Origin of the sequence: Streptomyces sp. NPDC055955, assembly GCF_042270245.1 — a bacterium.
GTDB lineage: Bacteria > Actinomycetota > Actinomycetes > Streptomycetales > Streptomycetaceae > Streptomyces.
On record NZ_JBHJYS010000001.1, the window covers coordinates 288065 to 345735 of the forward strand.

The 57671-nt window shown below is 71.1% G+C and carries 48 protein-coding genes and 1 tRNA gene (2 of these 49 running past the window's edge); 21 read left to right on the forward strand and 28 right to left on the reverse strand.

Translation table 11 applies throughout. From position 1 onward, the window contains the following. Positions 1-380, forward strand: partial view of an acyl-CoA dehydrogenase family protein gene (locus ACFC96_RS01140; RefSeq protein WP_376609456.1) — the 3' portion only. It extends 787 nt beyond the left edge of the window; only the last 380 of its 1167 coding nucleotides appear in the window; the start codon falls outside the window, past its left edge; it ends in the stop codon at positions 378-380. 104 nt (positions 381-484) lie between these two features. Beyond that, positions 485-1228 (forward strand): GntR family transcriptional regulator, encoded by a 744-nt coding sequence (locus ACFC96_RS01145; RefSeq protein WP_376609457.1) that lies wholly within the window; start codon positions 485-487, stop codon positions 1226-1228. Positions 1229-1282: 54 nt separating this feature from the next. Here the strand turns inward: ACFC96_RS01145 and ACFC96_RS01150 are convergent, their stop codons facing one another. Continuing rightward, complete coding sequence (locus tag ACFC96_RS01150; RefSeq protein ID WP_376609459.1) at positions 1283-3250, reverse strand: FAD-dependent oxidoreductase; 1968 nt, start codon at positions 3248-3250, stop codon at positions 1283-1285. Between the two features lie 57 nt (positions 3251-3307). After that, positions 3308-3916, reverse strand: a complete 609-nt coding sequence (locus ACFC96_RS01155; protein ID WP_340459074.1) for a TetR family transcriptional regulator — start codon at positions 3914-3916, stop codon at positions 3308-3310. A gap of 196 nt (positions 3917-4112) precedes the next feature. On the opposite strand from ACFC96_RS01155, the gene ACFC96_RS01160 reads away from it, so the two are divergent. Next, entirely contained in the window at positions 4113-5579 is a 1467-nt protein-coding gene (locus ACFC96_RS01160; RefSeq protein WP_340459075.1) for an APC family permease, read from the forward strand. Here ACFC96_RS01160 and ACFC96_RS01165 read toward each other — a convergent pair. After that, positions 5525-6253, reverse strand: a complete 729-nt coding sequence (locus tag ACFC96_RS01165) for a Mut7-C RNAse domain-containing protein (RefSeq protein WP_376609461.1) — start codon at positions 6251-6253, stop codon at positions 5525-5527. The two genes, ACFC96_RS01160 and ACFC96_RS01165, sit on opposite strands and share 55 nt — an antisense overlap. Positions 6254-6616: 363 nt before the next feature. On the opposite strand from ACFC96_RS01165, the gene ACFC96_RS01170 reads away from it, so the two are divergent. From ACFC96_RS01170 to ACFC96_RS01195, 6 genes are all read left to right on the forward strand, one after another. After that, on the forward strand, positions 6617-7678 hold the full coding sequence (locus tag ACFC96_RS01170) for a beta-ketoacyl-ACP synthase 3 (RefSeq protein WP_376251611.1): 1062 nt from the start codon (positions 6617-6619) through the stop codon (positions 7676-7678). Positions 7679-7753: 75 nt separating this feature from the next. Continuing rightward, a complete protein-coding gene (locus ACFC96_RS01175; protein WP_376251610.1) occupies positions 7754-8056 on the forward strand; it encodes a phosphopantetheine-binding protein in 303 nt (100 codons plus the stop codon). Next, positions 8053-9297 carry a beta-ketoacyl-[acyl-carrier-protein] synthase family protein gene (locus ACFC96_RS01180; RefSeq protein ID WP_376251608.1) on the forward strand — a complete coding sequence of 415 codons (1245 nt, stop codon included), beginning with the start codon at positions 8053-8055 and terminating at the stop codon, positions 9295-9297. The genes ACFC96_RS01175 and ACFC96_RS01180 overlap by 4 nt, the downstream gene beginning before the upstream one ends. Before the next feature lie 133 nt (positions 9298-9430). Next, positions 9431-10423: a 3-oxoacyl-ACP synthase III family protein gene (locus tag ACFC96_RS01185; protein WP_376609463.1), complete on the forward strand. Its 993-nt coding sequence runs from the start codon at positions 9431-9433 to the stop codon at positions 10421-10423. A gap of 88 nt (positions 10424-10511) precedes the next feature. Continuing rightward, entirely contained in the window at positions 10512-11051 is a 540-nt protein-coding gene (locus ACFC96_RS01190; RefSeq protein WP_376609465.1) for a carboxymuconolactone decarboxylase family protein, read from the forward strand. Between the two features lie 76 nt (positions 11052-11127). Further along, positions 11128-12345 carry a cytochrome P450 gene (locus ACFC96_RS01195; RefSeq protein ID WP_376609467.1) on the forward strand — a complete coding sequence of 406 codons (1218 nt, stop codon included), beginning with the start codon at positions 11128-11130 and terminating at the stop codon, positions 12343-12345. Positions 12346-12363: 18 nt separating this feature from the next. Here ACFC96_RS01195 and ACFC96_RS01200 read toward each other — a convergent pair whose 3' ends face one another. Further along, the gene (locus ACFC96_RS01200; RefSeq protein ID WP_376609468.1) at positions 12364-12900 is read right to left on the reverse strand and encodes a hypothetical protein; all 537 of its coding nucleotides are present in this window, start codon (positions 12898-12900) and stop codon (positions 12364-12366) included. A gap of 355 nt (positions 12901-13255) precedes the next feature. Here ACFC96_RS01200 and ACFC96_RS01205 point away from each other — a divergent pair, with 355 nt between their 5' ends. Next, positions 13256-13810 (forward strand): hypothetical protein, encoded by a 555-nt coding sequence (locus ACFC96_RS01205; protein WP_376609470.1) that lies wholly within the window; start codon positions 13256-13258, stop codon positions 13808-13810. A gap of 79 nt (positions 13811-13889) precedes the next feature. Further along, a complete protein-coding gene (locus ACFC96_RS01210; protein ID WP_376609901.1) occupies positions 13890-15128 on the forward strand; it encodes an Ig-like domain-containing protein in 1239 nt (412 codons plus the stop codon). 89 nt (positions 15129-15217) lie between these two features. Here ACFC96_RS01210 and ACFC96_RS01215 read toward each other — a convergent pair. From ACFC96_RS01215 to sucC, 4 genes are all read right to left on the reverse strand, one after another. Then, positions 15218-15302 (reverse strand) — tRNA-Leu (locus ACFC96_RS01215). 239 nt (positions 15303-15541) lie between these two features. Continuing rightward, on the reverse strand, positions 15542-17146 hold the full coding sequence (locus tag ACFC96_RS01220; protein ID WP_376609472.1) for an aldehyde dehydrogenase family protein: 1605 nt from the start codon (positions 17144-17146) through the stop codon (positions 15542-15544). A gap of 109 nt (positions 17147-17255) precedes the next feature. Next, complete coding sequence (gene sucD, locus ACFC96_RS01225) at positions 17256-18167, reverse strand: succinate--CoA ligase subunit alpha (protein ID WP_376251594.1); 912 nt, start codon at positions 18165-18167, stop codon at positions 17256-17258. Positions 18168-18210: 43 nt separating this feature from the next. Then, a complete protein-coding gene (gene sucC / locus ACFC96_RS01230) occupies positions 18211-19341 on the reverse strand; it encodes an ADP-forming succinate--CoA ligase subunit beta (protein ID WP_376251592.1) in 1131 nt (376 codons plus the stop codon). Positions 19342-19485: 144 nt separating this feature from the next. On the opposite strand from sucC, the gene ACFC96_RS01235 reads away from it, so the two are divergent. The 5 genes from ACFC96_RS01235 (at position 19486) to ACFC96_RS01255 (ending at position 27538) form a co-directional block, all read left to right on the forward strand. Further along, positions 19486-21168 (forward strand): thiamine pyrophosphate-binding protein, encoded by a 1683-nt coding sequence (locus ACFC96_RS01235; RefSeq protein WP_340458889.1) that lies wholly within the window; start codon positions 19486-19488, stop codon positions 21166-21168. Positions 21169-21179: 11 nt separating this feature from the next. After that, the gene (frc, locus tag ACFC96_RS01240; protein WP_340458890.1) at positions 21180-22412 is read left to right on the forward strand and encodes a formyl-CoA transferase; all 1233 of its coding nucleotides are present in this window, start codon (positions 21180-21182) and stop codon (positions 22410-22412) included. A gap of 3 nt (positions 22413-22415) precedes the next feature. After that, on the forward strand, positions 22416-24557 hold the full coding sequence (locus tag ACFC96_RS01245; protein WP_376609474.1) for an acetate--CoA ligase family protein: 2142 nt from the start codon (positions 22416-22418) through the stop codon (positions 24555-24557). A gap of 199 nt (positions 24558-24756) precedes the next feature. Continuing rightward, on the forward strand, positions 24757-26142 hold the full coding sequence (locus ACFC96_RS01250; protein WP_376609476.1) for an OFA family MFS transporter: 1386 nt from the start codon (positions 24757-24759) through the stop codon (positions 26140-26142). A gap of 1 nt (position 26143) precedes the next feature. After that, positions 26144-27538 (forward strand): OFA family MFS transporter, encoded by a 1395-nt coding sequence (locus ACFC96_RS01255; RefSeq protein ID WP_376251585.1) that lies wholly within the window; start codon positions 26144-26146, stop codon positions 27536-27538. Between the two features lie 68 nt (positions 27539-27606). On the opposite strand, the gene ACFC96_RS01260 is transcribed toward ACFC96_RS01255, so the two are convergent. From ACFC96_RS01260 to ACFC96_RS01335, 16 genes are all read right to left on the reverse strand, one after another. Continuing rightward, a complete protein-coding gene (locus tag ACFC96_RS01260) occupies positions 27607-28764 on the reverse strand; it encodes a sugar phosphate isomerase/epimerase family protein (RefSeq protein WP_340460368.1) in 1158 nt (385 codons plus the stop codon). 52 nt (positions 28765-28816) lie between these two features. Further along, entirely contained in the window at positions 28817-30241 is a 1425-nt protein-coding gene (locus ACFC96_RS01265) for a nucleotide pyrophosphatase/phosphodiesterase family protein (protein ID WP_376251583.1), read from the reverse strand. Next, a complete protein-coding gene (gene eboE / locus ACFC96_RS01270; protein ID WP_376609478.1) occupies positions 30238-31407 on the reverse strand; it encodes a metabolite traffic protein EboE in 1170 nt (389 codons plus the stop codon). Before eboE ends, ACFC96_RS01265 begins: the two co-directional genes overlap by 4 nt. A 3-nt stretch (positions 31408-31410) precedes the next feature. Continuing rightward, positions 31411-32259, reverse strand: coding sequence for a TatD family hydrolase (locus ACFC96_RS01275; RefSeq protein ID WP_376251579.1), 849 nt, complete (start codon positions 32257-32259; stop codon positions 31411-31413). Continuing rightward, on the reverse strand, positions 32259-32900 hold the full coding sequence (locus ACFC96_RS01280) for an EboA domain-containing protein (RefSeq protein ID WP_376251578.1): 642 nt from the start codon (positions 32898-32900) through the stop codon (positions 32259-32261). Before ACFC96_RS01280 ends, ACFC96_RS01275 begins: the two co-directional genes overlap by 1 nt. After that, the gene (locus ACFC96_RS01285; protein WP_376251576.1) at positions 32897-33748 is read right to left on the reverse strand and encodes a sugar phosphate isomerase/epimerase family protein; all 852 of its coding nucleotides are present in this window, start codon (positions 33746-33748) and stop codon (positions 32897-32899) included. The genes ACFC96_RS01280 and ACFC96_RS01285 overlap by 4 nt, the downstream gene beginning before the upstream one ends. Next, positions 33745-34653: an SCO3242 family prenyltransferase gene (locus ACFC96_RS01290; RefSeq protein ID WP_376609480.1), complete on the reverse strand. Its 909-nt coding sequence runs from the start codon at positions 34651-34653 to the stop codon at positions 33745-33747. The genes ACFC96_RS01285 and ACFC96_RS01290 overlap by 4 nt, the downstream gene beginning before the upstream one ends. Continuing rightward, positions 34650-35768: an inositol-3-phosphate synthase gene (locus tag ACFC96_RS01295; RefSeq protein ID WP_376609482.1), complete on the reverse strand. Its 1119-nt coding sequence runs from the start codon at positions 35766-35768 to the stop codon at positions 34650-34652. Before ACFC96_RS01295 ends, ACFC96_RS01290 begins: the two co-directional genes overlap by 4 nt. Positions 35769-35863: 95 nt before the next feature. Further along, positions 35864-37222 (reverse strand): ThuA domain-containing protein, encoded by a 1359-nt coding sequence (locus ACFC96_RS01300; protein ID WP_376251571.1) that lies wholly within the window; start codon positions 37220-37222, stop codon positions 35864-35866. A gap of 15 nt (positions 37223-37237) precedes the next feature. After that, positions 37238-39694, reverse strand: coding sequence for a PQQ-dependent sugar dehydrogenase (locus ACFC96_RS01305; protein WP_376609484.1), 2457 nt, complete (start codon positions 39692-39694; stop codon positions 37238-37240). A 215-nt stretch (positions 39695-39909) separates the two neighbouring features. Then, positions 39910-40914: a sugar phosphate isomerase/epimerase gene (locus ACFC96_RS01310; RefSeq protein ID WP_116507835.1), complete on the reverse strand. Its 1005-nt coding sequence runs from the start codon at positions 40912-40914 to the stop codon at positions 39910-39912. Positions 40915-40927: 13 nt separating this feature from the next. Further along, entirely contained in the window at positions 40928-42130 is a 1203-nt protein-coding gene (locus ACFC96_RS01315; protein WP_376609486.1) for a Gfo/Idh/MocA family protein, read from the reverse strand. A gap of 55 nt (positions 42131-42185) precedes the next feature. Continuing rightward, on the reverse strand, positions 42186-43229 hold the full coding sequence (locus ACFC96_RS01320) for a substrate-binding domain-containing protein (protein ID WP_376251566.1): 1044 nt from the start codon (positions 43227-43229) through the stop codon (positions 42186-42188). A gap of 20 nt (positions 43230-43249) precedes the next feature. After that, a complete protein-coding gene (locus tag ACFC96_RS01325) occupies positions 43250-44260 on the reverse strand; it encodes an ABC transporter permease (protein WP_376251564.1) in 1011 nt (336 codons plus the stop codon). 76 nt (positions 44261-44336) lie between these two features. Continuing rightward, on the reverse strand, positions 44337-45845 hold the full coding sequence (locus ACFC96_RS01330) for a sugar ABC transporter ATP-binding protein (RefSeq protein ID WP_376609488.1): 1509 nt from the start codon (positions 45843-45845) through the stop codon (positions 44337-44339). A gap of 98 nt (positions 45846-45943) precedes the next feature. Further along, a complete protein-coding gene (locus ACFC96_RS01335) occupies positions 45944-47125 on the reverse strand; it encodes an ROK family protein (RefSeq protein WP_376251561.1) in 1182 nt (393 codons plus the stop codon). Positions 47126-47334: 209 nt separating this feature from the next. On the opposite strand from ACFC96_RS01335, the gene ACFC96_RS01340 reads away from it, so the two are divergent. Further along, on the forward strand, positions 47335-48579 hold the full coding sequence (locus ACFC96_RS01340) for a low temperature requirement protein A (RefSeq protein ID WP_376609490.1): 1245 nt from the start codon (positions 47335-47337) through the stop codon (positions 48577-48579). A gap of 69 nt (positions 48580-48648) precedes the next feature. On the opposite strand, the gene ACFC96_RS01345 is transcribed toward ACFC96_RS01340, so the two are convergent. The 4 genes from ACFC96_RS01345 to ACFC96_RS01360 form a co-directional block, all read right to left on the reverse strand. Further along, positions 48649-49326, reverse strand: coding sequence for a GntR family transcriptional regulator (locus ACFC96_RS01345; RefSeq protein ID WP_376251557.1), 678 nt, complete (start codon positions 49324-49326; stop codon positions 48649-48651). A gap of 131 nt (positions 49327-49457) precedes the next feature. Beyond that, positions 49458-50405 (reverse strand): beta-ketoacyl-ACP synthase III, encoded by a 948-nt coding sequence (locus tag ACFC96_RS01350; protein ID WP_376251556.1) that lies wholly within the window; start codon positions 50403-50405, stop codon positions 49458-49460. Between the two features lie 145 nt (positions 50406-50550). Then, positions 50551-50688 (reverse strand): hypothetical protein, encoded by a 138-nt coding sequence (locus ACFC96_RS01355; RefSeq protein ID WP_376251554.1) that lies wholly within the window; start codon positions 50686-50688, stop codon positions 50551-50553. Beyond that, positions 50654-51991 (reverse strand): OFA family MFS transporter, encoded by a 1338-nt coding sequence (locus ACFC96_RS01360; RefSeq protein WP_376609492.1) that lies wholly within the window; start codon positions 51989-51991, stop codon positions 50654-50656. The genes ACFC96_RS01355 and ACFC96_RS01360 overlap by 35 nt, the downstream gene beginning before the upstream one ends. Positions 51992-52182: 191 nt before the next feature. Here ACFC96_RS01360 and ACFC96_RS01365 point away from each other — a divergent pair, with 191 nt between their 5' ends. The 4 genes in view from ACFC96_RS01365 to ACFC96_RS01380 are tightly spaced (at most 8 nt apart) and all read left to right on the forward strand, a layout consistent with a single transcriptional unit that may run on beyond the window. Further along, on the forward strand, positions 52183-53160 hold the full coding sequence (locus ACFC96_RS01365; protein WP_376251551.1) for a 2-dehydropantoate 2-reductase: 978 nt from the start codon (positions 52183-52185) through the stop codon (positions 53158-53160). Further along, on the forward strand, positions 53157-55097 hold the full coding sequence (locus ACFC96_RS01370; RefSeq protein ID WP_376251550.1) for a molybdopterin oxidoreductase family protein: 1941 nt from the start codon (positions 53157-53159) through the stop codon (positions 55095-55097). Before ACFC96_RS01365 ends, ACFC96_RS01370 begins: the two co-directional genes overlap by 4 nt. An 8-nt stretch (positions 55098-55105) precedes the next feature. Further along, positions 55106-57010, forward strand: coding sequence for an NAD(P)H-dependent oxidoreductase subunit E (locus ACFC96_RS01375; protein ID WP_376609494.1), 1905 nt, complete (start codon positions 55106-55108; stop codon positions 57008-57010). Further along, positions 57007-57671: the 5' portion of a 2Fe-2S iron-sulfur cluster-binding protein gene (locus ACFC96_RS01380; RefSeq protein ID WP_376251547.1), read on the forward strand. It continues 196 nt past the right edge of the window; 665 of the gene's 861 nt are visible here — the first part of the coding sequence; the start codon lies at positions 57007-57009; its stop codon lies off the right edge, out of view. The genes ACFC96_RS01375 and ACFC96_RS01380 overlap by 4 nt, the downstream gene beginning before the upstream one ends.

The following is a 57671-nucleotide window of genomic DNA, read 5'->3' on the forward strand; positions in this document are numbered from 1 at the left end:
ACGCGCTGCGCTACGCGCAGGAGCGCGAGACGTTCGGCGAGCCCATCTACAAGCACCAGTCGATCGGCAACTACCTGGCCGACATGGCGACGTCGCTCACCGCGGCGCGCCAGCTCACCCTGTACGCCGCCCGCGAGGCGGACGCGGGCCGCCGCGTCGACATGGAGGCGGGCATGGCCAAGCTCTTCGCGTCGGAGACGGCCATGGAGATCGCTCTGAACGCGGTCCGTATCCACGGCGGCTACGGCTACTCGACCGAGTTCGACGTCGAGCGCTACTTCCGCGACGCCCCCCTGATGATCGTCGGCGAGGGCACCAACGAGATCCAGCGCAACGTCATCGTGCGCCAGCTGGTCTCCCGGGGCGGCCTGGACGTCTGACCTGCGCACCGCCTTGTACGGCCATTAGACTCACGGCACAGGCAGGGCGGTGAACGGCAGACATGACGCGTACGACACGCACAGAGCGGACGAGGGGGACACGGATGACGGCCCCCGGGCGTGACAGCGCCTATGTACGCCTCGCGCGCGAGCTGCGCGAGGCGATCCTGCGGCACGACTACCCCGAGGGGGTGCGGCTGCCCACGGAGGCGGAGCTCGCCGCCTCGCACGGGCTCAGCCGGCAGACCGTGCGACGCGCCTTCCAGGACCTGGTCACGGAGGGCCTGGTGCACCGGGTCCCGGGGCGCGGCACGTTCGCGGCGCCCCGCGAGGAGCAGTATCTGCGGCAGTTCGGCTCGGTCGAGGACCTCATGGCGCTGTCCCTCGACACGACGATGCGCCTGGTGTCGCCGCTGCGTCGCCGGGTCGACGTCGACGCGGCGGGCAGGCTGCGCGTCGGCTCCGACCGCGTGGACCACCTCTCGTTCCTGCGGCTGCACGACGACACCCCGTTCTGCCTGACGACGGTGCATCTGCCGCCGGACGTGGGTGCGCTCGTCGCGGACCGCCCGGAGCTCACGCAGGCCGGCACGGACAGTCGCGTCACCATCATCGGCCTCCTCGACGGCCGGCTGCCCGAGCCGATCGCGGAGGCGGAGCAGTCCGTCACGGTCGCCCTCGCCTCGGCCGAGGTGGCGGCGCACCTGGACTGCCCGCCGCAGCATCCGCTGCTCCGGATCGACCGCCTCTACCTGTCGGCGTCGGGCCGCCCGGTCGAGCTGGCCGTGAGCCACTTCCTTCCGGAGCACTACTCGTACCGGGTGCGGCTGCGCCGCCATCCGCGCTGAGGCACGCACGGCGGCGCGGCGACCGGACAGGACATGTCCGCGCGGCTGCGCGGCTCAGAGAGACGACGCCGCCGTCAGCCCCTCCAGTACGGCCTCCTCCACGGTCCGCGGTGACACGCAGTCCCCCGCCATCAGGACCTCACCCACCCGTCCGTCCGCCAGGCCGGCGAGTTCATCCACCGGGTCGTGTCCCTGGGCGAGGACGAGGGCCGCGACCCCCTCGATGATCACCGGCTCCTCGGTGAGGGTGTGCTGGAAGTACGCCGTGTCGGCATCGGCGCCGTAGGGGCGCACCGTCGGCACGGTCTCGACGCCGGCCCGCGCGGCGTCGGCGAGCATCGACGCGCGCACGTACTGCTGAAGGTGTTCGCCCGCGCCGAAGCCGGTCGTACAGAGCGTCACCTTCCTTCCCTGGCGGGCGAGTTGGACGGCCACACCGATCCCGATCCAGTCGCCGCGCCAGTCCGCGACGACGATCCGGCCCTTGGGCACGTCGGCGGCGCCGCGGACGACGTCCCAGGCGTCCAGGACCACGGGGTCGTCGAGGAGTTCGAGCGCGGGCCGGCGTGGCACCGCGCCCGTGGCGACGATGAGCGTGTCCGCCTCTTCGCGGTCGAGCAGCTCGGCGTCGACCCGGGACCCGGTGACGATCCGCGCCCCGGCCCGCCGCGCCTCGCCCTCCAGGTTGGTGATCGCGCCGCCGAACTCGGCTCTTCCCGGCAGGAGTTGAGCGAGCAGCACCTGGCCGCCGACGCGCCGGCCCGCCTCGTGCAGGGTGACGTCGTGCCCACGGGAAGCGGCCACGGCGGCGGCCTTGAGCCCGGCGGGGCCGCCACCGGCGATGAGCACCTTGCGGCGCCGGGTGGGCAGGGGCAGCCGCGTGAACCGGCGCTCCCTGCCGGTCTCGGGGTGCTGGATGCAGGAGATCGGGTAGCCGCGCTGGAAGTGGCCGATGCAGGCCTGGTTGCAGCCGATGCAGGCCCGGATCTCCTCCGTGCGGCCGTCGCTCGCCTTGCCCGGCATGTCGGGGTCGCAGATCAGGGCGCGGGTCATGGCGCAGGCGTCGGCCTGCCCCTCCTTGATGATCTGCTCCGCCTCCTGGGGCTGGTTGACGCGCCCCGCCACCATGACCGGCACCTCGACCGCCGCCCGCACGCGCGCCGCGATGGGGGCCGTGTATCCCGCCGGCTGCGTCATCGGGGGTGCGATGTGCACGGCCCCGGAGACGGTCGCCGACGAGCCTGCGCAGACGCTCACATAGTCGACGAGACCCTCGCGGTCCAGCCGGGCCGCGGCCTCGACGGCCAGCGCGGCGGTGAGGCCGTCATGGCTCAACTCGTCGCCGGAGATCCGCAGTCCGGCCACGAAGTCGGGTCCGGTGTGCGCCCGTACGGACACGAGGGCCTCGCGCAGGAACCGCAGCCTGCCGTCCGCGTCGCCCCCGTACCCGTCGGTGCGCACGTTGACCTGCGGGTTGAGGAACTGGGCCGGGAGGTAGCCGTGGCTGGCGACCACCTCCACGCCGTCGAGCCCGGCGGCGCGCAACCGGCGGGCGGCCTCGCCGTACCCGTCGACGACTTCGCGTATCTCGGTCTCGGTCATGGCGCGCGGCATCACGTGGAAGCGCTCGCTGGGCGTCGCCGACGCGGACCAGGCGACGGGCGCGGAGCCGTCGCGCGACTCCAGGATCTCGCGTCCCGGGTGGAAGAGCTGTCCGAAGACCTTGGCGCCGTGCCGGTGGGCGGCCTCGGCGAGCCGCCGGTACCCCTCGACGCACGAGTCGTCCGTGGCCATGAGGACGTGCGTCGTGTACCGCGCCGTCTCGTGAACTCCCGCCACCTGTACGACGATGAGCCCGACGCCGCCCTCGGCGCGCGCCTCGTGATAGGCGACCAGATCGTCGGTGACCTGGCCGCCCTCGACGAGGACCGTGTCGTGGCCGGAGGACAGAACGCGGTTCTTCAGCGTCACGCCGCCGATGGCGAGCGGGCTGAACAGATGCGGGAATGCGGTCGACGTCATGGCGCGGTGCCTCCTGTGAACTGCGGCTCGGACGGGGTGAGTCGATAACGGAACTGCTCAGGCGCGTACGCCGAGGACCGAGCGGGCGGTGGCGAGGATGACGGCGGCGTAGCCCTCCGCCCCCATGCCGCTGCCCGACGCCACGGCCATGTCGCAGCCGTCGACGGCGGCTAGCACGGAGCGCACCGCGACGTCGGTGGGCACGACCGGCACGAACTTCCCCGCGGCGACGCCCGATTCGGCGATGCCGAGGACGAGCTCACGCCAGTCCTGGTGGGCGCGGCGCACCCCGTCGCGCAGCTCGGGCCTGCGGGCGGCGCTCGCGCAGAACTCGGTCCAGGTCGCGCACCGGCGCTGGAGGTCGGGGTCGTCGGCCAGTTCGCGTACGAGGAGTTCGAAGCGGCGCCACGGGTCGGGCTCTGCGGACGCGCCCTTGCGCCAGCGGGCGATGAGCTCGCCGATCGACCACTCGAAGGCCTCGCGGAACAGCAGGTCGCGTGTGTCGAAGTAGTGCTGGAGCAGCCCGATGGACACGCCGGCGCCGCGCGCCACGTCCCTCATGCGCGCCGCGTCGAAGCCGCGTTCGGCCATGACCAGGGCGGCCGCCCGCAGAATCCGCTCACGCTGCGCCTCGCCCGCGTCGCCGCCGCTCTCTTTCTCCCCCATGCCCGCCCCTCGTCTCTGTGTCGGTCGCTCCGGAACCTGTCGCCCGGGAACGAGGCCCTCTGGAATTGGCCACTGCCGAACCCCTATCCCGGCCAACAATAACGAATTATTGTGACCGCCGACACAGCGCGGCGGCATCTCTTCCCGCCGCGCCGGACCTTCTCCCGTCAGCCCCCGACCGAGACAGGTGGCCCCCTTGAGCCAACAGCTCCACAAGTCCCTGACCTGGCGCGACGGCCTCGCCATCGCCATGGTGATCCCCAACGGCCTGCTCCTGACGGTGGGTTACACCGTGGGCGCGATCGGAGGCTGGACGGCGATCACCATCTGGTGCGTCGGGGCGCTCGTCGCGTTCGCGCAGAACATGCTGTTCGCCGAGACCGCCGCGATGTTCCCGGGCATGTCCGGCGGCATCAGCAGATACGCCACCGAGGGCTGGAAGCGCTACTTCGCCCCGCTGGGCGCCGTGGCGTCGTACGGCTACTGGATCGGCTGGTCGTTCAGCATCGCGGTCAACGGCGCGGCGATCGGCCACCTCATCACCGCCCAGTGGTTCCCGCACGCCCCGTCGATCCCGTTCCCCGGCCACCGCATCGGCCTTCCGGAAGTACTCGCGGTCCTGGCCATCGCGGGCGGCTGGGCCTGCAACTACTTCGGCGCGCGACTGGCGGCGAGCGTCTCCAAGGCGGTCGCGGCCCTGGTGATGTGCGGCCTCGCGGTGATCGTCACAGCCCCGTTCCTGCGCCCGGGCAGCTGGGACGCCTCACGCCTGACCTGGTACCACGGCGGCAGCTGGATGACGCTCATCGTGTGGTTCTACGTCACGGCCTGGACGACGTACGGCACGGAGATCTGCGCGTCGTTCGCGCCGGAGTACCGCGACACGGCGCGCGACACGGCGAAGGCGCTTCGGCTGACGTCCCTCATCTCGCTCGGTGTCTTCTTCGTCGTCCCGCTCGCCACGGTCGGCAGCGTCGGCGAGGAGACGCTGCGATCGGACCCGGTCGGCGCGTTCGCCACGGCGTTCTCCCGGGCGCTCGGCGGCTTCTCCGACGTCGGCGTCCTCATCCTGATCGTCTCGATGTTCTTCGGCATGGTGTCGTGCACGGCGGACGGGGGCCGGGCGCTGTACGGCCTGGCACGCGAGGGCATGACCGTACGGCAGCTCGACAAGGTGAACCGCTGGGGCGTGCCGGGCCGGGCCCTCACCCTGGACGCGCTCGTCAACGCGGCGATCGTGGTCCTGCTCGGCGAGCCCCTGAGCATTCTCATCGCGAGCAACTTCGGCTATCTGGTGGCCATGACACTCGCGGTCGCCGGCTTCCTGCTCCTGCGCAAGGACCGCCCCGACTGGCCCCGCCCGATCCGCCGCGCCCGCGCCTGGATCCCGGTCGCCTGGGTCATCCTCGCGTTCAACGTCGTGATCGTCTCGGTGGGCGTCACACACCCCTCCCTCGCGGGCTACGGGGGCGCCACGGAGTCCTTCCTCGCGGTCGGCATCCTGCTGATCTCGGTGGTCCTGTACGCGTACCGCAGGATGGTCCAGGACGGGGAACGGATCGCCTGGCGCATCGAACCGCCGCTGGTGCCGGACGACGAGGCGGCCCCTCAGCCCCCGAACTCGGCGACCGCCCGCCCCACGATCCCCTCCAACCGGTCGTGATGGGCACCCCGCCAGTACACGCGATCGCACGCGCGACACTGCGCGAACACGTCGTACGTGCCACGTGTCCCGCCTTGAAGCAGGTCGGCGACGTCCTCCTTACGGGCTTCCTTCAGCAGTCCGTTGCAGGCGGTGCACCGCGTCCAGGGGCGCAGCTCGGGCGCGAACCGGCCCAGTACGTCGCGTAGTTGCTCGTCGGGTCGGTCGCTGTAGACATAGGCGCCGGCCCACAGCTCACGCCGCCGCAGCAGACCGCGGTCCCGGCTGAGCATGACGCGCCGCTCGGCGGCGGAGCGGGCCGCCAGCGCGGGGTCGCCGATGTCCGTGGCCTCGTACGCGGAGTCGACCCCGAGCAGCCTCAACCGCCGTGCCAGCGTGCCGAGATGGACGTCGAGCAGGAACCGCAGCGGTGCTCCCTCGACCCGCTGCGGCCGCACGACGGCCCGGACCTCGACCCGCTCCCCGCCCACGGGAATGTGCCCGACCGCCACCTCGCGCCCGTCGACGTCCAGTCCCCCGACCTCCGTCAGCGGCACGCCGAGCGACTCGATCACATGCCCCAGCGTGGACACGCCGTCGGTGACGAGCGGGACGGCCGCGCCCCGGCGCCGCGCGTGCGGAACGAACAGCCCCAACTCGGGCGCGACGCTGACAAGGATCTCCGGTCCGTTCATCGGCTCAGGATGCCATGGGCGCGGGTGCGAGGACCTGGGGTTTTCTCTCACCCGAAGCGGGGGCCGCCGCCCGCCGAACCGCCATACGAGTGACACTCGTTCGGCCCACCGACCGCCCTTCGGAATGTCACCTTCCGCTTCTGAGCTGCACGGATGAAGCCGGACAGCCGGTGCATGGGATTTCGTTCGAAGGGACCTTCCGTTTGTGAAGATCCTTTCTGTGCTTACAGTTCTCCCGGTTCGTACGGGAATCAACCTGCTCGTACGGGGCGCAGCCTGCTTCGTTCGGGCACAGCACGCCTCGTGACCAGCGGTTTCGTACGGGCTTCGGCACGCAGGATCGAGACGTGGAGCGAGGATCGGGTGACTTCGGCTGACGCGCACAGGCCCGCCGGCCGGTCCGGCGCAGTCCTGGAGGGACTGGCGGGCTGGGTGCCACCGCGCCGGGTCACCAACGACGAACTCCCCGCCGTGTGGGACGTCGACGACACGTGGGTGCGGCGGCGGACCGGGATCACCGCCCGGCACTGGGCCGGCCCCGGTGTCCGAACCGGCGAACTCGCCCTGGAAGCCGCCGTCCGCGCGCTGGCCGTCGCCGGGAACCCCGTCCCCGACACCGTGCTCGTCGCGACCTCCACCCCCGACGTGCCCCTGCCCGCCATGGCCCCGCTCCTCGCCACCCGCCTCGGCCTCGACCGGGCCGCCGCCTGGGACATCGCGGCCGCGTGCAGCGGATTCGGCTACGGGCTCGCGACGGCGGTGGGCGTCATCGCCTCCGGCGCCGCCGAACGCGTCCTCCTCGTGGGCGCGGAGGTGTACTCGACCCTGGTCGACCCCGCCGACCGCAGCGCGGGGACCGTCTTCGCGGACGGCGCGGGCGCGGTGGTCCTGCGTCGGGGCGCCCATGGCGGGCCGGGCAGTGTGCTCGCCTTCGACCTCGGCAGCGACGGCTCCGGGCACGAACTGATCCAGGTTCCCGGCGGGGGCGCCGCCGAGCGTGCGGACCCGGCGGCCCACACCCCGGCCGACCGCCACTTCCGCATGCGGGGACGCGAGGTGTTCCGGCACGCGGTGACCCGCATGACCGAGTCGTCCCGCGCCGTGCTCGACCGCACCGCGTGGACCACCGACGACGTGGACCGGTTCGTCGCCCACCAGGCCAACGCCCGGATCCTCGAAGCGGTCGCCGAACGCCTGCGGCTCCCCGCGCAGAGACAGGTCTCCAACATCGAACACGTCGGCAACACGGGCGCCGCCTCCATCCCCCTGGCACTCGCCGACGCCGCGTCCCGCGGCCTGCTCACCCCCGGCCAGCGCGTCCTGCTGACCTCGTTCGGCGCGGGCCTCACCTGGGCCTCGGCCACGCTGCTGTGGCCCGAACTGCCGCCGGTACCCCCGGTGCGTACGCCGCCCAGAGCCGTGTGACCCACCCGGCTTCCGACACACCGCACCCACCCGCACCACACGCACGCACGCACGCACGACCCGAAAGGCCCGCTCATGTCCTCGTCGTCCCCGACCGCCCCCACCTCGCCCTCGGCCCGAGTGGCCGCCGCGTCCCGCGCCCGCGCCGCCGTCGCCACCGTCCTCATGGAGAAATTCGAGGTCAGTGCCGACAGCATCCGCCCCGATGCCAGCCTGGCGAGTCTCGACCTCGACTCCCTCGCCCTCGCCGAACTCGCCCTGACGCTCCAGGAGCGGCTCGGCGTACGCGTCGACGAGTCGGAGGCCACCCAGCGCACCACCGTCGCCGAGCTGACCGCCACCCTCGCGGCCCGGCAGATCACGGCAGGGGTCCGGTGACGACGGCGTCCGACCGAACGATCTCCGTCACCGGCCTGGGCCTCATCACCCCGGCCGGTGTCGGCCGCGAGGCGACGTGGGCGGGCGTGCTGCGCGGCCGGTCCACGGCCGCCCAGGACCCCGAACTCAAGGAACTGCCGGTCGGCTTCTCCTGCCGCATCCCCTTCATTGCCCCTGAGCAGGCGCGAATCGGCGGGGGCAAGTCCTGGCGGATGGGGCAGTTCACCCGGCTCGCGGTGCTCGCCGCCCGGGAGGCCGTCGCGGATGCGGGGTTCGCCGCCCCCGGCGGGGACTGGGACGGAGCGCGGGTCGCCGTGGTCATCGGCTCGGGCCTCGCCGGCGCCGCGCATCTCGAGGAGCAGTCGGCGCGGTTCCTCAAGGGCGGGCCCGACCTGGTCGCGCCCGCCCTCATCCCCATGCTCATCTCCAACATGGCGGCCGGCGAAGTGGCTCTCGACCTGGGCGCACACGGCCCCTCCCTCGCCACGGAGAGCGCCTGCGCCTCGGGCGCGAGCGCTCTCGCCGTCGCCCGCGACCTTCTCCTGGCCGGCGCCTGCGACATCGCCGTCGCGGGCGGTACGGAAGCCGCCGTCACGCCGGTCGTCACCACCGGCTTCCAGCGGATGGGCGCGCTGTCGGCACGGGGTGACGAACCGGCCGCCGCCTCACGGCCGTTCGCCGTCGACCGCGACGGTTTCGTGATCGCCGAAGGGGCGGCCGTGTGCGTACTGGAACGGTCGGCGGACGCACGGGCCCGCGGTCACCGGGTGTACGCGCATCTTGCCGGGGTGGGCCGGTCCACCGACGCCCACCACCCGACCGCGCCCGCACCCGGGGGCGCGGTCGCCGAGAGCGCGCTGCGCACCGCCCTCGCCGACGCGGGGCTCGCCGCGGGCGACATCGACCATGTCAACGCCCACGGCACCTCCACCCCTCTCAACGACCGTGCGGAGGCCGAGCTCATCGCCCGTGTCCTGCCGCACGCCCCGAGCGTCACCGCCCCCAAGGGCGTACTGGGCCACAGCCTGGGCGCGGCGGGAGCGATCGAGGCCGCGCTCACCGCGCTGACGATCCATCACGGCACGGTCCCCCCGGTCGCGAACCTCACACCCGGGACACTCGGTTTCCCGCTCGACTGCGTGACCGGCGCGCCACGCCCCCAACGCGTACGGGCCGCGGTCACGCACTCGTTCGGCTTCGGCGGGCACAACGTGGTGCTGGCGCTGACCTCGGCGACGTGAGCCTCGCCTCCCCGCTCGCGGACTCCCCTTCTCCCTGTTGCGCCCTGCTCCCTGCCCCCCGCTCTCCGCTCTCCGCCACGTCCCTCCTCCAGCCCTGCCTCCCTCCCCTGAGAGAGAACACCCCCCTTTGACTGTGTACAGCAGCATCCTTCACGCGGCGGTCCATGTGCCTCCCGGCCGGCAGTCCGTCGCCGAAGCAGAGGATCGTTTCCGCGTCCGCAATCCCCACGTCTCCCTGTCTCCGGGGGTCCTGGCGCACATGTACGGGCTCTCCGAGCGGACCGTCGCACCCGACCACGAACAGCCCTCCGACCTCGCGGCCCACGCGGCACGCCGCCTGTTCGAGGAGCGCGAGATCACCGACCCCTCGGACATCGACCTGCTGATCTTCACCGGGATCCTCGCCGACCTGGAGGAACCCGCCACCGCACACGTGGTCGCCGACCAACTCGGCCTGAACTGCCCGGTGTTCGACCTCAAGAACGCCTGCAACGGCGTACTCAACGCCATCGAGGTGGCCGACGCCCTCATCAGATCGGGCCGGTACCGCCGGATCCTCGTCACCACCGCGGAGGTGTCCACGCGCGAGAGCCGCTGGTCGGTCGACGACCCCGCCGACGTACTGACCGCGCTGCCCAGCCTCAGTACGGGCGACATGGGATCCGCGCTGCTGCTCCAGGCGTCGCGGCGCCCCGGTGTGATCGGCTCCCGCTTCTTCGCCAACTCCTGGGGCTGGCGGGCCGCCACGCTGACCAACCCGTACGCACATCACCGCGCGCTCGGACATCTGCGCATCGATTCGCAGCAGTTGGTGGAGACGTTCGCCGGCATGCCCGAGAAGGTGAGGGGCGCGGTCGCCGACCTGGGGGTCGAGGTCGACGAGCTGGACCTCGTGTGCGTCCACCAGCCGTCGGTGGCGTTCACCAAGGTGGCGTGCGCGTGGGTGGGTGTGGACCCGGACCGCGTACTCGCCACCTTTCCTGCGCACGGCAACGTGGCCACGAACACGATCCCCCTGCAACTGGCCACCGCCCTGGAGGCAGGACGGCTCCGACGCGGGGACCTGGTGGGCATGTTCGGGTTCGCCAGCGGCGCGAGTGCGGGAGTGGTGGTGTGCGAGTGGTGACCCCTCGTATCCCCTCGCGGCCGGGCGAGACGGGGCACGTGGTGGCCCGCGAGCGCGATACCGCTCCCGACGCCGGGACGGTGTGCGCATGGTGACCCCGCGCATCCCTCCACTGCCGGCCGAGGAGTGGCCGCCCGCCCTGCGCGACCTGCTCGGCGCTTCGAGCCAGGACGGGCCGGGGCGCGTCAACCTCTTCGGCACGCTCGCCCACCACCCGCCGCTCGCCGAGGCGTGGCTCCGCCTCGCCCAGGTCCTCACCCACCAGGGCACTCTGGCGGTGCGGGAGCGGGAGCTGGCCATCCTGCGTACGTCCTACCGGCTGGGCTGCGACTTCGTACGCGCGCGTCACGAGGAGCACGCGCGGCCGGCCGGCCTCACCCCCGCCGACGTGGCCGCGACGGCCTCCCCGTCCCTCTCCCTCCACCGCTGGCACCCGGCCGACCTGGCCGTCCTGCGTACGGCCGACCTCCTCGCCGACCACGCGGAGCTCCCCGAGGCCCTGTGGCAGGAGCTCGCAAAGCGACTCCGCGCGGAGCAACTGATCGAGCTGCTCCTGGTGATCGGCCAGTGCGCGATGGTCTGCACGACGCTGAACACACTGGGGACTCCGCCCGACCCGCCCTCATGAGAGCCGTATCGCTCGGGACCCACGGACACGAGCACCTTCCCCTCCGGCCCACCTCCCCGAAAGGGCACCTCCCCGCATGACCGCCGCGCCCCCACGGCTCGCGCCGCTCCAGCTACCCGCCCCTTACGGGGCATGCCCGTTCTCCCCGCCGCCCGCCTACGCGGAGGCGGCGCGCGGGGGACCGGTCACGCGCGCCGCCCTGCCGGACGGCTCACCCTGCTGGCTGATCTCGGGCTACCGGGAGGTGCGCGCCGTACTCGCCGATCCCCGCTTCAGCGCCGACGCCCGCACACCCGGATTCCCGTTCCTCTCCCCCGCGCAGCGCCAACTGGCCACGCAGCGTCCGAGCTTCATCCGGCTCGACGACCCGGAACACGCGAGGCTGCGCCGCATGGTCGGCAGGGACTTCCTGGTGAGACGGGTGGAGGGGCTGCGCCCGGGCATCCAGCGGATCGTGGACGAAGCGATCGACACCCTCGGCGCGGCCCCCACACCAGGTCAACCCATCGATCTGGTACAGGACTTCGCCCTGCCGGTATCGTCCCTCGTGATCTGCCTGATGCTGGGGGTCCCGTACGAGGACCACGACCTGTTCCAGTCCCTCAGCCGCACGCTGCTCGACAACACCGCGACCGAGGCGCACGTCGCGCGGGCGCACCGCGGCCTGACGGGCTACCTCGCCGGGCTGGCCACGCGGAAGGCGCGAGAGCCCGGCGACGACATCCTGAGCAGGCTGGCCGCCCGCGACGACCTCACTCCCGAGCAGGTCGCCTCACTCGGTTTCATGCTCCTGGTCACGGGCCACGAGTCCACGGCCAACATGTCGGCGATGTGCGTACTGGCCCTGCTCAAAAACCCCGCGGCGGCGGGACGGCTCCGCGACGAGCCCGGCCTGATGCCCACGGCCGTGGAGGAGATGCTGCGGAGCCTGACGATCATCCACCTCGGCCTGGCGCGCGCGGCGAAGGAGGAGGTGGAGGTGGGCGGGGTCACGATCGCGGCGGGCGAGGGCGTGATCTGCATGCTCTCGTCGGCCAACCGCGACGAGGAGGTCTTCGGCCGCACCGCACCCGGACTCGACCCGAACCGCCCCGGCGCGCGCCGCCACCTGGCGTTCGGCTTCGGCGTCCATCAGTGCCTGGGCCAGACACTGGCCCGGGTGGAACTCCAGATCATGCTGACCACACTGCTGCGCCGCCTGCCGAACCTACGCCTGGCGGTTCCGGAGTCGGCCCTCACCTACAACACGGAGAACATCGTCTACGGGCTGAAGGCGCTACCCGTCACCTGGTGAACCGGCGAACCCGCTCGCTCAGCAGCCGCGCGCCCGCGGCTCGAACTTCACGCGGGCGTGCTCGGCCTTGCCGTGGACCTCGCTGTACGTGGCGGGGCTGACCCGGAACCAGCGGTCGTCCTTGTTGGCCTTCCCGTTCACGTCGTCGAGCCGCACACACCACCGCTCGGTCCGCACGACGCGCGTGTACGTCTCACTGCCCTTGCGGACCTTGTGGCACTGCTCGTAGTGCTCGGTGGTGTACCAGGTACGGGTCCTCTTACGCTTGCCACTGCCGCTGCGCGAGGTGTGCTTGACCTTCCGGGTGGCCGGATCGCACTCCTTGACCATGTGCGCGCGGGTGCCCTTGACGGTCTTGCGCGGAAGATGCCGCACGGCGTCGTAGAGCCCGCGCACCTGGTCGGAGTGCGGCTTGGAGTACGCACCGCCGCTCATGCCGTCACCCTTGCCGCCGCCGTGTGCGTCGCCCTTGTCCGTACCACCGCCACATGCACTCAGAACGGCCACGAGCATCAATGTCAGGCCGGCGAGTACCGGGCGCTGCTTCACGGACATTTCTCCTCTTCAGCGGGCTCGCACACCAGTGGTGTACACGTCATACATCGCGCCGCAGCGTATCCGATCACGCGTAGTGCTCAGCGCGCCGCCTGGCCGACGAACGCCTCCCGGGCCACCGGGCCACGACGAACTGCGGGCCCTCTTTTTCTTTCCCCACCGCCGAGCTCGCGACGACCGCCGGGGGACACGCAGTCGACGCCGAGGATCTGCGCGCCGCGCAACTGCTGTGGGCCACGATCGACAGCCAGCGGGTGCAGGCGGTGGACGAAGAGAAGTTCCTCGCCGGCTTCGCGACGCTGCGGTACGGGGAGCCCGAGCCGGTCCTCTCCAGCCGACCGTCGACGAGTTCAACGTGGCCGGGACCATCCTCCAGGACTCCCTGAAGAAGATCGGCCTCAAGGCGGAGCTCCAGGCGGTGACGTTCCCTCAGTACTCGGAGCGCGTCTCCAAGCAGTTCACCATGCCGGACATCGCGCTCGCGTGGGACATCGCCTCCTACCCCGAGGCGGGTCCGCAGCTGAACCGTGAGCACAACTCGGCCTTCGCCGGATCGACCAACTACAGCCGGTACTCCGACCGGCAGGTCGACCGGTGCTTGAAGGAAGGGAACACCGCCCCGACCGCGAGCAAGGCGTGTGCGGCTTTCACCCAGGCCCAGAACAAGATCCTCGCCGATCACGCCCTGCTCTACATCGCCTACCCGGCGATCACCGTCCTGTCGGACGGGCGGGTCAAGAACATCCCGTTCTTCGCCGACGCGGCAGGACTTCGACGTCGGGTTCCTGCGGATGGCCGAGTGACCTGTCCCTGCATCTGCCCCTGCCCTCGGTCCCTGCCGGAGAACGCGCCCGGCACGATGCGTTGCATTCGCCACAATTTGCCCATTTTCAGTCTTATGAATGCATAAATGGTTCACTCGGGGCTGGTCGCTCTCCACTGGCGACCGACCCAAGGCATTCGACGACCAGTGGACGGGAGACGGTTTGATCACGGTACGTAAGCGGACCACCGCTCTGACGGCTACAGCCGGCGTGCTCGGCGGCGTACTCGCACTCACGGCCCTCGGCGGGACGAGCCAGGCCGCCACCGGAGGAAACGGCCATGGTGATCGCCCTCACTCGCAGACGAAGGGACAGCAGGCCGGCACGCAGGACGCTTCCGACGCCCGAATAAAGATCACGCCCGGGCAAGGTGCCCACCAGGTCGGGATCGACGACCCCGTCAAGGTCACCGTCAGCAACGGCAAGCTCACCAAGGTGACCATGGCCGCCGTAGCGACCGGTACCGAGATTCCGGGCACCCTGGCCGCGGACGGCACGTCCTGGCAGCCGGACAAGCCGCTGGAGCGAGCCACCAGGTATCAGATCGCCGCGGAGGCCGCGGACGCCAAGGGCCGCTCCGCCACCGAGAACGCCTCGATCACCACGGTCTCCCCGGCGGGCGACTTCATCGGGCACGTCTCCCCCGAGGACGGCTCGACCGTCGGCGTGGGCATGCCGGTGACGGTCACCTTCGACAGGGCGATCAGCGACAAGGCCGCCATGGCGTCGAAGATCCAGGTGAGCTCCAGCAGCGGCCAGCGCGTCGCCGGTCACTGGCTCAACGACGGCCGCCTGGACTTCCGCCCCCAGAACTACTGGAAGGCCGGCTCCACCGTCACCGTCAAGCTCACCGACCACGGCATCCAGAAGACGGTCACGTACAAGGTCGGCCGGAGCCAGGTCAGCACGGTCGACGCCAAAACGAAGCAGATGACCGTCGTACGGGACGGCAAGACGATCAAGACGATCCCGATCTCGTCCGGCAGCGATGAGCACCCGACGTACAACGGCCGGATGGTCATCTCCGAGAAGTACCGGCAGATCCACATGAACGGTGCGAGCGTCGGCCTCACGGAGAAGGACGGCAAGCCCTCCTACGACATCGAGGCCGTACCGCACGCCATGCGCCTGACCGACTCGGGCACGTTCATCCACGGCAACTACTGGGGTGCCGACTCGGTCTTCGGCAAGGCCAACACCAGCCACGGGTGCGTGGGCCTGAAGGACGCCAGGGCCGGCGACGACGGCACGCAGCCGGCCGCATGGTTCTTCGACCACTCGATGACCGGCGACGTCGTGATCATCAAGAACTCCACGGACCACACCAAGCTGGCCCCGGGCAACGGCCTCAGCGACTGGAACATGCCGTGGAGCGAGTGGGTCGCGGGAGGCGCGACCGGCTGACGCGGCGCCATTCCGCTCGCATCCGTACAAGCGAGGGCCCCGACCGTCCGGTCGGGGCCCTCGCTTGCGTTATTACTTCTTGCTTCTTGTGTCCGAGGGGGGACTTGAACCCCCACGCCCGATAAAGGGCACTAGCACCTCAAGCTAGCGCGTCTGCCATTCCGCCACCCGGACTAGGTGTTTGTCGCCCGGCCGGGGTGTTCCCCGCGGCGACATGGATAACAATACCAAGCTTTCGGAGTGCCTTTCACCTGCATATCCGTCCCCTCGGCGGTGCCTCCCGAGGCCTGGGGACAAGGCCACCTCCGGTCTCACCGTGGGTAGTCCGACCCTCACTGTGACGTATCGGTGGCCGCGGCCCGAGCGTCTGCCGCTCGCTCGGGCCGCGCCCACCGACGTGCCGCCCCGAAGGCCTACGGCATCAAGTGGTACTCCGGGAAGTTGCCCGGCAGGCGTTCTCCCTGCGGGCCCCTCGTCACCGCGCGCACCAGCAGCTCTCCGCCCACGAACGCTCCGCGCCACGACGCGCCGAAGCCGCCGAACAGCTCGTCCCGGTCGCCGCGCGAGCGTGGCTTGCCCCGGCCCGTCTTGAAGGCGCGGATCTGCGGGGCGAGGCGGTCGTACGTCGCGTCGTCGTCCGTGGAGAGGGTGGCGACCAGCGCGCCGTTGGAGGCGTTCATCGCGGCGAGCAGCTCCGCCTCCGTGTCGACCAGCACGATCGTGTCGACAGGGCCGAACGGTTCCGCGTGGTGAAGGGGCGAGGAGGGGGGCGGGCTCAGGAGCGTGACCGGGTGGACGTACGCGCTCGTGTCCTGGCCGGGCAGGAAACGGGCGGGGTCCGGGGCCCCGCGGTGCAGCGGCACGGCGCCGCGGTCGATGGCCTCCGCGACCTGGTCGGTGAGTTCCTTCGCCTTGGCCGCGTTGACGAGCGGGCCGAAGTCGAGCTGGGGGTAGGAATCCTCTGGGCTCGCCACTGCCAGGGGGTGACCGATGCGCAGCGTGCGGACGGCCGGGAGGTACGCGGCGAGGAAGTCGTCGAAGAGGCTGCGCTGGACGACGAAGCGCGGGTAGGCGGTGCAGCGCTGCTTTCCGTAGTCGAAGAGCTTGGGGATCACGGCCGCGAGCTTGTCCCAGTCGGAGTAGTTCCAGACACCCCAGGTGTTGAGGCCCTCCTGTTCGAGGATGTGGCGCTTGCCGAGGTCGGCGACGGTTGTGGCGACGGCGGCGCCGGTGTCGCGGCCGCCGACGAACGAGACGCAGCCGATCTCGGGGGCCCGCACCAGCGCTTCGGAGAGTTCGCCTCCGCTGCCGCTGACGAGGGTGACGGGGATGCCCTCGCGGGCGGCGAGCGCGCAGGCCAGGGTGAGGCAGGCGACGCCGCCGTCGGTGGGGGTCTTGGCGATGACCGCGTTGCCGGCGAGCGCCTGGACGAGGACGGCGTGCACGAGGACGCTCATCGGGTAGTTCCAGCTGGCGATGTTCGAGACGGGGCCCTCGAGCGGGGCGCGGCCCTCGACCATGGGCTCGATGCCGTCGACGTACCAGCGCACCCCGTCGATGGCGCGGTCGACGTCGGCCTGGGCGAGGCGCCAGGGCTTGCCGATCTCCCAGACGAGGAGGAGGGCGAGGAGTTCGCGGTGCTGGGTGAGGGCGTCGAGGGTGGCGCCGACGCGGGCGCGGCGCTCGTCGAGCGGGATGTGCCGCCAGGCGCGGTGCTGGTCGAGAGAGGCACGCACCGCCTGGTGGGCGGTGGCGGCGTCGAGGCGGGGCGGTCCGGCGATGGGGCTGCCGTCGACGGGGGTACTGGCGGACAGGGCGCGGCCGTCGGCCTGCCAGGTGCCGTTCCACAGGTTGAGGACGCGGTCGTCGCGGAACGCCTCGGGGGCGACGGCGAGGCAGCGCTGCCAGGCGTCGTGCCAGGAGGTGCCGGCCTTGAGGGTGGTCGCCACGGGGGTGTCCGGGCCGGGGGCGTCGGGGCCGGGGGTACGGTGCGTGAGGTTGCTCGGGTTGTCTGCCATTTCGGGTTCTCCGCTCACGGTGCACAGTCGGGGCGGGGGTGCATGGCTGGTGGGGGGTGGAGTGGGGAGGTTGCCCGGTGGGCTCGCTCCCCACTCCCGCTGTACGGCGTCACTGCTCCAGGCGGTCGAGTACCAGGCGGGCCGTCTCCGTCGGGGTGGAGCCGACGCGGACCCCGGCCGCCTCCAGGGCCTCCTTCTTGGCCTGCGCCGTGCCGGAGGAGCCCGAGACGATGGCGCCCGCGTGTCCCATGGTCTTGCCCTCGGGGGCGGTGAACCCGGCGATGTAGGCGACGACGGGCTTGGTGACGTGGTCGCGTACGTAGGCCGCGGCGCGCTCCTCCGCGTCGCCGCCGATCTCCCCGATGAGGACGATCAGGTCGGTGTCCGGGTCGTCCTGGAACGCGGCGAGGCAGTCGATGTGCGTCGTGCCGATGACGGGGTCGCCGCCGATGCCGACGCAGGTGGAGAAGCCGATGTCGCGCAGTTCGTACATGAGCTGGTAGGTGAGGGTGCCGGACTTGGAGACGAGGCCGATGCGGCCCGCCATGGTGATGTCGGCGGGGATGATGCCGGCGTTGGACTGGCCGGGGGTGATCAGGCCGGGACAGTTGGGGCCGATGATGCGGGTGCCCCTCGCGGCGGCGTACGCGTGGAAGGTCACGGCGTCGTGGACGGGGATGCCTTCCGTGATGACGACGGCGAGGGGGATGCCCGCGTCGGCGGCCTCCGTGACCGCGGCCTTGGCGAAGACGGGCGGCACGAAGACGACGGTGACGTCGGCGCCGGTGGCCGCGATGCCCTCGGCGACGGAGCCGAAGACGGGGACCGCGACGGGGGCACCCCCCTGGCCCTTGAGGCCCTGGGGGACGTCGAAGTCGACGCTGCGGCCCGCCTTGCGCGGGTTGACGCCGCCGACGACGTTCGTGCCGGCGGCGAGCATGCGCCGGGTGTGCTTCATGCCCTCGGCGCCGGTCATGCCCTGGACGAGGACCCTGCTCTCCTTGGTCAGATAGATCGCCATGTCCCGCTCTCCTTGGTCAGGTTGATGGCCATGTCCCGGTTCCTCAGTGCGCGTGGGCGAGTTCGGCGGCGCGGCGCGCGGCGCCGTCCATGGTGGTGGCCTGTTCGACGAGCGGGTGGGCGCGGCCGTCGAGGATGGCGCGGCCCTCCACTGCGCTGTTCCCGTCGAGGCGGACGACGAGCGGTTTGGTCAGCCGGACGGACTCCAGGGCCTGGACGATGCCGTCGGCGACGGCGTCACAGGCGGTGATGCCGCCGAAGACGTTCACGAAGACGGACTTCACCGCCGGGTCGGAGAGGATGACGGAGAGGCCGTCGGCCATGATCTGCGCGGAGGCGCCACCGCCGATGTCGAGGAAGTTGGCGGGTCGGGCGCCGCAGCCCGCGACCACGTCGAGGGTCGACATGACGAGCCCGGCGCCGTTGCCGATGATGCCGACCTCGCCGTCGAGCTTGACGTAGTTGAGGCCCTTGGCCGCGGCGGCCGCTTCTAGGGCGTCGTCGTGGGCGGCCTCCTGGGTGCCCCAGCGTTCCTGGCGGAAGCGGGCGTTGTCGTCGAGGGTGACCTTGCCGTCGAGGGCGAGGATCTGGCCGCCGCTCGTGCGGACGAGGGGGTTCACCTCGACGAGTACGGCGTCCTCGCGGGTGAGGACGTCCCAGAGGCGGACCAGGACGTCGACGGTCCGGTCGGGGAGGCCGGCGGCCTGGGCGATCTGTGCGGCCTTCGCGGTGGTGACGCCCTCGGCCGGGTCGACCGGGATGCGGGCGACGGCCTCGGGCCGGTTCGCCGCGACCTCCTCGATGTCCATGCCGCCCTCGGCGGAGGCGATGGCGAGGAAGCGTCCGGCCGCGCGGTCGAGGACGTAGGAGACGTAGAACTCGCTCTCTATGTCGACGGGTTGGGCCAGCATCACCTTGCCGACGGTGTGGCCCTTGATGTCCATGCCGAGGATCTGGCGCGCCGTCAGTTCGGCGGCGGCCGGGTCGGCGGCGAGTTTGACGCCGCCCGCCTTGCCTCGGCCCCCGGTCTTCACCTGCGCCTTGACGACGACGCGGCCGCCCAGCCTGCGCGCGATCTCGCGGGCCTCCCTGGGCGACCGTGTGACCTCGGCTTTCGGCACCAAGATGCCGTGTTCTTCGAAGAGTTCCCTTGCCTGGTGCTCGTACAGGTCCATCTCGGCTCCTGCCGTAAAAGTGCCGCACGCCCCCTGGACACCACCCACCGGATGCGGGATAACAAGCTTCATACAGTATTCGTCGACTGTATGCAATGTACTGCGACAGCGCACGACTCCCCTACGAAGGGACAGGACTTCGCCATGCCTGACGACAGCCAGGAACTCATCTCCGGTGGTCATCTGGTCGCCAAGGCGCTCAAGGCAGAAGGTGTGGAGGTCATCTACACCCTGTGCGGCGGTCACATCATCGACATCTACGACGGCTGCGTCGACGAAGGCATTGAAGTCGTCGACGTCCGTCACGAGCAGGTCGCCGCCCACGCGGCGGACGGGTACGCGCGCATCACCGGCAAGCCCGGCTGCGCCGTCGTCACCGCGGGCCCGGGCACCACCGACGCCGTCACCGGTGTCGCGAACGCCTTCCGCGCGGAGTCACCCATGCTCCTCATCGGCGGCCAGGGCGCGCACACCCAGCACAAGATGGGCTCGCTCCAGGACCTGCCGCACGTCGACATGATGACGCCCATCACCAAGTTCGCCGCGACGGTGCCGGACACGGCGCGCGCCGCCGACATGGTGTCGATGGCGTTCCGCGAGTGCTACCACGGCGCCCCCGGCCCGTCCTTCCTTGAGATCCCGCGCGATGTCCTCGACGCCAAGGTGCCGGTGGACAAGGCCCGCGTGCCGCGAGCCGGGCAGTACCGGGCCTCGACCCGCTCGGCCGGTGACCCCGAGGCGATCGAGAAGCTCGCCGACCTCCTCGTGCACGCCGAGAAGCCGGCGATCCTGCTCGGCAGCCAGGTGTGGACGACCCGTGCCACCCAGGACGCCATCGAGCTCGTACGCACCCTCAACGTGCCCGCCTACATGAACGGCGCGGGCCGCGGCACCCTGCCGCCCGGCGACCCGCACCACTTCCAGCTCTCGCGCCGCTACGCCTTCTCCAACGCCGACCTCATCATCATCGTCGGCACCCCCTTCGACTTCCGCATGGGCTACGGCAAGCGCCTCTCCCCCGACGCGACCGTCGTGCAGATCGACCTCGACTACCGCACCGTCGGCAAGAACCGCGACATCGACCTCGGCATCGTCGGCGACGCGGGCCTGGTCCTGAAGTCGGTCACCGAGGCCGCCTCCGGACGGCTGAACGGCGGGGGCGCCAAGCGCAAGGAGTGGCTCGACGAGCTGCGGGCCGCCGAGCAGACCGCCATCGACAAGCGCCTGCCGAGCCTGCGCTCCGACGCCTCTCCCATCCACCCGTACCGCCTGGTCAGCGAGATCAACGACTTCCTCACCGAGGACTCGATCTACATCGGGGACGGCGGCGACATCGTCACCTTCTCCGGGCAGGTCGTGCAGCCCAAGTCGCCCGGCCACTGGATGGACCCGGGGCCGCTGGGCACCCTCGGCGTCGGCATCCCCTTCGTCCTCGCCGCCAAGCAGGCGCGCCCCGACAAGGAGGTCGTCGCGCTCTTCGGCGACGGGGCGTTCTCGCTGACGGGCTGGGACTTCGAGACCCTCGTCCGCTACAACCTGCCCTTCGTCGGGATCGTCGGCAACAACTCGTCGATGAACCAGATCCGTTACGGCCAGAAGGCCAAGTACGGCGACGAGCGCGAGCGCGTCGGCAACACCCTCGGCGACGTCCACTACGACAAGTTCGCCCAGATGCTCGGGGGTTACGGCGAAGAGGTCCGCGACCCCGCCGACATCGCGCCCGCGCTCCGGCGGGCCCGCGAGTCCGGGAAGCCCTCGCTGATCAACGTGTGGGTCGACCCGGACGCGTACGCCCCCGGAACCATGAACCAGACCATGTACAAGTGAGGAGCCCTGCCATGACCACCAAGGCTCTCGAGGGCGTCCGTGTCCTCGACATGACCCATGTGCAGTCCGGGCCCTCCGCGACCCAGCTCCTCGCCTGGCTCGGCGCGGACGTGGTGAAGCTGGAGGCACCGACCGGGGACATCACGCGCAAGCAGCTGCGCGACCTGCCGGACGTCGACTCGCTCTACTTCACGATGCTCAACTGCAACAAGCGGAGCATCACCCTCAACACGAAGACCGAGCGCGGCAAGGAGCTCCTCACCGAGCTGATCCGGCGCTCCGACGTCATGGTGGAGAACTTCGGCCCGGGCGCCGTCGACCGCATGGGCTTCACCTGGGAGCGCATCCAGGAGATCAACCCGCGCATCGTCTACGCCTCGATCAAGGGCTTCGGTGACGGCCCGTACACCAACTTCAAGGCGTACGAGGTCGTGGCGCAGGCCATGGGCGGCTCGATGGCGACCACCGGTTTCGAGGACGGTCCGCCGCTGGCCACCGGCGCGCAGATCGGCGACTCCGGCACCGGCATCCACGCCGTCGCCGGCATCCTCGCGGCGCTGTTCCAGCGCGAGAACACCGGGCGCGGCCAGCGCGTGAACGTCGCCATGCAGCACGCGGTGCTCAATCTGTGCCGGGTCAAGCTGCGCGACCAACAGCGGCTGACACACGGTCCGTTGGCCGAGTACCCGAACGAGGACTTCGGGAGCGAGGTGCCGCGCTCGGGCAACGCGTCCGGCGGCGGACAGCCCGGGTGGGCGGTCAAGTGCGCCCCCGGCGGCCCGAACGACTACGTGTACGTCATCGTGCAGCCCGTCGGCTGGCAGCCGCTGAGCGAGCTGATCGGGCGGCCCGAGCTGGCCGGCGACCCCGAGTGGGCGACCCCCGAGGCGCGCCTGCCCAAGCTCAACAAGATGTTCCAGCTCATCGAGGAGTGGTCCTCGACCCTGCCCAAGTGGGAGGTGCTGGAGCGGCTCAACGCGCACAACATCCCGTGCGGGCCGATCCTGTCCACCAAGGAGATCATCGAGGACGCGTCGCTCGTCGCGAACGAGATGGTCGTCGAGGTGGCCCACCCGGAGCGCGGCACGTTCACCACGGTCGGCTCCCCCCTCAAGCTCTCCGACTCCCCCGTGGAAGTGGTCAGTTCACCCCTGCTCGGCGAGCACAACGCCGAGGTGTTCGTCGGGGAGCTGGGGCTCGGGGACGAGGAACTGCGCCTGCTCAAGTCGAACGGAGTGATCTGATTGATGGCCGAGGACCGTGAGCTCACGGTACGGGCGCTGCTCGCATCCGTGCGCGCGGAGGGCCGCAGCGCTCTCACCGCCCCCGAGGGCAAGGTGATCGCCGACGCGTACGGGATCTCCGTGCCCGGCGAGGAGCTGGCGACGGACGTGGACGAGGCGGTCGCGTACGCGGCGCGCTTCGGCGGACCCGTCGTGATGAAGATCGTCTCCCCCGACATCCTGCACAAGACGGACGCGGGTGGCGTGATCGTGGGCGTGGAGGGAGCCGCCGACGTACGGGCCGCCTTCTGCACGATCGTCAAGAACGCGCGAGCCTATGCGCCGAACGCCCGGATCGAGGGCGTCCAGGTGCAGGAGCTGCTGCCGACCGGGCCCTCCTCCCAAGAGGTCATCGTCGGAGCGGTCACCGATCCGACGTTCGGGAAGGTCGTCGCGTTCGGGCTCGGCGGCGTGCTGGTCGAGGTGCTCAAGGACGTGACGTTCCGGCTCGCGCCGGTCGGCGCGGACGAGGCCGTGTCGATGCTGGACTCGATCCGGGCGGCCGAGGTGCTGCGCGGAGTGCGCGGCGCGCAGCCGGTCGACCGGTGGGCGCTCGCCGAGCAGATCCGCCGCGTGTCCCAACTGGTCACCGACTTTCCGGAGATCGCCGAGGTCGACCTCAACCCGGTGATCGCGACACCGGAGGGCGCGGTCGCCGCCGACATCCGCGTGATCCTGGCCGACGGGGCGCCGAAGCAGCGGCGCACGTACGCGCGCGAGGAGATCCTGAGGTCGATGCGCCGGCTGATGCAGCCGCGCTCGGTCGCGGTGATCGGCGCGTCCAACGAGCAGGGCAAGATCGGCAATTCGGTCATGCGCAACCTCATCGACGGGGGTTTCTCCGGAGAGATCCATCCGGTGAACCCCAAGGCCGATGACATCCTGGGCCGCAAGGCGTACAAGAGTGTCACGGACGTCCCGGGTGAGGTGGATGTGGCGGTCTTCGCGATCCCCGCCAAGTTCGTGGCCTCGGCCCTCGAAGAGGTGGGACGCAAGGGGATCCCGAACGCGGTCCTGATCCCCTCCGGCTTCGCGGAGACCGGTGAACAGGCTCTCCAGGACGAGATCGTGGCGATCGGCGAGCGGTACGGGGTACGGCTGCTCGGGCCGAACATCTACGGCTACTACTCGACGTGGCAGGACCTGTGCGCCACGTTCTGCACGCCGTACGACGTGAAGGGCGGGGTGGCGCTGACCTCGCAGTCCGGGGGCATCGGCATGGCGATCCTCGGCTTCGCGCGCACGACGAAGACCGGTGTCTCCGCGATCGTCGGGCTCGGCAACAAGTCGGACCTGGACGAGGACGACCTGCTCACGTGGTTCGGCGAGGACCCCAACACCCAGTGCATCGCGATGCACCTGGAGGACCTGAAGGACGGGCGGGCCTTCGTGGAGGCCGCGCGCGCGACGGTGCCGAAGAAGCCCGTCGTGGTCCTCAAGGCGGGGCGCACCAGCGCCGGCGCGAAGGCGGCCGGTTCGCACACGGGAGCCCTCGCGGGCGACGACGCGGTGTACGACGACATCCTCAGGCAGGCCGGCGTCATCAGGGCGCCGGGGCTCAACGAGATGCTCGAGTACGCCCGGGCGCTTCCCGTGCTTCCGACTCCCAAGGGCGACAACGTCGTCATCATCACCGGCGCGGGCGGCTCGGGCGTGCTGCTCTCGGACGCCATCGTCGACAACGGCCTGACCCTGATGGAGATCCCCGAGGATCTGGACGCCGCCTTCAAGGCGTTCATCCCGCCCTTCGGCGCCGCGGGCAACCCGATCGACATCACGGGCGGTGAACCGCCGTCGACGTACGAGGCGACCATCAGGCTCGGTCTGGAGGACCCGCGGATCCACTCCCTCGTCCTCGGCTACTGGCACACGATCGTCACCCCGCCGATGGTCTTCGCGGAGCTGACGGCACGGGTGGTCGAGGAGTTCCGCGCGCGGGGCATCGAGAAGCCCGTGGTGGCGTCGCTCGCGGGCGACGTCGAGGTCGAGGAGGCCTGCCAGTACCTCTACGAGCGCGGGGTCGTGGCGTACCCGTACACGACCGAGAAGCCGGTGGCCGCACTCGGTGCGAAGTACCGCTGGGCCCGTTCGGCGGGGCTGTTGTGATGCCCGGACCAGCCGCCCCCGGGCGAAACAAGGCCCGCTGGGCCCGTTCGGCGGGGCTGTTGGGGGGCGGTTCATGAGGTGACCTCAGTGGGGGCCGGCCGGCGGTGCGCGCAGGCCGGCCCCGGGACCCATGCGCACGCGAAAGGAATTTGGACAGGGGGCGCTGGCCAGATCTTTCGACGCAAGGGGATCGACCGTCATGACCGCAACCGATCTACCAACCTCCGTCCCCTACAGGGAGGTGACGGACGCCAACGGCCGTGTGTACCGGGTTGGCGAGACCGATATCGACATCCTGGGCCGCAAACGCAAGTGGATGGTGATCCTGCCCTGGGTGGGCATGATGGGGATCTCCTCCGCCGAGTACGCGTTCGCGTCCGCCGAGGACACCCTGCACACCGCGCACGACTGGAACAGCCTGCACATCTTCTGGATGATGACCGTCTGGGTGTTCTTCCAGGCCGCGGTCGCCTTCCCCGCGGGCAGGCTGCGTGAGAGCGGCAGGCTGCCGGCCCGCTGGGCGATGATGATCGGCGCGTCGGGCACCTTCATGGGCTATCTGTCGCTGGCCCTGGCACCGCACGTCGTCTTCGCCTATATCGGCTTCAGTGTGCTGAGCGGCATGGGCGCGGGCATGGTGTACGCCACCTGCGTCAACATGGTGGGCAAGTGGTACCCGGAGCGAAGGGGCGGCAAGACCGGCTTCGTCAACGGCGGCTTCGCCTACGGTTCGGTGCCGTTCGTCTTCCTGTTCACCGGCTACATGGACCTGACCAACTACCGCTGGGTGCTGCTCTCGGTGGGCGTTCTGCTCGCCGCGCTGGTCGCGTTCGCTGGTTCCTTCTTCAAGGATCCGCCGAAGAACTGGTGGCCCGCGAGCGTCGACCCGCTCAATCCGCCGGAGGACCCGCGCGCCCGGCGTTCCCTGGAGAAGAACCCGCCGGCCGTCAAGCAGTACACCCCGATGGAGGCCTGGCGGACCGGCCGGGTGGCCCTGATGTGGTTCTGTCTGGCCTGCACGTCCGGCGTGAACATCTTCGGCATCGCCTTCCAGGTGGACATCGGCGAAGAGGCCGGGTTCGCCGGCGGGATCGTCGCCGCCGCGATGTCCTTGAAGGCGCTCGTCAACGGCACCGGGCGCGGCGTCATCGGATGGCTCTCCGACCGCTACGGCCGCAAACAGTGTCTGCTCGCCGTGTGCGCCATCCTCGGGTGCGCCCAGTTCGGCATCCTCTGGTCGGCCGAGGCCAAGAACCTGTCGCTGTTCCTGATCTTCTCCGCGATCTCCGGGTTCGGCGGCGGCGCCATCTTCCCGATGTTCGCGGCGCTCACCGCGGACTACTTCGGCGAGAACAACAACGCCACCAACTACGGCATGGTCTACAGCTCCAAGCTCGTCTCCGGACTGGGCGCGGGGATGGGCGCCGTGGTGGTCGGGGCCTGGGGGCACTCCGGTGCCTTCGTCCTGGCGGGCTGCATCTCCTTCTTCGCCGGCTTCATCGCGCTCTTCCTGTCCCAACCCGGCAGGTCCAAGTTCCGTGACGTACAACCCAACCCGCAACCGCTCGGTGAGGAGATGGCTTGACATGACGGCTGAGCCCATCGCCGCAGGCAACTCAGCGACGAACACTGGTAGCAGGTACCGAGAGATCACCGACGAGAACGGCCGCGTCTATCGCGTGGGCGAGACGGACCGCGACATCCTCGGCCATTCCCGTAAGTTCATGGTGTATCTGCCATGGGTCGCGATGATGGCCATCAGCGTTTCCGAGTACGCGTACGGTTCGGCGGAGGACACGCTGTCCAGCGCACATGGCTGGACGCAGTCGAACACCTTCTGGATCCTGAGCATCTGGGTGTTCTTCCAGGCGGGCATCGCCTTCCCCGCGGGATGGATGCGGGAGAAAGGCATCCTGTCCGCGAAGAGGGCCATGATGACCGGCGCGTTCCTGTGCATGCTCGGCTTTCTCGCCCTGTCCCATCTGAGCAATGTGTGGCTGGCCATCCTCGGCTTCGGCGTCATCGGCGGACTGGGCTCCGGCCTCGTCTACTCGACGTGCATCAACATGGTCGGCAAATGGTTCCCGGAGCGAAAGGGCGGCAAGACAGGCTTCGTCAACGGCGGCTTCGCCTACGGTTCCCTGCCGTTCATCTTCATCTTCAACTACGCGTTCGACACGTCCAACTACCACCGGGTCCTCGACATGATCGGCGCCTACGTCCTGGTCGTGGTGCTGGTCTGCGCGTTCTACTTCAGGGACCCGCCGAAGAACTGGTGGCCGCACGACATCGACCCTCTCTCCACCTCCGGCCCGGGCAAGAGCGCGAGGTCTCTCACCAAGAACCCGCCCGCGGTGCGCCAGTACACGCCCAAGGAGGCCATCAGGACCGGAATGCTGCCGATCATGTGGCTGAGCCTGGTGCTGACGGCCGGTGTGTCGATCTTCGGCATCTCGTTCCAGGTGGACTTCGCCAAGCAGGTCGGCTTCGGTCCGCTGGTCGCGGCGTCCTCGATGGGCGTCATGGCCGTCATCAACGGAGTCGGCCGTGCCGTCGTGGGCTGGATGTCGGACATCTGGGGCCGAAAGCTCAGTCTCGTACTCGTGATCGTCGTGCTCGGGCTGGCCCAGTTCGGTGTGATCTGGGCGGGCGACATCAAGAGCGAGTGGCTGTTCCTCGTGTTCGCCTTCCTGTCCGGCTTCGGCGGCGGCGCGTTCTACCCGATGTTCGCGGCGCTGACCCCGGACTACTTCGGGGAGAACTACAACGCCACCAACTACGGACTCGTCTACAGCGGCAAGCTCATCAGTGGCCTGTTCGGCGGCGGCCTCGGCTCGATGGTGGTCGCCGCGTGGGGCTACAACGGGGCGTACGCGCTGGCCGGCGGGATATCGATGGTGGCGGCGGCCTTCGCGCTGCTGCTGCGGCAGCCCGGCCGGGAGAAGGCGGCTCCGACCCTGAAGGGGGTCATCGGCGCCTAGAGGGAGTTCACCTGCTGAGTGGGGCCCGGCCGGACGGCCGGGCCCCACTCATGTCTGCCGTGCCGGCGTCAGCGCTTCTTGCGCAGGCCCGCCAGGTTGTCGTAGCCGATCTTCGCGTGCTTCAGGGACTGGCCGAGGTCGGTGTCGCTGGGCGCGTTGTCCTGCTCGACCATCGGGTTGTGGTAGTTCATCGCCCCGACGCGGGTGAAGAACTTCTCGTAGTCGATGACTCCGGTGCCGAACGGCACCATGTCGTAGCCCATGCCGTTCGTCGTGTTGACCGTGCCGTCCTTGGCGTGGAACAGCGGGTAGCGCTTGTTGTTGCGGCGTACGAGCGCCGCCGGGTCGAAGACGTTCTCCCGCTGGGAGCCGTCGTGGGCGGTGTACGTGTGGAACTTGTACTGGGCCACGTGCGCCCAGAAGATGTCCATCTCCAGCCAGACCGTCTTCGGGTCGGTCACCGTGAGGAAGTACTCCAGCTTGCGGATGCCGGAGCTGCGGGTCGGCTTGCCCTGCGCGTCGAGGGGACCGCCGTCGAGCAGGAAGCCGTACGCCGCGTCGTGGTTGTGCGTGTACAGCTTGAGTCCCGCGCTGTGGGCGATCTTTCCGAGCGCGTTCCACTTGTCGGCGGCGACGTCCCAGTCGGACCGGTAGGCGCTGCCGGTGGGGTCGCCACCGGTGCCCATGTGGTCCATGCCGAGGATGTTGGCTATCTCCAGGTGCTTCTTGAACGTGTCGAGGTCGGGCTGGCTGAGCGGCCACGACCCCGGGATGAAGCCGTGGTTGCCCTGCGCGCGCAGGCCGTACTCGTCGAGCCAGGAACGCAGCAGCTTGGCGCCCTCGACGGTTTCGAGGTTGGCGCCGCCGGGCGCGTTGGCGTGCTGCCCGTAGCCGGCGAACTCGACCTGCTTGTAGCCGTATCGGGCCAGCTCCTTGAAGACCTCCCGGAATCCGGACGGCAGGTCGGAGGCGAGCGGGTCCCTGCCCGTGGCGTCGCGCACGGTGTAGAGGATGATGCCGCGCTTGGACGCCGGGACGAGGGCGTGGCCGCCGCCCCCTCCGCCGTTGTGCGCGCTCTGGGCGAGGGCGGGCGACGCGCCGAAGACGGGTGCCGCGACGGCGGCGGCCCCCACTGCGGTGCAGGTGCTCAGAAAGCGGCGGCGGCTGACGCCGAGAGCGCGGCGCAGGGCGTCGCCGGTTCCGGATTCATCGTTGAACGCGGTCACGGTCTCTCTCTTTCTCGGGTGGGTGCGGGGCGTGTGCGGATGCGCACCGGGCTCATGCGAGACCGGCCAGGTCGAGCAACAGCGATTTCACGTCGGTGGCCGCGACACGGCCGGTGACGGCGCGGGGGGTGGAACACAGGATGAGCGGACCGTCGGGACTGTCGTCGCTCAAGGGGAGGCGGCCGTGGCTGCCGCGGATGGGTGAGGGATCGAGGGGCACGACCGCCATGCGGTAGCGCATACCGAGCTTCTTGCGGGCCAGGGCGCCGGCGGCCTTCACCTTGACGTAGGGGTCCTGGGGGTCCATGAACAGCTCGACGGGGTCGTAGCCGGGCTTGCGGTGGATCTCCACGAGCTGCGCGAAGTCGGGCGCGCGGTCGTCGTCGAGCCAGTAGTAGTACGTGAACCAGGCGTCGGGCTCGGCGACGGCGACGAGTTCCCCGGAGCGCGGGTGGTCGAGGTGGTGGGCCTTCTTGCCCTCGTCGTCGAGGAGTTGCTCGATGCCGGGCACGTCCTTCAGCGCCTCGCGGACCATGTCGAGGTCCTCCGGGCGGCGCACGTAGATGTGCGCGATCTGGTGGTCGGCGACCGCGAACGCCCGCGACGTCATCGGGTCGAGGTACTCCATGCCGTCCTGCGTGTGCACTTCGAGGAGTCCGGCGCGGCGCAGGACACGGTTGATGTCGACGGGCCGCTCGACACGGGTGATGCCGTACTCGGAGAGCGCGACGACCGTGCGGCCCTCGGCCTTCGCGTCGTCGAGGAGCGGCGCGAGGGTGGCGTCGAGTTCGGCCGCCGCCCGGTGCGAGCGCGGGTCGTCGGGGCCGAAGCGCTGGAGGTCGTAGTCGAGATGGGGAACGTAGGCCAGCGCCAGATCGGGACGGCGGGTGGCCATGATGTGGCGGGTCGCGTCGACGATCCACCGGCTGGAGACGAGGTCGGCGCCCGGACCCCAGAAGTGGAAGAGGGGGAACGTGCCGAGTTTCTCGGTGAGTTCGTCGTGCAGGGCCGGTGGCCGGGTGTAGCAGTCGGGTTCCTTGCGGCCGTCGGCGTAGTACACGGGCCGGGGGGTGACGGTGATGTCGGTGTCGGCGCCCATGGCGTACCACCAGCAGATGTTGGCGACCGTGTACCCGGGGTGGCTGCGGCGGGCCGCGTCCCAGAGCTTGTCGCCGGCGACGAGTCCGTTGTGCTGACGCCACAGGAGTACGTCGCCCAGTTCCCGGAAGTACCAGCCGTTGGCGACGATGCCGTGCTCGGACGGCATGGTGCCGGTGAGGAACGTCGACTGGGCGGCGCAGGTGACGGCGGGCAGGACCGTGCCGAGGTGGGCCTGGGAACCCGTCCGGCCGAGGGCCTTGAGGTGGGGCATGTGGTCCAGGAGGCGCGGGGTGAGGCCCACGACGTCCAGGACCAGCAGCGGGTTCGGGCTCGTGTCCGGCCGGTCGACCGAGGTGTCGGTACGGGCAGTTGTCATGGGAGTTCCTTCAGGCCGAGGTCCGTCAGGAGGTCGCGGGCCAGGGTGAGTTCGGCGGCGATGCCGTCGGCGAGCTGGGTGCGGGCGCGGGGACGCAGCTCGGGCGGGAGCGCCTGCCAGGTGTACGTCTCGACCTCCAGGTGCCGGGTGAGCGGATGCGCGCCGCCGACCAGACGCGTGAGCGTGTCCTTGAGCACCGGGAGCGTGGAGGTGAGGGGGGCCGCGGGCGCCGCGTGCAGCGGTACGTGGAAGTGGGCGCGCCAGGGCGCGGTGTCGGGGAGCGTGCCGCCGGCGAGGGCCTCGCCGAGGTCGTCGGTGCCGCGCAGCCCGTCGGGGGTGAGGGTGCGGGTCTGGTGCAGGAAGCGGGGCTCGTCGAACGCGGCGAGCGCCTCGCGGACCTCGGCCCTTTCGGGGTGCTCGGCGTGCAGGGCCGCGGAGAGCTGGGACTTGACGACGGGGATCCCGGCGGCGGCGAGGGCGTCGAGCGCGGTGGCCGGGTCCTCGAAGGACGTGGCGAGATGGCAGGTGTCGACGCAGACACCGATGCGGTCGCGGGACACGGCCGTGAGCGGGGCGATCGCGTCGCCGGTCGTCTCGACGGTGCAGCCCGGCTCGGGTTCGAGGCCGACGCGGATGGAGCGGCCGGTCAGCTCCTCCAGGGCGTCGAGCCGCTCCGCGAGGGTGGTCAGCGCGGTGTACGCGACGTCCCGGCGAGCCGGGTCGATGGCGGTGCGCCAGGCGAGGGGCAGCGTGGAGACGGTGCCCTCGGTGATGTCGGAGGGAAGCAGCGCGGCGAGGAGGCGGGCCAGGTCGGCGGTGTGCGCGAGGCGCTCCGGGTCGGCCCAGTCCGGCTTGTACACGCGGTACTTGACCTCCTCGGCGCCGAACCCCTCGTACGGGAAGCCGTTGAGGGTGACGACCTCGAGGCCGCGCCGGTCGAGTTCGGTGCGCAGGCCGCGCAGGGCGACGGGGTCGGTGGTGAGGGCCCGCGCCGCGTCCTTGGCGAGCCACAGACCGATGCCGAGCCGGTCACGGCCGAGACGCTTGCGGACGGGTTCGCAGTGGTCGCGCAGCTGGGCCAGCACGCCGTCGAGGGTCTCGGCGGGGTGGACGTTGGTGCAGTACGCGAGGTGGACGGTGGACCCGTCGGGGTGGCGGAAGCGCATCGCTCACGCCCCGCCGCGCAGGATGGAGTTCCCCTCGTGGGTGGCGTCGGTCCCCGCGACGTCGAGGTCGAGCCGGCCGCTGAGCCCGTAGAACGCGACGGGGTTGCGCCACAGGACCCGGTCGACGTCGTCCTCCGTGAAGCCTGCCTTCAGCATCGCTTCGGCGACCGTGCGGGTCTTGAGGGGGTCGCTCCTGCCCCAGTCGGCGGCCGAGTTGACGAGGACCCGCTCGGGTCCGTACTCGGTGAGGATCGCGACCATCCGCTCCTCGTCCATCTTGGTGTCGGGATAGACGGAGAACCCGAGCCAGCAGCCCGCGTCCTTGGCCTCCTTCACCGTGGTCTCGTTGAGGTGGTCGATCAGGACCCGGTCGAGCGGCAGGTCCGACTCGCGTACGACGTCCAGGGTGCGGCGCAGTCCGGCGAGCTTGTCGCGGTGCGGGGTGTGCACGAGCGCGGGGAGTTCGTGGTCGGCGGCGAGCTGGAGCTGGGCGGCGAGCGCGGTGTCCTCGGCGGGGGTCATGGAGTCGTAGCCGATCTCGCCGACGGCGACGACGTTGTCCTTGACGAGATAGCGGGGCAGCGCGTCGAGCACGGGGGTGCAGCGCGGGTCGTTCGCCTCCTTGGGGTTGAGGGCGAGCGTGCAGTGGTGGGCGATCCCGTACTGCGCGGCGCGGAAGGGCTCCCAGCCGAGGAGTGCGTCGAAGTAGTCGAAGAACGAGGCGGGCGAGGTGCGGGGCTGGCCGAGCCAGAAGGACGGTTCGACGATCGCCCGGACGCCCGCGGCGTACATGGCCTCGTAGTCGTCGGTGGTGCGCGACGTCATGTGGATATGTGGGTCGAAGATGCGCATCAGGACTCCTCGGCCTTGTGGGGAGGCGGCGGCGTGGTCAGGGCCAGTACGCGGTGCAGGTCGTCGGGGACCGGACGGCCCGCTGCGGTGCGCTCGTTCGCGTAGTCGCCGAGCATGCGGGCGAGTTCGGCGTCGCCGCGGGCGCGCTCGGCGAGCTCGGCGACGGCGGACACCGGCACGCCGGTGAACAGGCACTTCAGGACGGCGTGCCGCCAGTGGTGCGCGGTGAGGTGCTCGGCGGCGTAGGGGCCGACGGCCGCGGCGACGAGCCGGGTGTCGTTCGTGCGCAGCGCGTCCTCGACGAGAGGCAGCGCCTCGGGTCCCGCGACGAGGTGGGGAAGGGCCGCGAGGACGGCGCGGCGTTCGGCGGCGGCGCCCTGCTCGTAGAGGCGGGTGAGGGTGGCGGTGTCGGCGCGGGCCGCGTGCAGGAGGACGATGCGGGCGTCGTCGGCGTGCTCGGATCCGCAGCGGCGCCCGGCTTCGGCGAACCGCACCTCCCATGTGGCGTCCGCCTGTTGCCTGCCCCCGTCATCCGCGGCGGCCTCCGCCGCGGCCTGGTCGAGCCACGTGCGGGCCGTCTCGCCGAGGCAGGCGTCGGTGCGGGCGCGGAGGGCCGCGATGCCGGGGGGCCGGCCGGTCATGGGGTGCCTCCTTCGGCGGCGGCGCGCAGGAACCGCAGCGATTCCTCGGCGAGTTGGGGTCCCGCGTGGGAGTGGCGGGGAAGTTCCACGACCGTCAGTCCCTGGTAGCCCGTGGCGTCGAGGGCTTCGAGCACCGGCGGGAAGTCGATCTCGCCGTCGCCGAACGGGAGGTGTTCGTGGACGCCCCGTCGCATGTCCTCGATCTGTACGTGCTTCAGCCAGGGAGCGGCCTCGCGCACGCACTCGGCGGGCGACAGCGGCTCCAGGCACTGGCAGTGGCCGATGTCCAGGGTGAGGCCGAGCGCTTCGGGACCGCCGAACTCCTCGCGGAGGTAGTGGAAGTCGGCGAGTGTGGCCAGGAGGTGGCCGGGCTCGGGCTCGATGGCCAGCGGGACACCGGCGGCGGAGGCCGCGTCGAGGACGGGGGCGAGCGCGTCGGCGAGCCGCTTCCACGCGGTGCCGTCGTCCGTGCCGTCCGGGGTGATGCCGCTGAAGCAGTGCACGGCGTGGGCGCCGAGGTCGGCGGCGACCTGCACGGCCCTGATGAGCAGCCGGGTGCGGGCGGACCTCGCGTCCGGGTCGGGGTCGAGGAGCGAGGGACCGTGCTTGCGGCGGGGGTCGAGGACGTAGCGGGCGCCCGTCTCGACGGTGACGCTCAGTCCGTGCCGGTCGAGGACGCGGGCCACCTGCCGGGTGCGGGTGGGCAGGTCGGGGACCAGGGGGTCCAGATGCATGTGGTCGAGGGTGAGGCCGACACCGTCGTAGCCCAGGTCGGCGAGGACCGCGAGGGCGTCCTCCAGGCGGAGGTCGGTCAGGCCGTTCGTGCCGTATCCCCAGCGGATGGTCATGTGACGCTCACCTTCGGTGCGATGCGCTGCGCGAGGGGCGCGAGGGCGGCGGTGATCAGGGCGGTCCTGGGGGCGCCGGCTCTGGCCGCGAGGGCGGCCTGGAGGGGGATCATGGCGCGGATGCCGCCGCCCACCGCCCGCTGGGTCAGGGGCGGCGAGGGGTTGAGCGCGGCGTGGAAGTAGGGGCGGGCCGCGGTGGCCGCGTACGCGGCGGCCAGAGCGGCGGCGGTGGTCCCCGACAGGCCGGGGGCGGCTGCTACCCGCCGGCCTGCCGGGAGTCGTGGGGCGCGCCCGGTGATCCGGGTCAGCGCGAGGGTCGCGGCGAGCGCGCCGAGGGGGGCTTTGACGTCGCCGCCCTGCGTCTCGTTGCGGGACACAGCGGTGACGGCGAGGGTGTGGGCGGCCAGCGTCGTGGCCGCGGGCACCGCCGCGCGATGCAGACGGCCCGAGGCCGCCGCCGCTCCCAGCAGCACGTCGAGCCCTCTCGCCGCCGCCATCGCCACGGGTCCCGCCGGTGTCCTCTTCAGGCCCAGGTCGTACGCCCATACCGTTGCCGCGAGCGCGCCCGCGGCCAGCGCGGCGGGTCGGCCCGCCCGGGTCGCGAGGGCCAGACCCGCGGCGGTGAGGCCGCCCGCTGCCGCGAGGGCCGCTGCGGGGCGGATTCGCCCTGACGGCAGCGGGCGGTGCGGGCGGTCCACGGCGTCCTCGGCGCGGTCCGCCCAGTCGTTGAGGGCCATCCCCGCCTCGTAGAGGCACAGGGACGACCCGATGGCGAGGAAGGTGCCCCGGCCGGGGCGCAGGCCCACCGCGGACGCGCCCGCGAGCGCGTCGCCGGGGACCGTGAACAGGGCGGGCAGACGCAGGAGTTCGGCCCAGGCCCGCAGGTGCTGCGCGCGGCCGGTCACCGCAGGCTTCCCGCGAAACCGACCAGGGTCGCGTACTGCTCGGCGAGCGCGGGGGACGCGTCGCCGTCGGGGTCCTTGAAGTAGAAGCCGAGTTCGGGCAGGGGCCCCTCGACACCCTTCTCGCGGGCGCGCAGGAGAAGCCGGGCCAGGTCGAGGACGAGGGGGGCGGCGAGCGCCGAGTCGCACCCCTGCCAGATCGTCTGGAGGATCATGCGGGAGCCGAGGAACCCGTCGAAGGCGATGTGGTCCCAGGCCGTCTTCCAGTCGCCGAGCGCGGGCACGTCGTCGATGTGGACCTCGCCCTCGGGCGCGGCGCCGAGCGCGTCGGCGAGGACGCGCTCCTTGCCCGCGTTCTTCGCCGCGGCGGCTCCGGGGTCGGCGAGCGCGGCGCCGTCGCCGCCGCCGAGAAGGTTCGTGCCGGACCAGGCCCGCACGGACAGGGAGCGCTGGAGGAACATCGGCGCGAGAACGGACCGCAGGAGGGTCTGGCCGGTCTTGCCGTCGCGCCCGGCGTGGGGCAGGCCGCTGGTGGCGGCGAGATCGGCGAGCGCGGGGTGGCGCAGGCCGGTGGAGGGGGTGAAGTTGACGTACGGGCAGCCGGCGCGCAGGGCGGCCGCGGCGTACAGGGAGCTGGCGGGCAGCCGGCTGCTGTCGGGGGCGGGTTCCGTGGACGCCACGTTCACGACGACGGCGCCGGCGAGGCCGCCGCGGTCGACGAAGTCACGGATGTCGGCGGCGAAGCCGGCGATGAGTTCGTCGTCGGAGCGGGAGTCTCCCGGCTGGGGGCCCCCCGGACGTATCTCCCGGTCGGCGGCGGCGAGTTCGGCACCGACCGCGGCCGGCAGGCCGTGCGGCAGGACGCCTCCGGCGGCGAGGTGTTCGGCGCGTTTGGGCAGCGGACAGTCGACCGTGTCGTGCCCGCCGAAGACGAGCGACGACAACGTTGGCAGACCGGTGCCCGCGAAGGGTTCGGTCTCGGTGACCATGCCGGTCGGGGGGTGCAGACCCGCGCCGACGGCGGCGCAGCCCGCGACCGCGGTCGTGGCGACGGAGCCACGGGCCCCGATGAGCCAGACTCCGAAGCGGGCGGTGGGGGACGTGGGTTCGGCGGACATGGGCAGCCTCCTTGTCGTACGCGAACCTGGAGCCGGAGTTGCGGTGGTGGTGCGGGACGGCGGGCGGGGGTCCGGCGTCCCCCGCCCGCCGTCGTCTAGTGGCCGGACCCGGCGCCCGGCTTCGCGGGCAGGTCCTTGACCCGGATGTCACGGAAGGACACCTGGTCGTCGTTGCCGTGGTTCTGGATCCCGACGTACCCGTCGCGCAGGCTCCGGGCGGGGTCGGTGTTGGTGAAGTCGTTGACCTTCACGCCGTTGAGCCAGATCCGCAGGTGTTCGCCCTCGACCCGGATCTCGTACGTGTTCCACTCCCCCGGTGGGTTCAGCGCGCGGTCGCGCTTCTTCACGTCGGCGGACTGGAAGCTGTAGACGGACCCGGTGGTGCGGTCGGGTGCGTCGGTCGCGTCGATCTGGACCTCGTAGCCGTTGTTCACGGCCGACCAGGGGTCGTCGGACGCCGGGAAGCCCACGAAGACACCGGAGTTGTCGTCCCCGGCCATCTTCCAGTCGAGCTTCAGGGAGTACGAGCCGAGCGAGCGGCCCGCGTACCAGAGCATTCCCATGCCGCCGGCCGAGGTGAGCGTGCCGTCGTCCGAGAGCTCGAAGGAGCCGGGGCCGGCCTGCTTCCAGTCCTTGAGCGACTCGGCGGTCCCGTCGAACAGGGACGTGTAGCCGCTCTCGGGCCGGCAGTCGGCCTGCGCGGCACCGCTCGCCCAGCGGATCCCGCCGAGCAGATGCTGCCGGAACGCCGGGTCGGCGTACGACTCCTTGGTGTGGCCCGCCCCGGTGTAGAAGGAGCGGCCGCCCCGGTAGTTCTGGCACCAGGAGATGGGGTGGTCGCCCGCCATGGTGCCGCCGGTGTACGAGGACTCGTCGAGCGAGGCGAGGACGTGGGCGTGCTCGCGCGGGTTGGTGCGGTAGTTGTACCACTCGTCGGTGCGGTTCCACGTCGGGGCGAGGTGGGCGGTGGCCGGGTTGCCCCGGTCCTCGACCTTGACCGTGGCGGGCTGGATCGCCGGGTGGTTCTGGAAGTAGGCGCCGGCGAGGCCGCCGTAGAACGGCCAGTCGTACTCGGTGTCGGCGGCCGCGTGGACGCCGACGTAGCCGCCGCCCTTCGCGATGTAGTGCTCGAAGGCCTTCTGCTGGTCGGCGCCGAGCACGTCACCGGTGGTGGAGAGGAAGACGACGGCGTCGTAGCGGCGCAGGTTGGCGTCGGTGAAGGCGCCGGCGTCCTCGGTGGCGTCGACGGCGAAGCCGTGGGCGGCGCCCAGGTCCTGCACGGCGGCGATCCCGTCGGGGATCGAGTCGTGGCGGAAGCCCGCGGTCTTGGAGAAGACCAGGACCCGGCCCCCCGCCCCCGCGTCCCCCGGTGAGGAGGACGCGGGAGCGGAGACACAGCCGATGAGCAGGGCGGCCGCGGAGGCCGCGAGCGCGATACGGGTGGAGGTGCGCACAGTCCTGCTCCTTCCTCAGCCGGTGGTGAAGGTGAAGTCGTCCACGTCGAAGAGGGCGTCGGTGCCCGCTCCCTTGAAGACCAGGAAGAGCGTCGTGGTCTTGGCGGGCGCCTTGCTGATGGTGCCGGTGACGTCCTTGTACGTCTCCCAGGACCCGGTGGGTTCGACCTTGGCGCTGCCGAGGAGGCGTCCGGTGGCGGAGCCGCTGCGGATCTCCAGCGTGCCGCCCTTGCCGGCGGACGCGACGCTCGCCGTGAACGACTTGACGTTGCTCAGGACGTACGGCTTGAACGAGATCCAGTCGCCGTTGTTGATGTCACCGACGGTCTTGCCGCCCTCGGCCGGGGTGTGGGCGACGATGCTGACTCCCTTGGAGTCGCCGTAGTGCTCGGCCTGACGGTGCTTCTGCTGCGTGACGTTCTGGTCGTGGGTGGTCAGCGCGGGCTGGCCGTTCGCGCCCTTGTCGGTGTACTCGGCGTCGAAGACCCCGAAGATGTTGGCGTTCGGGTCGTGCTCGCTGTCCGCGGAGGTCTTGATGGTGCCGGAGCAGCCGTTGGCCGAGGTGATCGGGTGGCCATGGCTGTCGTGGCCGAGGATGTGCGTGACCTTGACCTTGGAGCAGTCGATCGTGCCGTCCTCGGGGTCGGTGACCTTCACCTTGAAGGGCACCTCGTCACCGAAGGTGAACAGCTGTCCGTCCGCGGGGAGTTCGAGGGTCACCGTGGGCGCGGTGTTGCCGACGACGATGTGGGCGTCGGCGCTGCCGGTGCGGCCCGTCGCGTCCTTGGCGGTGACGGTCGCGGTGTACGTGCCGTTCTTCTTGTACGTGTGGCTGGGCGCGGCGCCCGTGCCGCTGGTGCCGTCGCCGAAGTTCCAGGAGTACGTCAGCGCGTCGCTGTCGGCGTCGGTCGCGGTCGAGGTGAAGCGGGCCTTCAGCGGGGCCTGGCCCGAGGTCTTGTCGACCTTGGCGTCGACGACGGGCGAGTGGCCGTCGGTGGCGTTCTCGATGCGGTAGAGGCCGGAGTTCTCGTCGCCGCCGAACCAGGACAGGCCGTAGTCCAGGACGTACAGTGCGCCGTCCGGCCCGAAGGCCATGTCCATCACCTGCGTGCCGGTCCACGGGAACGGGTTGATCGAGGTGACCTTGCCGTCGCCGTCCTGCTCGATCCGCTTGATCCACTGCCGGCCGAACTCACCGGCGAAGAAGTCGCCGTCGTAGGCCTCGGGGAACTTCACGGGCGAGGTGTTCGCCGCGTCGTAGCGGTAGACCGGGCCGCCCATCGGTGACTCGGAGCCGGTGCCGAACTCGGGCACGGAGCCGCCGTCGTAGGGGATCCAGGCCGGCTGGGCGGGCGGCAGGTCGACGAGGCCCGTGTTGTGGGGCGAGGTGTTCTTCGGCGCGGCGCAGTCGAAGGCGGCGCCGGACGTCTTGGTGGCGAAGTCGTAGTCGATGTACGCGTCGTTGTCGCCGGTGCAGTACGGCCAGCCGAAGTTGCCGGCCTTGGTGATGCGGTTGAACTCGACCTGGCCCGCGGGTCCGCGCTTCGGGTCGGCGGTGCCGGCGTCGGGTCCGTAGTCACCGACGTAGACGATGCCGGTCGGCTTGTCGACGCTGATCCGGAACGGGTTGCGGAAGCCCATCGCGTAGATCTCGGGGCGTGTTTTGGCCGTGCCCGGGGCGAAGAGGTTGCCGTCGGGTATGGAGTACGTGGCGTCGTCGTTGACCTTGATGCGCAGGACCTTGCCGCGCAGGTCGTTGGTGTTGCCCGCCGAACGCCGGGCGTCGTAGGCCGGGTTGCGGGTGGGCTGCTCGTCGATCGGCGTGTAGCCGTCGGAGGAGAAGGGGTTGGAGTCGTCGCCCGTCGACAGGTAGAGGTTGCCGTCCTTGTCGAAGTCGATGTCTCCGCCCACGTGGCAGCAGATGCCGCGCGAGGTGGGGATCTCCAGGATCTTCTTCTCGCTGGCGTTGTCGAGCGTGCCGTCCGCGTTGAGCACGAAGCGCGAGAGCTGGTTGTAGCCGTCGAAGGGCTTGAAGTCCGCGGCCGTGCCGTCGTTCGGGGCGTCGCCCGCGGGCGTGTCGAGCGGCGGCGCGTAGTAGAGGTAGATGAAGTGGTTGTCGCTGAACTTCGGGTCGACGCCGACGCCCTGCAGGCCCTCTTCGTCGTGGGAGTAGACGTCGAGCTTGCCGGCGACCTTGGTGGTGCCGTTCTCGTCGGTCAGGCGCAGGACGCCGTCGCGCGAGGTGTGCAGGACCTTGCGGTCCGGCAGGACGGCGAGCGACATGGGCTCGCCGACCTCTTCGGCGCCCTTGGCGAGGGTGACCTGCTGGAAGTCCTCCGCGGCGGCGACCGCGGCGGCGGGGGCGGGCGCCGCACCGGCGTGCGGGGCGCCGATCGCGAGTGAGGATCCGGCGAGAAGTGAGCCGGTGAGGAGTGCGAGTGCCTTGCGGAATCTCGGGCGTTTCCTGTGCACGGAGTTCCTCCGGAAAAGGGCGTGCGTACGGACGGGGGCGTGTCGCGCATGCGCTCTGCGGGTGCGTTCGGTACGCCGGGGTGCGCCGTCACCCCGGAACTGTGCATGTCCTGTACAACATTGGACCGTAGCCACGTTTGTCCGGAACGGAAAGCCCTTGCACAGCAAAGGAGTCGACTTTCTCTCCGGGCAGGACAAACGTGGCCGACGGACTGTCAGTCGGAGCCGCCGAAGGCCGCGTCGAAGGACGCCGTGGGCGGCTCGAAGTCGAAGGCCTTGAGGTGCTTGAGCGCCTCCGGGGCGCCCTGGAGCCGGTCCATCCCGGCGTCCTCCCACTCCACCGAGACGGGCCCCTCGTAGTCGATGGAGCGCAGCATCCGGAAGACGTCCTCCCAGGGCACGTCGCCGTGGCCCGCGGAGACGAAGTCCCAGCCACGGCGCGGGTCGCCCCAGGGCAGGTGCGAGCCGAGGCGGCCGTTGCGGCCGTCCAGGCGGCGCCGGGCCTCCTTGCAGTCGACGTGGTAGATCCGGTCGCGGAAGTCCCACAGGAAGCCGACCGGGTCGAGGTCCTGCCACACGAAGTGGCTGGGGTCGAAGTTCAGGCCGAAGGCGGCCCGGTGGTCGACGGCGTCGAGGGCGCGCTGCGTGGTCCAGTAGTCGTACGCGATCTCCGAGGGGTGGACCTCGTGCGCGAACAGGACGCCGTTCTCGTCGAAGACGTCGAGGATGGGGTTCCAGCGGTCGGCGAAGTCCTGGTAGCCGCGCTCGATCATCGACTCGGGCGCGGGCGGGAACATGGCGACCAGATGCCAGATGGACGAGCCGGTGAAGCCGATGACGGTGTCGACGCCGAAGGCCGCCGCGGCCCGCGCGGTGTCCTCCATCTCGGCCGCGGCCCGCCGTCGTACGCCCTCGGCCTCGCCGTCGCCCCAGATGCGGGCCGGCAGGATCGCCCGGTGGCGCTCGTCGATGATCGCGTCGCACACCGCCTGCCCCACCAGGTGGTTGGAGATCGCCCAGCACTTGAGGCCGTACTTGTCGAGCAGGGCGCGGCGCGAGTCGAGGTAGCCGGGGTCCGCGAGGGCCTTGTCGACCTCGAAGTGGTCGCCCCAGCAGGCGAGTTCGAGGCCGTCGTAGCCGAAGTCGCGGGCCAGCCTGCACACCTCTTCGAGCGGCAGGTCGGCCCACTGTCCGGTGAACAGGGTGAACTGGCGTGGCATGAGCCGTGCCTCCTCAGACCGGGATGGGGGTGTAGACGGAGTTCTTCAGCGCGCTCTCCTCCACGGCGGCGAGCACGCGCTGCACGCGCAGCCCCTCGGCGAAGGACGGTTCGGGCTGTCGCCCGGCCGCGACGGCACGGACCAGGTCGCGGGCCTGGTGCACGAAGGTGTGCTCGTAGCCGAGGCCGTGGCCCGGCGGCCACCAGGCCTCCAGGTAGGGGTGGTCGGGCTCGGTGACGAGGATGCGGCGGAAGCCGGCGGTGACTCCCGGTTCGGTGTGGTCGTGGAACGAGAGCTCGTTGAGCCGTTCCAGGTCGAAGGCCAACGAGCCCTTCTCGCCGTTGAGTTCGATGCGCAGGGCGTTCTTGCGGCCGGTGGCGAAGCGGGTCGCCTCGAAGGAGCCGAGCGCCCCGGAGGCGAAGCGGGCCGTGAAGAGCGCCGCGTCGTCCACCGTCACGGGCCCGCGCCCGCTCCCGCCGCCGCCCGCCGCGAGCCCGGCCGACGCCCCCTCCAGGACCGGCCGTTCCCGTACGAACGTCTCGGTGAGCGCGGAGACCCCGACGAGGGGCTCCCCCGCGAGGTACTGCGCGAGGTCGACGGCGTGCGCGCCGAGGTCGCCGAGGGCGCCCGAGCCCGCGTACTCCTTCTTCAGCCGCCAGGTGAGCGGGAAGTCGGGGTCGACGAGCCAGTCCTGGAGGTAGGAGACGCGGACGTGGCGCAGGGCGCCGAGGCGGCCCTCCTCGACCATGCGGCGGGCGAGCGCGGTGGCGGGGACGCGCCGGTAGTTGAAGCCGGTCATCGCCAACTGACCGCGTCCACGGGCCCGTTCGGCCGCCTCCACCATCGCCTCGGCCTCGTCCACCGTGTTGGCGAGCGGCTTCTCGCACAGCACGTGCTTACCCGCCTCCAGGGCCGCGACGGCGATCTCCGCATGGCTGTCGCCCGGGGTGCAGATGTCGACGACGTCGACGTCGTCCCGCGCGATCAGCGCCCGCCAGTCCGTCTCGGCCGCGGCCCAGCCGAGCCGGTCCGCCGCGGCCCGGACGGCCTGCCCGTCCCGGCCGCAGACGGCCGCGAGGACCGGTCGCAGCGGCAGGTCGAAGACGCGGCCCACGGTGCGCCAGCCCTGGGAGTGGGCGGCGCCCATGAAGGCGTAGCCGACCATGCCGACACCCAGGGGGCGCGGTCCGTCCCCGGGCTCCTGAGTCGTGCCCATGCAGTAGTCCTCCTCGTCGACGCCGGTCCCGCGAGATGCTCTGTGGGGGCATCCATCACTTGAAGCCGGTCGGCATGTACTGGGCGACGTTGTCCTTGTCGACGACGGCCGAGAAGAGCGTCACGTGGGCCGGGATCTCGAACTCGGCCATGCCGCTGACGCCCTTGCCCTGGCCGAGGGCGCGCGCGAGGTCGATCGCGGAGGCGGCCATGGTCGGCGGGTAGAGGACCGTCGCCTTGAGAACGCTGTTGCCGGCCTCGATGGCCTGCATGGCGGAGAGCGCTCCGGCTCCGCCGACCATCAGGAAGTCGTCGCGGCCCGCCTGCTTGATGGCGCGCAGGGCGCCGACACCCTGGTCGTCGTCGTGGTTCCACACGGCGTCGAAGTTCTTCTGCGCCTGGAGGAGCTGCGACATCTTCGACTGGCCCGACTCGACGGTGAACTCGGCGGCCTGGCGGGCCACCTTCTTGATGTTCGGGTAGTTCTTCAGGGCGTCGTCGAAGCCCTGGGTGCGCTGCTTGGTGAGCTCCAGGTTGTCGAGGCCCGCGAGCTCGACGACCTTGGCGTTCTTCTTGTCCTTGAGCTGCTCGCCGATGTAGTTGCCGGCGCTCAGGCCCATGCCGTAGTTGTCGCCGCCGATCCAGCAGCGGTACGCCTGCGGGGTGTTGAAGATCCGGTCGAGGTTGACGACGGGGATCCCGGCGCGCATCGCCTTCAGGCCGACCTGGGTGAGGGCCTTGCCGTCGGCCGGCAGGATCACCAGGACGTCGACCTTCTTGTTGATGAGGGTCTCCACCTGCCCGATCTGCGCGGCGGTGTCGTTCGAGCCCTCGGTCGCCTCCAGAGTGACGTCCGCATACTTCTTGGCGCGTTCCGTGGCGTTGTCGTTGATCGCGTTCAGCCAGCCGTGGTCGGCCTGCGGTCCCGCGAACCCGATGGTGACGTGCTTGCCCGGCTTGTCGTCCGCGGCGGGCTTGTCGTTCGCCGCCGGCTTCGCGTCCTTGGGCTCGTTGCTCGTGCAGGCGGTGAGCAGTCCGCCCGTGGTGACGGCGGCTGCCGCCCCGAAGAGCAGTCCTCTGCGGCTGGTGGTCTCTGGCATGTCGGTGGGCCCTTCCCGGGTCAGGAACTGGTGGTGGAGGTGCGTCGCTGGACCAGGACCGCGGCGACGATGATCGCCCCCTTGGCGATCTGCTGGACGTCGCTCTGCAGATTGTTGAGCGCGAAGATGTTGGTGATCGTGGTGAAGATCAGTACGCCGAGCACGGAGCCGGTGATGGTGCCCCGGCCGCCGGTCAGCAGGGTGCCGCCGATGATCGCGGCGGCGATGGCGTCGAGTTCGTAGAGGTTGCCGTTGGTGTTCTGTCCGGAACCGGCGAGGACGATCAGGAGGAAGGCCGCGATGCCGCAGCACAGGCCCGACAGGAGGTAGAGGTAGAGGCGCTGGCGGCGTACGTCGATGCCGGCGAGCCGCGCGGCCTCGGCGTTGCCGCCGACGGCGACGGAGCGGCGGCCGAACGTCGTACGGTTCAGTACCAGCCAGCCGATGACCGTGACGGCGGCGAAGACGAGGACCAGCGGCGGGATGCCGAGGATGTAGGCGTCGCGCTCGCCGAGCTTGAGGACGCTGTCCACGGACACGGTCTGCGTCTTGCCGTCGGTGATCTGGAGGGCGAGACCGCGGCCCGACGCGAGCATCGCGAGGGTGGCGATGAAGGGGACCATGCCGCCGTACGCGATCAGCAGCCCGTTGACCAGCCCGCAGCCGACGCCCACGACGACGGCGGTGAACAGGATTCCGGCGAAGCCGTAGTCCTGTGTGGCGACGGTGGTCGCCCAGACGCTCGCGAGGGCGACGATCGCGCCGACCGACAGGTCGATGCCGCCGGAGATGATCACGAAGGTCATGCCGACGGTGACGACACCGATGACGGACGCCTGCGTGAGGATCAGCTGCACGTTGTTCGTGTCGAGGAACGAGTCGGGCTGGGTGATGCCGCCGATCAGGACCAGTGCGGCGAGCACGCCCACCAGGGAGAGGGTCCGCACGTCCGGGCGGAACCCTCTCGGGCGGGGGCCGGCGGGCGTGGTCTTCGGGGTGGCGGGCCGGGCGGGGGATGCGGGCTGGGTCATGGTGCCGGGCTCCCTTCGGGTGCGGGTCGGTTGTGGCGAGCGTGTGCGCAGTTCCCCGCGCCCCTGACGAGAGGCCTCATGCCCCCGCCAGTACCAGGTCCAGGACCCTGTGTTCGTCCAGGTCCGCCGCCGGGGACTCGTGGACCACCGCGCCCTCCCTCAGCACCAGGACCCGGTCCGCGAGGCCGAGAACCTCGGGGACCTCGCTGGAGACCATGAGGACCGCGAGGCCGTCGTCGGCGAGGCGGCGGATGACGGCGTAGAGCTCGGCACGGGCGCCGACGTCCACGCCCCGGGTCGGCTCGTCGAGGAGGAGGACACGGCAGCCGCGCAGGAGCCAGCGGGCCAGCACGGCCTTTTGCTGGTTGCCGCCGGAGAGGGTGCGCACCGGCGCGGAGGGGTTGTCGGGGCGCAGGGACAGCTCACGGGTCGCGGCCCGCGCGGCGTCGAGTTCCTTGCCGCGGTCGAGCCAGCCTCCGTACGAGAAACGGGACATGGAGGAGACCGAGACGTTGCGGGTGACGGACTCCAGCATGAGGAGGGCTTGCGCCTTGCGCTCCTCGGGGGCGAGGCCGAGTCCGGCGCGGACGGCGGCGCGGACGCTGCCGGGCCGCAACACCCGTCCGTCGACGACGACTTGTCCGGTACTGGCCTTGCGCGCGCCGTAGATCGTCTCCAGGATCTCCGAGCGTCCCGAGCCGACGAGGCCCGCGAGGCCGACGATCTCGCCGGGCCGAAGCTCCAGGTCGAGCGGCGCGAACTCGCCCTGCCGGGAGAGGTTCCTGACGGTGAGCACGGGTTCCGCGAGCACAGGTCCGGTGGGTCGCTCGGGGAACACGTACTCGACGTTGCGTCCGGTCATGAGGGCGACCACGTCGCGGGTCGGCGTCTCCCTCGCGGGCAGTCCGCCCGCGACCGCCCGGCCGTCCTTGAGGACGGTGACGCGGTCGCCGATCCGGCGGATCTCCTCCAGGCGGTGCGAGATGTAGACGACGGCGACACCGTCGGCGGTGAGGGAGTCGACGATGCGGAAGAGGTTGTCGACCTCGTCCGGGTCGAGGGCTGCCGAGGGTTCGTCCATGACGATGAGACGGACGTCGTGGGAGAGCGCGCGGGCCATGGACACGATCTGCTGCTGGGCCGCCGAGAGGTCGCCGACCAGTGTGCCCGGATCGATCTCGCCGTGCCCGAGGCGCTTGAGGAGCGCGGACGTCGTGGTGCGGGCGTCGCGTCCGCGGACCACGAATCCGGCGGAGGTCGGCTCGTGTCCGAGGTAGACGTTCTCGGCGACGGACAGCCCCTCCACCAGGTCGAGTTCCTGGTAGATGGTGGCGATGCCGAGGCGCATCGCGGCGATGGGCGACTTGAGCACCGTGTGCTCGCCGCGCCAGGTGATCGTGCCGTCGTCGGGCTGGTGGGCGCCGGCGAGGACCTTGATGAGGGTGGACTTCCCCGCGCCGTTCTGGCCGAGGAGGCAGTGCACCTCACCGGCCAGGACCTCCAGGTCCACGCCGTCGAGGGCGCGGACGCCGGGGAACGACTTGGTGATGCCGGACATGGTGAGCAGGGGTGGTTCCGGTGCCATGAGTGATCCCCTCGGCGGATGCGGGCCGGTGTCAGGGCAGGGCGGAGCTGAACGCCGTACTGGTGTGGTGATCGCGTGCGGTGTTACGCCGGACGGTGTTACGCCGGTGAGAACAGGTGGTCGCTGATCAGGCGGGCCGCGCCGATGACTCCGGCGGTGGGGCCGAGCTCGCCCAGGACGATGGGGAGGTTGCCGGTCGCCAGGGGCAGCGACTGGCGGTAGACCTGGGTACGCAGGGCGGCGAGCAGCGTGTGGCCGAGGCCGGTGACGCCACCCCCGATCACCACGAGGCCCGGATTGAAGAAACTGACGAGTGAGGCGATGACCTGCCCGGTGCGGTTGCCGCCCTCGCGGATGAGATCGAGTGCGGTGGCGTCCCCGGCGGCGGCCGCGACGGCCACGTCGGCGGCGCTGAGTTTCCCGGCCCCTTCGAGCAGGGCCGCCAGTTCGCCGGAACGGCCCTCGCGGGCGGCCTCCTCGGCGTCGCGGGCGAGTGCCGCGCCGCTGAAGTAGGCCTCCAGGCAGCCCTTGTTTCCGCAGGCGCACGGGCGTCCGTCGGGCTCGACCTGGATGTGTCCGATGTCGCCGGCGCTGCCCGTCGTGCCGCGGTAGACCTCTCCGCCGACGACGATGCCGCAGCCGATGCCCGTGCCGATCTTGACGCAGAGGAAGTCGCGCGCGGAGCGGGCGACGCCCGCGTGCTGCTCCCCCATCGCCATCAGGTTCACGTCGTTGTCGACCATGACCGGGCAGCCGAGTTCCTGGCTGAGGGCCTCGCGGACGGGGAACCCGTCCCAGCCCGGCATGATCGGCGGCGCGACCGGCACACCCTCGGGGAACCGGACGGGTCCGGGGACGCCGATGCCGGCTCCGTCGAATCCCTCCGCGAGCCCGGAGGCCCTCAACTTGGCCGCCATCGCGAGCACTTGCTCGAAGACGGCGACCGGTCCCTCACGGACGTCCAGGGGCTGGTTGATGTGCCCGAGGACCTCCAGTTCGGCGTTGGTGACGGCGACGTCGACCGAGGTCGCGCCGATGTCGACGCCGAGAAAACGCAGTTCGGGGGCGAGCCGGATGTTGTGGGAGCGGCGCCCGCCACGCGAGGCGGCGAGTCCGTCGGCCACGACGAGGCCGGTCTCCAGGAGCCGGTCCACCTCGACGGCCAGCTTCGACCGCGAGAGGTCGATCTGATCGCCCAGCTGGGCACGGGAGTTGGGTCCGCCGTCACGCAGCAGACGCAGCAGACGCGCCTGGTGCGCGTTCGCGGGTCGAGCCGTCATGCGTCTCACGTGCCCCTCACCGCCTCACCGGGCCGCCTGTCGTCCCGTCTTCGAGCTTTCGAAGGGAACGTAGCAGTGCTTGCCGGGAGTGGGAAGAAGTTGCGCAGCAATTACCCATGACTTTCTCCAGTGACAGGACAAAGGGGCGGGAGGGAGGACCCGCGTACCCTGTCGCTCGCACAACTGGTGCTCGTCACAAGGGGGTTGGAATGACGCAGGGCACGCGCGCGCCGGCGGGGCACGGCGAGGAACGGCCCACCGCGCGGGGCGAGGCTCAACCCGCCGCGGAACTGCGGGTCAGCACGCTGGAGCTCTTCTTCGACCTCGTCTTCGTCTTCACCCTGACCCAGATCACCGTGCTGCTGGCGCACGACCTGTCGTTCGCCACGGCGGGGCGGGTCGTCCTCGTCTTCGTCGTGCTGTTCTGGATGTACGGCGCCTACGCCTACCTCACCAACCAGGTGCCGCCCGACCGGCCCTCACGCCGGCTGCTGCTCATCGTCGGGATGGGCGCGTTCCTCGTGTGCGCGCTCGCCATCCCGCGCGCCTTCACCGACGGCGGCGTGGTCTTCGGCCTCGGGTTCCTGCTCGTGGTCGTGGTGCACAGCGCGCTGTACACGCGCAGCCACGGCCGTGACGTGATCTGGTACGCGGTGCCGAACGCGCTGGCCGCGCTCGCCGTGACGACGGCCGGGTTCTTCCACGGGCTCGCCGCCGACGCGTGGTGGGTGCTCGCGATCGTGCTCCAGATCGTGACGCCGTTCCTCGCCCAGATCGGCCCCCGCCGGCGGGGCGGGCGCACGACGGACGACCTCAGGGGCCAGCTCGGCGGACTGGAGCCGGGGCACTTCGTGGAGCGTCACGGCCTGCTCCTGATCATCGCGTTCGGCGAGTCCGTCATCGCGATCGGCATCGGCATCGGCGACCAGCCGCTGACGGTGGGCCTGTTCGGGGGCGCGTTCCTGGCGCTGGCGGTCGCGGTCGCGCTGTGGTGGACGTACTTCGTACGGGACGAGGGCGCGGCCGAGGAGACATTCCGGACGACGTCGCCGGCGCGGAGGTTCCGCCTCGCGATGAACGCGTACTACTACGCCTTCCTGCCGATGCTGCTCGGCGTCGCGTTCCTCGCGGCGGGCGTGAAGAAGTCGCTCGGGCACCTCGGTGAGCAGCTGCACACCGGGCCCGCGCTCGCGCTCGCGGGCGGTGTCGCGCTGTTCCTGGCCGGCGATGTCGCGTTCAGGACCGCGATGCTGCTCTCCCCGCTGGCCTTCAGGGCGGCGGCCGTGCCGGTGGTGCTCGCCGCGGCGCTGCTCGGGACGCAGGTGGCCGCCGTGGCGGAACTCCTCGCGCTCGTCGTGATCCTGGTGGCGATGCTGGCAGCGGAGGCGCGGGGCCTGTCGGGGCGTTCGGCGGGTGACGGGTCGCCCGCGGCTGGTCGCGCCCACGCGGCGTAGCCGCGTGCGCAGCGGTCCCGCGCCCCTTTCAGGGGCGCGCCCCGACCCTGATCCGCGGGCTGGGCGACCTTACGCCTGGTCGCGCCGGTGGTACGTCTCGCGGGTGTGCTCGGTGTGCGCCCGCATGACCGCCGTCGCACGTGCCTCGTCCCGCTGCGCGATCGCCGCGATCAGCTCGCGGTGCTCGATCCAGGACTGCTTGCCGCGCTGGCGGGCCACCGGCTGGTAGTACCAGCGCACGCGGCGGTCGACCTGTCCGGCGAGCTCGCCCAGGACGACGTTCCCCGCGAGTTCCATGACCTTGGCGTGGAAGGCGGCGTTCGTGGCGACGACGAGCTCGACGTCGCCGTCGGCGACGGCCTGCTCGCCCCTGGCGCACAGCTCTTCGAGAGCGGTGATCCCGGGTTTGCCGGCGTTCGCCGCGGCAAGGCGGGCCGCCTCGGCCTCCAGGAGCGTACGGACCGTGAGGAGCTGGTCCGCCTCGTCCTCGGTCGGCTCGTGCACGAAGGCGCCCTGCGCGGGACGGAGATCGACCCAGCCCTCCGTGTTGAGCCGCTGGAGCGCCTCGCGCACGGGTTGCCTCGACACCCCGAGGTGCCCGGCCAGTTCGCTCTCGACCAGGTGCTGGCCGGGCTGGAGTGCGCGGGTCGTGATCAGTTCGAGCAGCGCCTCGTAGACCCGCTCGCGCAGCGGTCCGGGGCGCTCGAGCTTGGGCACCGCCCCCTGCGGCAGTCCTGTGGACAACATCGCGGTCCCCCTCCTGTGCAACGGAGTAGCCAGTATGAATTGGCTTTCGTCTACAGTCTACCGAGCACAATGGCCAGTAGGGGCGGGAGTTGGGCTCGTCACACGCCTGAACGCCGCGAAATCACGCCTGCTCAGGGGCAGTGGACGACCTGGCCCGCGTAGGAGAGGTTGCCGCCGAATCCGAAGAGCAGCACCGGCTGGCCGCTGCGGATCTCGCCGCGCTCGACGAGCTTGGAGAAGGCGAGCGGGACGCTGGCGGCGGATGTGTTGCCCGAGTCGACGACGTCACGCGCGACGACGGCGTTCACCGCGCCGATCTTCTCGGCGAGCGGTTCGATGATCCGCAGGTTCGCCTGGTGCAGGACGACGGCGGCCAGATCCGCGGGCGTGTACCCGGCCCGCTCGCACGCCGCGCGGGCCAGCGGCGGCAGCTGCTGCGTCGCCCAGCGGTAGACGCTCTGGCCCTCCTGCGCGAAGCGCGCCGGCTCGCCCTCGATGCGCACGGCGTTGCCCATCTCGGGCACGGAACCCCACAGGACGGGCCCGATGCCCGGCTCGTCGCCGGGCGGGCAGGCCTCGACCACGACGGCGCCCGCGCCGTCGCCGACGAGGACGCAGGTCGTGCGGTCCGTCCAGTCGGTGACGGCGGACATCTTGTCGGCGCCGATCACCAGGGCGCGCGTCGCGGCGCCCGCCCGCAGGGCGTGGTCGGCGGTGGCGAGCGCGTGCGTGAAGCCCGCGCACACCACGTTGACGTCGAGCGCGGCCGGCGAGGGCACCCCGATGCGGTGCGCGACGCGTGCGGCCATGTTCGGCGAGCGGTCGACGGCGGTGGAGGTGGCGACCACGACGAGGTCGATGTCGGCGGGGGTCAGCCCCGCCGCCGCGAGGGCCTTCGCCGCGGCGTGCGCGGCCAGCTCGTCGACCGGCTCGTCGGGACCCGCGACATGACGGGTGCGGATGCCCACGCGGCTGCGGATCCATGCGTCGTCGGTGTCCACCATGGCCGCCAGGTCCTCGTTGGTGAGGACCTTGGCGGGCTGGTAGTGGCCTACGGCGGTGATGCGCGAACCGGTCATGGGTGGTCCCCCTCGTGTTCGAGATGCGGATCCACCAGTCTGGTGAGCGACTCACCGGTACGAGGGCACGTAAAGCGACAGGATTGGGGCGCCCCGGTTGGAGGGTGCCCCACATCACCCTGCGGCGTTTGGGGTCCGCCCCGGCCTACCCCGTGAAGAGCTGCCTCGCCTTCTGGACGAGTTCGTACAGGCCGTACACGAGCGGCACCCCGACCCACAGCCAGGCGAACAGGGTGAGCACGCGGCGGCTAGGCGGACTGACGGCGCTCTGCGGCTGCGTCATCGGCGGCCTCCCTCGGGGCGGGGACGTGGTGGCGGGCATGGACGGGACGGATCAGTTCATTGGCGACGAACCCGACGACGAGCAGGCCGATCATGATCGTGAAGGACACGCCGTAGAGGTCCTGGCCGTGCTTGCCGGCCCCTTCCTGGCTGTCGGCGACCCAGTTGACGATCAGCGGGCCGAGCACTCCGGCGGTGGACCACGCGGTGAGCAGCCGGCCGTGGATCGCGCCGACCTGGTAGGTGCCGAAGAGGTCCTTGAGGTACGCGGGGACGGTGGCGAAGCCGCCGCCGTAGAAGGAGAGGATCACCAGCGCGCAGCCGATGAACAGGGGCTTGGAGGAGTCGCCGAAGCGGGCAATCAGCAGGTACATGACGGCGCCCACGCCCAGGTAGAGGCGGTAGACGTTCTTGCGTCCGACCAGGTCGGAGGCGGAGGACCAGCCGATGCGGCCCGCCATGTTCGCCGCCGACAGGAGCGCGACGAAGCCCGCGGCCGCGGAGACGCTGACGGGGGTGCCGCTGTCCTTGAAGAAGTCCGTGATCATCGGTGCGGCCTTCTCCAGGATGCCGATGCCCGCCGTCACGTTCATGCAGAGCACGAGCCACAGGCACCAGAACTGGGGGGTGCGCACGGCACTGCGGGCCGAGACCTGCACCCCTTCGAGCGGTGCGGGCACCCCGGGCCTGGGCGCCCCCTCGGTACGGGGCACCCGTACGAGCAGCACCCCGAGCGACATGAACACGGCGTACGCGAGTCCGTGCACGAGGAAGGCGAGGGCGATGCCCGAGGAGTCGGCGCCGAAGGACTCCAGCATCTGCGCGGACCACGGCGAGGCGATCAGCGCGCCGCCGCCGAAGCCCATGATCGCGATGCCGGTGGCCATGCCGGGCCGGTCGGGGAACCACTTGATCAGGGTCGACACGGGCGAGATGTAGCCGATGCCGAGCCCGATCCCGCCGACGAAGCCGTAGCCGAAGACGATCAGCCAGAACTGCCCGGTGGCGGCGCCGAGGGCGGAGAGCAGGAAGCCGGAGGAGAAGCAGACGAGGGCGACGGTCATCGCCCAGCGCGGGCCGTTGCGCTCGACGAGCGTGCCGCCGAAGGCCGCGGAGAGGCCGAGCATCACGATGCCGAGCTGGAAGGGAAGGGCGCTCTCGGTGCCGCTGAGGTGCATGGCGGACTCGAGCGGGGGCTTGAAGACGCTCCAGGCGTAGGCCTGGCCGATGGAGAGATGGACGGACAGAGCGGCGGGCGGAACGAGCCAGCGGCTCCAGCCGGTTGGCGCGACGGGGGGCCTCATGATCCCGAACGTTAGGGAGCCGTAGGGGAGTTGGGAAGAGCACACACCGGAATCCGTACACGGTATGCGATGCGCCACCTCTTGTCGGCCCATCTTCCATACTGTAGACAATATTCCATCGACAGTCCGACGGTCCTCCGCACTCTCCTCCCGTGAGAGCAGGAGCCCTCGACCGAACGGAGCTCGCCATCGTGAAAGTCGCAGTCCTCGGCGCCGGTGCGATCGGCGCCTACGTCGGAGCCGCGCTGCATCGCGCCGGCGCCGACGTGCATCTCGTAGCCCGTGGACCGCACCTCGCGGCCATGAGGCAGCACGGCGTCCAAGTACGCAGCCCCCGCGGTGACTTCACCGCCCGGACCCACGCGACCGACGACCCCTCGGGGATCGGCCCGGTCGACTACGTCTTCCTCGGCCTCAAGGCCAACTCGTACGCGGCGTGCGGGCCGCTCATCGAGCCACTGCTGCACAGCTCGACGGCCGTGATCGCGGCCCAGAACGGCATCCCCTGGTGGTACTTCCACCGGCACGGCGGCCCGCACGACGGGCAGCGCGTCGAGAGTGTGGACCCGGGCGGCGCGGTCAGTGCGGTGCTCGCGCCCGAGCGGGCCATCGGCTGCGTCGTCTACGCCGCGACGGAGCTCGAAGGCCCCGGCGTCGTACGCCACCTCGAAGGAACCAGGTTCTCCATCGGGGAGCCCGACCGCTCGGTGTCGGACCGGTGCCTCGCCTTCAGCCGGGCGATGCAGGCCGGGGGCCTCAAGTGCCCGGTCGAGCCCGAGCTGCGCGGCGACATCTGGATCAAGCTGCTCGGCAACATCTCGTTCAACCCGATCAGCGCGCTGTCCCGGGCGACCATGCGGCAGATGTGCCTGCACGGCGGCACGCGCCGGGTCATCGAGATCATGATGACCGAGACGCTCGCCGTCGCCGGGGCGCTGGGCTGCCGGCCCGACATCTCCGTCGAACGGCGCCTGGCCGGGGCCGAACGCGTCGGCGACCACCGCACCTCCACACTCCAGGACCTGGAGCGCGGCAAACCGCTCGAACTCGACGTGCTGCTCGCGGCCGTCGTGGAACTCGCGGAGATCACCGGCGTCCCGGTCCCGACGCTCCGCACCGTCCACGCCATCTCGGATCTGCTCGCCGACCGCATGAGGAGCGCGGCATGAAGAAGCGGGACCGCACCCCCAGGACGTACACCCGCCTCACCCATCCCCTCGTCCGGGACTCACGCGACGAGCCGTTCCGCCGCGCCACCTGGGACGAGGCGCTCGCCAGGGCGGCGGACGGGTTCCGGCGCGCCAAGGAGGCGCACGGCCCGGACGCGTTCGCGATGCTGTCCTGCGCGCGCGCCACGAACGAGATGAACTACGTGGCGCAGAAGTTCACACGCGTCGTGATGGGCACGAACAACGTCGACTCGTGCAACCGCACCTGTCACGCCCCGAGCGTCGCGGGCCTGTCCGCGGCGTTCGGCTCGGGCGGCGGCACCTCCTCGTACGAGGAGGTCGAGCACACCGACCTCGTCGTGATGTGGGGTTCCAACGCCCGCTTCGCGCACCCGATCTTCTTCCAGCACGTCCTGAAGGGGATCAGGAACGGGGCGCGGATGTACGCCGTCGATCCGCGCCGCACGTCGACCGCCGAGTGGGCGGAGAGCTGGCTCGGACTGAACGTCGGCACGGACATCCCGCTCGCCCACGCCGTCGGGCGCGAGATCATCCACGCGGGCCTGCACAACAAGGCGTTCATCGAGCGGGCCACGACCGGCTTCGACGAGTACGCCGAGCTGGTCGAGCCGTGGACCCTCTCCCTCGCCGAGAAGGTCACGGGCGTCCCCGCCGCCGCCGTCCGCGACCTCGCGCACGCCTACGCCACCGCCGAGCGCGCCCAGCTGTGCTGGACCCTCGGCATCACGGAGCACCACAACGGCACGGACAACGTGCGGGCGTTGATCAATCTGTCGCTGCTCACCGGGCACGTCGGCCGCTACGGCTCCGGCGTCCAGCCCCTGCGCGGGCAGAACAACGTCCAGGGCGGCGGCGACATGGGCGCCATCCCCAACCGGCTGCCCGGCTTCCAGGACATCCTCGACGCCGCGCACCGCGTCAAGTTCGAGCGGGCGTGGGGCACGCAGATCCAGCCGCGGTACGGGATGACGCTCACCGACATGTTCGAGGCGATGGAGCACGGCGAGCTGCGCGCCGTGTACTGCATCGGCGAGAACCCCGCCCAGTCCGAGGCCGACAGCGAGCAGGCGATACGCCGTCTCGCGGCCCTCGACCACCTGGTCGTGCAGGACATCTTCCTGACGAGGACGGCCGAGATGGCCGACGTCGTGCTGCCCGCGACGGCCGCGTGGGCGGAGACGGACGGCACGACGACCAACAGCGAACGGCGGGTGCAGCGGGTGCGCGCGGCGCTCACCCCGCCCGGCGAGGCCCGCGAGGACATCGACATCATCTGCGAGGTCGCCGCGCGCCTCGGCCACGACTGGAAGTTCGCCGACTCCGAGGCCGTGTGGAACGAGCTGCGCGCCCTGTCGCCGGACCACTTCGGCATGACGTACGACCGCCTGGAGGAGCACCAGGGCCTTCAGTGGCCGTGCCCCGACCTGGAGGTCCTGCCGTCGAGCTTCCTGCACGGGCGGCTGTGGGAGTCGGACCCGGCGCTGCGCGGTCCCGCGGCGCCCTTCGGTCTCGTCGCGCACGACCCGCCCGTGGACCTGACGGACGAGTCGTTCCCGATCCGCCTGACGACGGGCCGGCGTCTCGACTCGTACAACACCGGTGTCCAGAGCGGGGGTTACGCCTCTCCGCTGCGGCGCGGCGAGTACGTCGAGCTGTGCCCGGAGGACGCGGAGCGGTACGGCGTCGTGGTGGGCGAGGAGGTGCGGGTGTCGTCGCGGCGCGGTGTCGTGGTGGCGCCCGTGTGGATCGACCCGGCGCTGCGGCCCGGTCTCGCCTTCATGACCATGCACTTTCCCGACGAGGTGGACACCAACCAGCTGACGATCGAGGCGAACTGCCCGATCGCGGGGACGGCGGAGTTCAAGGCGTCGGCGATCCGTATCGAGAAGCTGCCCGTCGCGGCCGTGAGGAGCTGAGACCGGACATGGATCTGCACTTCGGTGACAGCAAGCCCACCGACGAGGAACGCGAGGCGGTGGACGCGCTGCTCGGGCCGCCCGGGTCGGCGTGGGAGACGCCCTTCGGCGACTCGGCGGTCCGTTCGGACGCGGATCTGCGCTGGGCGCGCGGCGGACGTGCGGCGCGGGAGCGGCGGGACCTGCTGTTGCCGGGGCTGCACGCGGTCAACGACCGGGTCGGCTGGATCAGCGAGGGTGCCCTCGACTACCTGTGCCGGCGGCTGACGGTGCCGCCGGCGGAGGCGTACGGGGTGGCGACGTTCTACTCGATGTTCTCGGTGAGACCGCGCCCGGCGACCGTGCTGCACGTGTGCACGGACGTGGCGTGCGCGGCGGCCGGCTCCGCCGGGCTCTGCGCGGGGGTGGAGGGGCGGCTGGGGCCCGGCAGCGGGGTCTCGGTCGAGCGGAGCCCTTGTCTGGGGCTGTGCGAGCGGGCTCCGGCCGCGCTGGTGGTGCGGGCGGGTTCGCCCGCGGCGGGCCCCGGGGGCCCGCCTCCGGACCCCCGTCCCTCACAGGCCGGCGGGGCTGAGAAGCCGCATACGACCGCCGTCATAGCCCCCGCCACCCCCGAAGCCGCCGTCCTCGCCGCCACCGCCCCCGAGGCCGCCGAGCCCGAACCGCCCGCCTCGCTCGCCGTCCCGCAGGCCGGGCAGCCCGGACTCACTCTGCTGGGCCGCGTCGGCGTCGTGGACCCCGCCTCGCTCGACGACTACCGGTCCCACGGCGGATACACCGCCCTGCGCCGGGCGTTCGAGCTCGGGCCGGCCGGGGTGATCCGTGAGGTGACCGACGCGGGCCTCGTCGGCCGCGGCGGGGCGGCCTTCCCCACCGGCGTGAAGTGGAAGGCCACCGCCTCGCAGCCCGACCATCCGCACTATCTGGTGTGCAACGCCGACGAGTCCGAGCCCGGCACCTTCAAGGACCGGGTCCTGATGGAAGGGGATCCGTACTCCCTCATCGAGGCCATGACGATCGCCGGGTACGCGGTCGGCGCCCACCAGGGGTACCTGTATCTGCGCGGTGAGTACCCGCGCGCGCTGGGCCTGTTGGGCAACGCGATCGAGCAGGCGCGCGCCCGCGGGCTCCTCGGCGACGACGTGCTCGGTCAGGGCTACGCCTTCGACATCGAGATCCGGCGGGGCGCGGGCGCCTACATCTGCGGCGAGGAGACCGCGCTCTTCAACTCCATCGAGGGCTACCGCGGCGAGCCGCGCTCCAAGCCGCCCTTCCCCGTGGAGAAGGGCCTGTTCGGCAAGCCGACGGCCGAGAACAACGTCGAGACGCTCGTGAACGTGCTGCCGATCCTGACCATGGGCGCCGAGGCGTACGCGGCGATCGGGACGCGGAAGTCGACCGGGCCGAAGCTGTTCTGCGTGTCCGGGAGCGTCGAGCGGCCCGGTGTCTACGAGCTGCCGTTCGGCGCGACACTCGGCGAACTGCTCGCCCTCGCGGGGACGTCCGAGAACCTGCGGGCCGTGCTGCTCGGCGGCGCCGCGGGCGGCTTCGTGCGCGCCGACGAGATGGACATCCCGCTCACGTTCGAGGGGACGCGCGCGGCCGGCGCGACCCTCGGCTCGGGCGTCGTCCTCGCCCTCGACGACACCGTGCCGCTGCCGCGCATCCTGCTCCGCATCGCCGAGTTCTTCCGGGACGAGTCGTGCGGGCAGTGCGTGCCGTGCCGGGTGGGCACGGTGCGGCAGGAGGAGGCGCTGCACCGGATCGCCGAGCGGACGGGCGCGGCGGCCGCCGGCGACATCGCGCTGCTCAGGGAGGTGGGGCGGGCCATGCGGGACGCCTCGATCTGCGGTCTGGGGCAGACCGCGTGGAACGCCGTGGAATCCGCCATCGACCGCCTGGGGGCGTACGAATGACCGCCATACCGCTGGGAGTGCCGCGCCGCCTCGTCGAGTTCACGCTGGACGGGCAGGAGGCGCGGGTGCCCGAGGGGTCGACGATCCTGGACGCCTGCCGGGCCGCGGGCAAGGACATCCCCACGCTGTGCCAGGGCGACACCCTCACACCGAAGAACGCGTGCCGGGTCTGTGTCGTCGAGGTCGAGGGCGCCCGCACCCTCGCCCCGGCTTGCTCACGCAGGGCCGAGGCGGGGATGGAGGTGCGCACGGACACGGAGCGGGCCCGGCACAGCCGCAAGGTCGTCCTCGAACTGCTCGCCTCGTCCGTGAACCTGTCGACGACTCCGCGCGCCGCCGAGTGGATCAAGGAGTACGAGGCGAAGCCCGACCGGTTCGGACCGGACGCGGCGCGGGTGGACGAGGAGCCGCGCGTCGACAACGAGCTGTACGTCCGGGACTACGACAAGTGCATCCTCTGCTACAAGTGCGTCGACGCGTGCGGCGACCAGTGGCAGAACACGTTCGCCATCTCGGTCGTGGGGCGCGGCTTCGACGCCAGGATCGCCGTGGAGCACGACGCGCCGCTGACGGACTCGGCGTGCGTGTACTGCGGCAACTGCGTCGAGGTGTGCCCGACGGGCGCGCTGTCCTTCAAGTCGGAGTTCGACATGCGGGCGGC

Coding starts and splice junctions, on each gene's coding strand:
- ACFC96_RS01145 (WP_376609457.1), top strand. CDS start 485: ATGACGGCCCCCGGGCGTGACAGCGCCTATGTACGCCTCGCGCGCGAG.
- ACFC96_RS01150 (WP_376609459.1), bottom strand. CDS start 3,250: ATGACGTCGACCGCATTCCCGCATCTGTTCAGCCCGCTCGCCATCGGC.
- ACFC96_RS01155 (WP_340459074.1), bottom strand. CDS start 3,916: ATGGGGGAGAAAGAGAGCGGCGGCGACGCGGGCGAGGCGCAGCGTGAG.
- ACFC96_RS01165 (WP_376609461.1), bottom strand. CDS start 6,253: ATGAACGGACCGGAGATCCTTGTCAGCGTCGCGCCCGAGTTGGGGCTG.
- ACFC96_RS01175 (WP_376251610.1), top strand. CDS start 7,754: ATGTCCTCGTCGTCCCCGACCGCCCCCACCTCGCCCTCGGCCCGAGTG.
- ACFC96_RS01190 (WP_376609465.1), top strand. CDS start 10,512: ATGGTGACCCCGCGCATCCCTCCACTGCCGGCCGAGGAGTGGCCGCCC.
- ACFC96_RS01195 (WP_376609467.1), top strand. CDS start 11,128: ATGACCGCCGCGCCCCCACGGCTCGCGCCGCTCCAGCTACCCGCCCCT.
- ACFC96_RS01200 (WP_376609468.1), bottom strand. CDS start 12,900: ATGTCCGTGAAGCAGCGCCCGGTACTCGCCGGCCTGACATTGATGCTC.
- ACFC96_RS01220 (WP_376609472.1), bottom strand. CDS start 17,146: ATGGCAGACAACCCGAGCAACCTCACGCACCGTACCCCCGGCCCCGAC.
- sucD (WP_376251594.1), bottom strand. CDS start 18,167: ATGGCGATCTATCTGACCAAGGAGAGCAGGGTCCTCGTCCAGGGCATG.
- sucC (WP_376251592.1), bottom strand. CDS start 19,341: ATGGACCTGTACGAGCACCAGGCAAGGGAACTCTTCGAAGAACACGGC.
- ACFC96_RS01235 (WP_340458889.1), top strand. CDS start 19,486: ATGCCTGACGACAGCCAGGAACTCATCTCCGGTGGTCATCTGGTCGCC.
- frc (WP_340458890.1), top strand. CDS start 21,180: ATGACCACCAAGGCTCTCGAGGGCGTCCGTGTCCTCGACATGACCCAT.
- ACFC96_RS01245 (WP_376609474.1), top strand. CDS start 22,416: ATGGCCGAGGACCGTGAGCTCACGGTACGGGCGCTGCTCGCATCCGTG.
- ACFC96_RS01250 (WP_376609476.1), top strand. CDS start 24,757: ATGACCGCAACCGATCTACCAACCTCCGTCCCCTACAGGGAGGTGACG.
- ACFC96_RS01255 (WP_376251585.1), top strand. CDS start 26,144: ATGACGGCTGAGCCCATCGCCGCAGGCAACTCAGCGACGAACACTGGT.
- ACFC96_RS01265 (WP_376251583.1), bottom strand. CDS start 30,241: ATGACAACTGCCCGTACCGACACCTCGGTCGACCGGCCGGACACGAGC.
- eboE (WP_376609478.1), bottom strand. CDS start 31,407: ATGCGCTTCCGCCACCCCGACGGGTCCACCGTCCACCTCGCGTACTGC.
- ACFC96_RS01275 (WP_376251579.1), bottom strand. CDS start 32,259: ATGCGCATCTTCGACCCACATATCCACATGACGTCGCGCACCACCGAC.
- ACFC96_RS01280 (WP_376251578.1), bottom strand. CDS start 32,900: ATGACCGGCCGGCCCCCCGGCATCGCGGCCCTCCGCGCCCGCACCGAC.
- ACFC96_RS01285 (WP_376251576.1), bottom strand. CDS start 33,748: ATGACCATCCGCTGGGGATACGGCACGAACGGCCTGACCGACCTCCGC.
- ACFC96_RS01295 (WP_376609482.1), bottom strand. CDS start 35,768: ATGTCCGCCGAACCCACGTCCCCCACCGCCCGCTTCGGAGTCTGGCTC.
- ACFC96_RS01310 (WP_116507835.1), bottom strand. CDS start 40,914: ATGCCACGCCAGTTCACCCTGTTCACCGGACAGTGGGCCGACCTGCCG.
- ACFC96_RS01315 (WP_376609486.1), bottom strand. CDS start 42,130: ATGGGCACGACTCAGGAGCCCGGGGACGGACCGCGCCCCCTGGGTGTC.
- ACFC96_RS01320 (WP_376251566.1), bottom strand. CDS start 43,229: ATGCCAGAGACCACCAGCCGCAGAGGACTGCTCTTCGGGGCGGCAGCC.
- ACFC96_RS01325 (WP_376251564.1), bottom strand. CDS start 44,260: ATGACCCAGCCCGCATCCCCCGCCCGGCCCGCCACCCCGAAGACCACG.
- ACFC96_RS01330 (WP_376609488.1), bottom strand. CDS start 45,845: ATGGCACCGGAACCACCCCTGCTCACCATGTCCGGCATCACCAAGTCG.
- ACFC96_RS01335 (WP_376251561.1), bottom strand. CDS start 47,125: ATGACGGCTCGACCCGCGAACGCGCACCAGGCGCGTCTGCTGCGTCTG.
- ACFC96_RS01340 (WP_376609490.1), top strand. CDS start 47,335: ATGACGCAGGGCACGCGCGCGCCGGCGGGGCACGGCGAGGAACGGCCC.
- ACFC96_RS01345 (WP_376251557.1), bottom strand. CDS start 49,326: ATGTTGTCCACAGGACTGCCGCAGGGGGCGGTGCCCAAGCTCGAGCGC.
- ACFC96_RS01350 (WP_376251556.1), bottom strand. CDS start 50,405: ATGACCGGTTCGCGCATCACCGCCGTAGGCCACTACCAGCCCGCCAAG.
- ACFC96_RS01355 (WP_376251554.1), bottom strand. CDS start 50,688: ATGACGCAGCCGCAGAGCGCCGTCAGTCCGCCTAGCCGCCGCGTGCTC.
- ACFC96_RS01360 (WP_376609492.1), bottom strand. CDS start 51,991: ATGAGGCCCCCCGTCGCGCCAACCGGCTGGAGCCGCTGGCTCGTTCCG.
- ACFC96_RS01370 (WP_376251550.1), top strand. CDS start 53,157: ATGAAGAAGCGGGACCGCACCCCCAGGACGTACACCCGCCTCACCCAT.
- ACFC96_RS01375 (WP_376609494.1), top strand. CDS start 55,106: ATGGATCTGCACTTCGGTGACAGCAAGCCCACCGACGAGGAACGCGAG.